The sequence below is a fragment of the Pseudomonas sp. Ps21-P2 genome (genome assembly GCF_039672565.1).
GTDB lineage: Bacteria > Pseudomonadota > Gammaproteobacteria > Pseudomonadales > Pseudomonadaceae > Aquipseudomonas.
Genome location: NZ_JBDFPL010000004.1, coordinates 512,599 through 568,821, shown reverse-complemented (window position 1 = coordinate 568,821; position 56,223 = coordinate 512,599). Strand labels below are relative to the sequence as shown.

Sequence of the window (56,223 nt, the reverse complement as noted above, 5' to 3'; positions counted from 1 at the left end):
CGGGTCATGCCACTCTTAAAGGTGTCGATCTCGCCGTCCGTGGTCAGCTTACCTTCCGGAAAGATGCACACCAGCTCGCCCTCCTTAAGGTAATGGGCGATGCGTTCGAACGCGCTGTCGAACACTCCCTTGTCCTCTTTGATACCGGCAATCGGGATGGCGCCCGCCGTGCGGAACACGAAATTCAGCACCGGCAGATTGAAGATTTTGTAGTACATGACGAAGCGGATAGGCCGGCGCACAGACCCGGCAATCAACAGCGCATCGACGAACGAGACATGGTTGCAGACCAGCAACGCCGCGCCCTCATCAGGGATCAGGTCGAGGTCGCGATGCTCCACCCGGTACATGGAATGGCTGAGCAGCCAGATCATGAAGCGCATGGTGAACTCGGGCACGATTTTGAAGATGTAAGTGTTAACCGCGATGTTCATCAGCGACACGACGAGGAACAGCTGCGGGATCGACAGCTTCGCCACGCTCAACAGGACGATCGAGACAATCGCCGAGACCACCATGAACAGCGCATTGAGGATGTTGTTGGACGCGATGACCCGCGAGCGCTCTTTCTCCGGCGTCCGCGACTGGATCAGCGCGTACAGCGGCACGATGTAAAACCCGCCGAAGACGCCGATGCCGAGGATGTCCAGCAACACCCACCACGCCTGCCCGTACCCCAGAATCGCCAGCCAGTTATTGGCCTGCACGTTCTGCGGGAAATCACCGGAATGCCACCACAGCAACAAGCCGAACACGGTCAGGCCCATGGAGCCGAACGGCACCAGGCCAATCTCCACTTTGCGGCCTGACAGTCGCTCGCAGAGCATGGAGCCGGCGGCGATGCCGATGGAGAACACCGTCAAAATCAGGGTGACGACGGTTTCATCGCCATACAGAAAGTCCTTCGCGTAGGCCGGGATCTGCGTCAGATAAATCGCGCCGACGAACCAGAACCACGAATTGCCGACGATGGAACGCGACACCGCTTTGGTCTGCCCCAGGCCGAGTTTCAGGGTGGCCCAGGATTCGCTGAAGATGTTCCAGTTCAGGCGCATGTCCGGCGACGCGGCCGCTGCTGGCGGAATGCCTCGGCTGGCGAGATAACCCAGGCACGCCACCGAGACCATGGCTGCCGCCACGATGGGGGCGTAATGGGTCGCCGACATCATCACCCCGGCGCCGATGGTGCCGGCCAGGATCGCCATAAACGTGCCCATTTCCACCAGGCCGTTGCCGCCCACCAGTTCGTTCTCATGCAGGTGCTGGGGCAGGATCGAGTACTTCACCGGCCCGAACAGCGCCGAGTGGGTGCCCATGGCGAACAGCGCCGCCAGCATCAGTGACAGGTGATTAAAGAGAAAACCCGTGGCCCCCACGACCATGATCACGATCTCCAGGACCTTGATCATGCGGATCAGCTTGTCCTTGGGGTATTTCTCGCCGAACTGCCCGGCCAGCGCCGAGAATAGAAAGAACGGCAGGATGAACAGCAAGGCGCAGAGGTTGACGTAGATGGAGCGGTCGCCGTCGATGCTCAGCTTGTAGAGGATGGCGAGGATCAGCGACTGCTTGAAGATGTTGTCGTTGAACGCCCCGAGGGACTGGGTCACGAAAAACGGCAGAAAGCGCCGCTTACCCAACAAACTGAACTGCGACTGACTCATCTTCCCTGGTCCTGAGTGGCGCCGGTATCGGCTTTCGGATGGGAACGCCGAACGGCGGTTCCGGGCCACATTGAAGACGACACCGGCGGCAAAGTCGAGCACGCGCTCCAACGCATAACCCGTTAGAGCGTACGTAAACCGGCGATGCAGGGCGAAACGAACAGCTCGCCTTTGTAGGCGCCGGTCACGGTGCGCTTCATGATCAACAGCCACAGGACACTCAGCGCGGCGACCAGCACGCTGCCGAGAACCGCAAAGAACATAAGATGAAGCACCGCGCCCAGCTTCAGGGTGGTCAGCGCGAACACGCCCAGCGGAAAGGTAAAACCCCACCAGCCCAGGTTGAACGGGATGCCATTGCGCAGGTAACGTGCGGTGATCAGCAGCGCCATCAGGCACCACCACACGCCGACACCCCACAAGATCACGCCGCCGATCAGGCCAAGACCCGAGGCGATTTCGCCGACGCCGGGCAAGCCGTTGGCGTTGAAGATCGGCGGCGAATCGGCGCCCAGCACAATTAAACCGAACGCGCCGGTGCTAATCGGCCCGAGGGCCAGCCAGCTCGACGCAGCCATGTTTTCGTGTGGCAATTTGTGCAGGGCCATGCGCAGCAACAGGATGGTCAGGATGCTGAACGCCACCGGCACCGACATCGCCCACAGCACGTAGCTGGTGATGAGCACGCTGAACTGGCTGTGGCTGTCGGCCAGATGCGGCGCCAGCAGCCCGCCGCTCACCGCCGCCACTTCGCAGGCCACCAGCGGCAGAAGCCAGACGGCGGTCATCTGATCGATACGGTGTTCCTGGCGGGTGAACATCAAAAACGGGATGACCACGCCGCAGGCCAGGGACATCGCCACGTCCAGCCACCACAACATCTCGGCCATCGGCAGCACGGCGTCGCCCCATCGCGGCAGGCCGAAAGTCAGCAGCCCGTTGATGAGCGTCGCCAGGCCCATGGGAATCGTGCCGAAAAACATCGACACCGTGGAATGCCCGAACACCCGCCGCGCCTCGTCGAAAAACATCACCCAGCGGGCGATATAGAGGGTGCTGAAGGTAAGGAACAGCACGATGTTGAGCATCCACAAGGCTTCGGCCAGCTTGAACAAGCCGGGGATGGCCAGCGGAAGCTGTGTCAGCACGGCCGACAGAATCCCGGTGCCCATGGTCGCGGCGAACCAGTTGGGGGTGAATTGGCGGATGACTTCCCGAGGGTGACTCAATTGGCTTAAGGGTCTTTGCGGGATGAACATGGCGTGGGTCATGGCGAGCTCCTGTCCTCGTGTGAGGTGGTCCCCATAGTAGGACGGCAGCTGATATCGACTAAGCGGGTAATTTCGCTATGCATCATAGATTTCCCCGATATGGACCGGGCATGGGATTCATCGCACTCCTGCGACACCGCGCCGCTCAGACCTTGGTCGTAACAGACGAACCCTACGCGGCGTGCGAGACTGTCCGGCCGGCGAGGGATCGCCACCGAAACCGCTAGCCGCTTGCCTCCGGAGTTCCCATGTCGCTGTCCAGCGGGCTGATCGCTGCCGTCGCCCTGGCCTATATGGCCATCATGTTCGCCATCGCCTTCTACGGTGACCGTCGCAGCACCCCACTGCCGCCGCGCCTGCGCGCTTGGGTGTACAGCCTGTCGCTGGCGGTTTACTGCACCAGCTGGACGTTTTTCGGCTCGGTCGGCCAGGCCGCCGAGCAATTGTGGTCGTTTTTGCCGATCTACCTCGGGCCGATTCTGCTGATGCTGCTGGCGCCTTGGGTGCTCCAGAAAATGGTGCTGATCAGCAAACAGGAAAACATCACTTCCATTGCCGACTTCATCGCCGCCCGCTACGGCAAGTCGCAGACCCTCGCCGTCGTGGTCGCGCTGATCTGCCTGATCGGCGTGCTGCCCTACATCGCGCTGCAACTCAAAGGCATCGTGCTGGGGGTGAACATTCTGATCGGTGCCGGCGCCGACGCCACGGGGACTCGCGCCCAGGACACTGCGCTGATCGTGTCGCTGGTGCTGGCGCTGTTCACCATCGTCTTCGGCACCCGCAACCTCGACGCCACCGAGCACCACCGCGGCATGGTCCTGGCGATTGCCTTCGAGTCGCTGGTGAAGCTGTTCGCCTTCATGGCCGTCGGCGCGTTCGTGACCTTCGGCCTGTACGACGGCGTGGACGACCTGTTCAACCAGGCCATGCTCGCACCGCGTCTGGAGGAGTACTGGAAAGAAACGGTCAACTGGCCATCGATGGTAGTGCAGACCGGCGTCGCCATGATGGCGATCATCTGCCTGCCCCGGCAGTTTCACGTCACCGTTGTGGAGAACATCGAGCCACAGGATTTGCGCCTGGCGAAATGGGTGTTCCCGGCGTACCTGTTGCTAGCAGCCGTGTTCGTGGTGCCGATTGCCCTGGCCGGGCAGATGCTGCTGCCCGCCTCGGTTCTGCCTGACTCGTTCGTGATCAGCGTGCCATTGGCCCACGCGCACCCGGCGCTGGCCATGCTGGCGTTCATCGGCGGGGCTTCGGCGGCCACCGGGATGGTCATCGTCGCCAGCGTTGCACTGTCGACCATGGTTTCCAACGACATGCTGCTGCCGTGGCTGCTGCGGCGCAAAACCGCCGAGCGCCCGTTCGAGGTGTTCCGCCACTGGATGCTCTCGGTGCGCCGGGTCAGCATCGTGGTCATTCTGTTGCTCGCCTACGTCAGCTACCGGCTGCTGGGCTCGACTGCCAGTCTGGCGACCATCGGCCAGATCGCCTTCGCCGCCATCACGCAGTTGATGCCGGCGATGATCGGCGCGCTGTACTGGAAGCCGGCCAATCGTCGCGGGGTGTTCGCCGGGCTTGCCGCCGGGGTGTTCATCTGGTTTTACACCCTGGTGCTGCCGATCATTGCCCACAGCATGGGCTGGTCGCTGAGCAGTTTTCCGCTGCTGGCGTGGCTGCACAGCAACCCGTTCAATCTGCCGATCAGCCCGCTGACCCAGGGCGTGGTGCTGTCGATGCTGGGCAACCTGGCGTTGTTTGTGTGGGTCTCGCTGCTGTCGCGAACGCGGGTGTCCGAACACTGGCAGGCGGGCCGTTTCATCGGCCAGGAATTGCAGGCTCGGCCCAACAATCGCTCGCTGCTGGCGGTGCAGATCGAAGACCTGCTCAAGCTCTCGGCGCGTTTCGTCGGCGAAGAGCGGGCGCAACAGAGCTTCATCCGCTTCGCCTACCGGCAGGGTAAAGGTTTCAACCCCAACCAGAACGCCAACGGCGAATGGATCGCCCACACCGAACGCTTGCTGGCAGGGGTGCTGGGCACGTCGTCGACGCGGGCGGTGGTCAAGGCGGCGATTGAAGGCCGCGACATGCAGCTCGAAGACGTGGTGCGCATCGCCGACGAAGCCTCCGAGGTGCTTCAGTTCAATCGCGCGCTGCTGCAAGGCGCCATCGAGAACATCACTCAGGGCATCAGCGTGGTGGATCAATCCCTGCGCCTGGTGGCCTGGAACGCACGCTATCTGGAGCTGTTCAATTACCCGGAAGGCCTGATTAGCGTGGGGCGGCCCATCGCCGACATCATCCGTTACAACGCCGAGCGCGGTTTGCTCGGCCCCGGCGAGGCCGAAGTGCATGTCGCCCGGCGCCTGCACTGGATGCGTCAGGGCCGCGCGCATACGTCCGAGCGGTTGTTTCCCAATGGGCAGGTGATCGAGCTGATCGGCAACCCGATGCCCGGCGGCGGCTTCGTCATGAGCTTCACTGACATCACCGCGTTCCGCGAGGCCGAGCATGCGCTCAAGGGCGCCAACGAAAGCCTCGAACAACGCGTGGCTGAACGGACGCGGGAGCTGTCGCAGCTGAACACGGCGCTGAGCGAAGCCAAGGCCCATGCGGAAGCCGCCAATCAGTCGAAAACGCGCTTTCTCGCCGCCGTCAGCCATGACCTGATGCAGCCCATGAACGCGGCGCGTTTGTTCTCCGCCGCCCTGCTGCACAACGACGACAACGTGCCCGCGGAGGCGAAACAGCTGATCCAGCATCTGGACAGCTCGCTGCGTTCGGCCGAAGACTTGATCAGCGACCTGCTGGATATTTCGCGGCTGGAGAACGGCAAGTTCACGCCGACCATCACGCCGTTCGCACTGAACAATCTGTTTGAAACCCTCGGCGCTGAATTCAAGGCCCTCGCTCAGGAGCAGGGTCTGGACTTCCGCGTGCGCGGCAGCACGTTGCGCGTGGCCAGCGATGCCAAGCTGCTGCGGCGGGTGCTGCAGAACTTCCTGACCAATGCGTTTCGTTACGCCAAGGGGCCTATTTTGCTGGGGGTGCGGCGCAGAAGCGGGCAGCTGAGCCTGGAAGTCTGGGACCGTGGGCCGGGTATTCCCGAGGACAAGCGGCAGGTGATTTTCGAGGAGTTCAAGCGGCTGGACAGCCATCAGACCCGCGCCGAAAAGGGCTTGGGTTTGGGGCTGGCGATTGCCGACGGTCTGTGTCGCGTGCTCGGTCATTCGTTGGAAGTGCGTTCATGGCCGGGCCAGGGCAGCGTGTTCAGCGTCACGGTGCCGCTGGCGCCTGCATCGCCGATACCGGCCGTTGCGCCGAGCGAACCTTCGCGTGCTGCGCTCAACGGTACGCAAATCCTCTGCGTCGACAACGAAGACAGCATCCTGATTGGCATGAACAGCCTGCTCAGCCGCTGGGGGTGTCAGGTCTGGACGGCGCGCAATCGCGAGGAATGCCAGGCCCTGCTCAACGACGGCATTCGCCCGCACCTGGCGTTGGTGGATTACCACCTGGACCACGGTGAGATCGGCACCGAACTGATGGCCTGGCTGCGCACGCAACTGGGTGAGCCTGTCCCCGGTGTGGTCATCAGCGCCGACGGCCGCCCGGAGCTGATCGCCCAGGTACACGCCGCCGGCCTTGAGTATCTGGCCAAACCGGTGAAGCCCGCAGCGCTGCGGGCGTTGTTGAGCCGGCATGTGCGGTTGGGTTGAGGCTGGCCGGTATCGTCACGATGGGAACGATGATCCACTGTAGGAGTGAGCTTGCTCGCGATCGGCTGCGAAGCAGTCGTGAAACCCGACACCCCGATAATGCCTGACACACGGCACGCACCGGTTTGCTGCCGCTGCGCGCCAGATCGCGAGCAAGCTCACTCCTACAGTTTTCTTCCGCAGTGCTCGACGAATTCGCGGCGGGGGTGGACGGTTCTATTCAACCTTCCTGAACACAAACACCAACCCCACCACAATCAGCACCATCCCCAGCATGCTCATCAGCGCGAGGCGGTTGCCGTAGATCAGGTAGTCCATGATCGCGGTGACGCCGGGCACCAGGTAAAACAGGCTGGTAACGTTGACCAGATTGCCTTGGGCGATAAGCCGATAAAGCAGAAACGTCGCCAGCACCGACACCACCAGCCCCATGTACAGCACCGGCACGAAGAAGCCGATGCTGTGTTCGAAATGAAAGGGCTGAAATGGCACGAACACGGCACACACCAATGTCCCCGCGAGGTATTGCACCGGCAACGTGCCGAGGGGGTTGTCGGTGATGCGTTTCTGCATGATCGAGCCGCCGGTCATGCTCAACATGCCCAGTACGCCGAACGCCATGCCGGCCAGTGATCCGCCGTCGCCGATGCCTTGCCAGACCACCAGCACCAGGCCGGCCAGCCCCAGACTCAGGCCGGACATGCGTGACGCCGAGCGGCTGCGTTCAACCAGCACGGCCGTGAGTATCGGTTGCACGCCCATGATCGTGGCCATGACGCCGGGCGCGACTTTCATGTCCAGCGCCAGCAGGTAGCAGATCTGATAAGCCCCCAGCAGCACCGCCCCTGTCATCAACGCAAAGCCCATCGACGCGCGGGTGGCGGGAAGCTTGTAACCCAAGGCCGGGATCAGGATCGCCAGCGCCACAAGCGCCAGCAGAAAACGGAACAGTAGAAATGCAAACGGTGAAGCGTGGGTCAGGCCCCACTTGGAAACGATCGCGCCGCTGCTCCAGAGCAGGACGAAAAGCGTCGTCGTGGCCATCGAGGCCAAGGCTTTATTAGCGAACATGAGTCACCTGTGATTCAGACAAAATCGGACCCGGCACGAACCGGATTCACGGATGTTTTGCGGGCGTTTGCAGGCCTTGATCGACAGCGTTGACGCAGTCGGTCAGCCGAGCACAACGACGCCTGGCGGTGCGACGGCGCACACGACAGGGCTGTTCACAGATGGGGGTGGCGGGTAGCGCGTGATGAAGGCGATTTGCATGCAGCTGCACGGTTCCGCAACAGCGCGAGCCGTGGCGGATAAAGCGAACCGGGTGCGGGATGCAGGCATCGTACTCATCTTCTGAAAGGAGTGACTCGGTGTTGCCAAGTGTTACAACAACGAGGCCGACTATAACCAGCCAGCGGTGCCTCGTGCAATGCCATAACGCGACGTGGTGAATTGCCCTGATGCAGCGCTACCAGGACAGTTTCAGCTCGACGCCGAGGTAATTGCTGTCGTGCCCGCCGGCATCGCGCACTGACTGGCCGACGTCGTAGTGCACCGCCTCGACCGCGCCGCTCAGATTAGGGGTGAACGCATAGTCCGTGCGCACCTGCCCGTAAGCGCCGGTCCAGCGACTGCCCTGCCCCGCGGTTCCGGCCACCGCGATGTTGGGCTGCACGTAAACGGCGTCTTCGGTGGTCTCCCGCCATTGCAGGCCGAGGGCCGTCTGAATGCTCAGCTTGGCGATCGGCTTGATGGTAATCGACGGTTTGACGTGCAGGATGTTGGCATAGCCGGTGTAGCCCCCCAGCGAAAAATAGTAGCCATTGGGGAACAGCGGATTGAACGTGCCCAGCGTGCCGTCGCCGTTGTTTCGGTCGCCCGACGCGGCGTCCAGTTGCAGACCCAAACGCGGCGTCCAGCTGACGTCGGTAAACGTGTAGCCCACGCGACTGCCCGCCGCCCAGGCGCGAATGCTCTTGGCGCCGACCGAACCGGCCTGCCCCATCGCCTCCAGGTCCCAGTCGTAGCCATCGGCCGCGCCGCCCAGTCGAGCGTCAAAGATATTCCGGTGCTCAGCGCCGTTGGCATCGAGGTAACTGGCGTCGTCGCGTTCATACAGCCCGACGTAGGCCGACAGCTCGTTACTGCCGCCCACCAGCCGCTCGGCGCGCAGCATGTGAAAGCGAAATTCGTGGTTGGAGCGATCGTCGAAGTGGCGCTCGTCCTGGTATTGCACCGGTCGGCTGGCGATCGCGATGAAGCGCCACAATCCTGTTTCCCAGTCCGCCCAAAACGCATCGAACGACTGGCGCACGTTCGGCCCGTCGCGGGAAGAGATAAAGCGCTGCAAGTCGAAGGCGAAATCCTGGCGTCCCACCCGCGCCTTGAAGGTATTGTCTCCCAGCTTTTTGGTGTACTCCAGAAACGCCAGGCGCAGGTCGGTGCGATTCTGGTCAGCGCCGCCAAGGGTGGTTTTGTCGTAGGCGCGCACGTCTTCCAGCTGGGTAAACACGCGCCAGTTCTCGTTGAAGTGCAGATCGACGTGCACCTGAAAGCGCTGCAGCAGATACCGGTCCCGGGCGACATTTCGCGTGCCGAACGCGCTGGCGTCGTTCATCTCGAAACGCTCACGCAGGGTGCTGCCCAACGACAGGTATGTCTGGGGGTTGTCCGAAGACAGCGAGATGTACTTCAGGCTGTCCAGCGGCGCTGTCCTGAGGGTTGGATTGGCCAGCACCGACCAATCCTCCTGCCAGCGATTGGTCTTGATCGCTGGCCTGGTTTCAGCGTCGTCAGCACGGGCCGGGCTGCTGGCCATGGGCAGCGCGATTGCCAGGCACAGACCACTCAAACCTGAAGTGAATCGAGCACTCGCCATCGGTCAACCGGCCGCAGCGGTCTGATGAATTTCAGCGACGTAGCCACCCGGAAACTCAACGACTGCCGCCGTACGTCCTGCGCTGGTAAAGGGCTCGACGATCACGTTCACCCCCGCCGCCTTCGCTTTGCTCAATGTGTCCTGCAGGTTGGCGACTTCATAGCCGGTGTTGTCGTGGCCGAACGGATACGGCAGATGGCCGTCGGTGGCCAGCACGACCATTTTGCCGAACGGCGACTCGATGCGAATGCGGTGGAAAGTGGCATCGGCGCGACCGATCTCGATGCCCGGCGCTTTCTTCTCGTCGCTGACGACTTTGCCGTGGGAGAACGCGATAAACGCTTTCACAAACGCAGCAGCCCGGTCGTTGGACACGTAGACGCGGTTCTCGGGAATGGTCTGGAACGGTGCGTAACTCGGCACTTTGGTGTGCCAGTAAAGCTGCATGTTCACGCCACCCGGCCACTGCACGACGGCGTCGCGACCGATGGGGTCCGGGAAGTCCGAAACGATGACGTCGGCGCCGGCCTGACGCGCTTCTTTGATCGCCAGGTCCATGTCCTTGACCAGATAGCCGTTGCGCTCATCGCCAAATGGACGCGGGATCGGGGTCTTGAATCCGAACAGCGACACCGTGCCGACCGGCGTTTGAATCAACTGGGACGTCGTGCTGCTCGGCACCGGCAAGACATTGACCACCACCTGTGGCGTGCTCTGCCCGCCGAACGTCGAGGTGAAGCTCTGCACAAAGCGATCTACATCCGCAGGCGCGACGTACACATGGGTGGTGTCGTATTGAGGCGCAACGGCCACGGCGGCGGACTGGGCAAGGGCAACGGTCGGTGCAACCACGGCCGCCATCGGACCGGCCAGGCCGAACAGCGTGGCGGAAAGCATCAGGAATCTGGCGCGCATGAACATCGTCTCCGGGCAAAAAGGGCTGAACGCAGGGTCCGCCGACTGGCCCGGAGAGGATTGAATAGACGTGCTATTTGCCGGTTATGCCCTCGCGCCAGGCATAAAAAAAGCGCCGCTGCACAGGGTGCAGCGGCGCTCGATAAAACCGAGTGTTAGCCGAACAGCCAGTAGCCCAGCAGCGTCAGCACGATCACTGCCAGCACCGGACGCAGGATGCGATAGGCCTTGGGGTTGGCGCGCTTGAACTGCTTGACCTTGCCGCTGAAGCTGTTGCTGAAGCGCTTGCTGAACGCATAGGCCTGATTGATCCCGCCAACGCGCTCATCATCGGTGTTCTGCGGCGCTGTGGCACGACCCAGAAACGCGCTGACGCGGCGGTTGACCGCGGTCATGAAACGATTGCTCAGCGGCCGCTCGATGTCGCAGAACAGAATCACGCGGGTGACGTCGGTTTCGTTCTTGACCCAGTGCACGTAGGTTTCATCGAACATCACGTCGTCACCGTCGCGCCAGGCGTAGACCTGACCGTCGACAAAGATGCGGCAATCGTCGGAGTTCGGCGTCGACAGGCCCAAGTGATAACGCAAGGAGCCGGCAAACGGATCGCGGTGCGGGTTCAAGTGACTGCCACCGGGCAACAGGGCGAACATCGCGCCTTTGACGTTGGGAATGCGGCTGACCAGTTCGACCGTCTTGGGGCACAGCGCCTCGGCGGACGGCAGCGGTTTGTCGTACCACTTCAGGTAAAAACGCTTCCAGCCTTTCTTGAAGAACGACCCGAAACCCGCGTCGTTGTCCTTGGCGGCGGCACGTATATAGCCTTCGTCGAACAGGTGCATGGCTTCATCGCGGATGGTTTCCCAGTTGTCGCGCAGCACATCGAGCTCGGGAAACTTGCTGCGGTCCAGATAAGGCTTGGACGGCACGCTGGAGAAGAGGTACATCAAGGCGTTATACGGGGCGAACAGTGCGGAGTGATTCACGAACTGGCGCAATACCGGCAAACGCGCCTTGCCGCGCAGATGCACGTATAGCGTGCTGCCGACAAACAGCAGCAGAATCGCCGCTTTGACAGCAAAAGAAAGGGTCATGAAACTCTCCTTGGAACAGGGCCGAACCGCGCGGCCCGAAGCTTACGCTGCTGAAACCGCCGCCGGATGACCTGGGACAATCTTCCGGCGGGTTTCGAATGGCGGCCATCATAAGCCTTAGTCCGCCGGGTAAAAAGGCCGAAGCAGCCGCCAACACGACTATTGGGTCAGCTCACGTTCAGTAAACAGGTCGCTGAAGAGCATGCTCGACAGGTAGCGCTCGCCCGAATCCGGCAGCACCACCACGATCGTCTTGCCCTGCATTTCCGGCTTCTCGGCCATCCGCACCGCTGCGTGCATGGCGGCGCCACAGGAAATACCGCAGAGAATCCCCTCCTCCTGCATCAGGCGCAGGGCCATGGCCTTGGCTTCTTCGTCACTCACCAGTTCGACGCGGTCGACAATCGAGAGGTCGAGGTTTTTCGGGATGAAACCCGCGCCAATGCCCTGAATCTTGTGGGGGCTGGGTTTGATCTCTTCACCGGCCATCGCCTGGGTGATGATCGGCGAGCCCATGGGTTCGACAGCCACCGAGATAATCGGCTTGCCCATGGCGTGCTTGATGTAGCGCGAGACCCCGGTGATCGTGCCGCCGGTGCCGACGCCCGCAACCAGCACGTCGATGGCGCCGTCGGTGTCGTTCCAGATTTCCGGGCCGGTGGTTTTCTCGTGAATGGCCGGGTTGGCCGGGTTCTCGAACTGCGCCGGCATGAAGTACGTGGCGGGGTCACTGGCAAGCAACTCCTCGGCCTTGGCGATGGAGCCTTTCATGCCCAGCGCCGGCTCGGTCAGCACCAGTTCGGCGCCCAGGGCCTTGAGCACTTTGCGCCGCTCTATACTCATGGAGGCCGGCATGGTCAGGGTCAGCTTGTAGCCACGGGCTGCGGCAACAAAGGCCAGGCCGATGCCGGTGTTGCCAGAAGTGGGTTCGACGATGGTCATGCCAGGCTTGAGTTTGCCGCTGCTTTCGGCGTCCCAGATCATGTTCGCGCCGATCCGGCACTTGACGGAGTACCCCGGATTACGCCCCTCGATCTTGGCCAGGATAGTGACCCCGCGCGGCGCGATTCGGTTGATCTGCACCAGTGGCGTGTTGCCGATGGAATGGGCGTTATCTGCGTAAATACGGCTCATGACCGGGTCCTTGTGCAGGTTTGGAAAAGCTCAAAGCCTATGCCTTGAGCCGGTGCAACGTCCAGTCGAAGCGAACCGATCACATCGCCAGCAGTCAACAAAACTACGTCACTGGAGGGTGGAGACATGAAACGTCGTTACAGCTGGCCGTTATGGACAATTGTTGGCTTGGTGGTGTTGCTGATCGCAGTCCACATCGCGCTGCCCTACGTGGTGCGCAATTACCTCAATGAAAAACTCGCCGACATGGGCGACTACCGCGGTCAGGTCACCGATGTGGACCTGGCCCTGTGGCGCGGGGCGTACCGCATCAATGGCCTGAAAATCGTCAAGGTCGACGGCAAGGTGCCCGTCCCGCTGCTGAATGCGCCGGTCATCGACCTCGCTGTCAGCTGGCACTCGCTGTGGTACGACCATGCCGTGGTCGCCGAGGTCGCATTTGTCAGTCCTGAACTCAACTTCGTCGACGGTGGCCCGGACAAGCGCCAGTCCCAGACCGGTGCGGGCACTGACTGGCGCGCTCAGCTGGACAAGCTGCTGCCGATCACCCTCAACGAGATGCGCATTCAGGACGGCAAGATCACGTTCAGCAATTTCAACTCGACGCCGAAGGTAAAAATCGATGCCGACAACATCAACGCCAGCATCTATAACCTGACCAACGTCGAAGACAAGGCCGGCAAGCGCGATGCCCGTTTCGAGGGCAAGGCCATGCTGCTGGGCCACGCGCCACTGGAAAGCACCGCGACGTTCGACCCGTTCAGCCTGGAGGACTTTGACTTCAAGCTGCGCGCGACCGGCATTCAGCTCAAGCGCCTGAACGACTTCGCCTCTGCGTACGGCAAATTCGACTTCAACGCAGGCGACGGCGATGTGGTCATCGAAGCCCAGGCCACCAATGGCCAACTCAGTGGCTACATCAAACCGCTGCTGCGCAATGTGGATGTATTTGATTGGCAGCAGGACGTCGAGAACCAGAACAAAGGCTTCTTCCGATCGATCTGGGAAGCCGTGGTCGGCGGCAGCGAAACAGTGCTCAAGAACCAAGGGAAAAACCAGTTTGCCACCCGCGTCGAACTCAGCGGCAGTGTTCACAAACAGGACATCAATGCGTTCGAGGCGTTTTTGCAGATCCTGCGCAATGCGTTCATAAAGGCGTTCAACACGCGCTACGACAGCGGCAAAAGTGAGGCGAAGTAAGCCGGCCATTTCCTACGTAAATGGAGCCAGATCGCGAGCGTTGTGTCGGATGGATCATCGTTGACACTACGCCGTCCTGGCTCACTGGTCATCTTCACCGGTGCCTTTGTTGGCGCCGCTCGCCTCGTCTACACCGCTTCCTGTGCCAACACCATAGGCCGCACGCTTCTCGGCCAGCAACACGCCGTTCTCTGGCTGACTCTGCAACGCATCCCATCCCAGACACGCCAGCGCCAGGGTGCGCGGTGCCGCCTCGCTGCCGTTGGTGTAGCGGGTGATGCTGCGCGTGCTGACGCCCAGCGCTTCAGCCGCCATGGCCAGCGGCAAGCCGGTGCGCGCACGCCAGCCGATGAATATCCGCGTGTTCTCGTCGGTAGCGGCCTGGGCCTTGGCATCCAGGTAAAGGGTGTCGGCGCCGATCTGGATGTCGGGCTCGGACCACTCGACGGTCCAGCCGTCGTCGCCGATCTGCGCCTGCTTGAACACGTTCGGATCCTTGAGCGGTTGCAGCCCCGGAAATGCAGCGATGTCGCTGCTCAGGTCGAGAACGTATTTCACGTCGTTGATAAATGTCAGCGCCAATTTTTGGTGAGCCAGCGCCTCTACGGTCTTGAGGCGTGGACGTTTCATGGATGCCATCGTTTCCATTCCTCCAGCAGTTCTGTTTGGTGGGCCCTTACCCATTCGAGCGCCTCCCTGAGTACGGCGGCCGGGGCGTGGCCGAGCATGGGTTCAACCAACTGCAGACAGATCAACACATCCAGCCCGCCACCGGTGAGGTGCACGTGAGGCGGCAGGTGATCCTTTTCCCGCAGTTGAATCCAGTATTTGTCCCTGAATCTGTATTTAGTAGACATGCGCTGCAAGGTATCGCTATTTTGGCGATACCTCAACGGTCGTTACAATTTTTAGCCGGTCAGGTCGTGACGCCCCATTCAGATACTGAATAAAGCGTCTGCGTTCACAGTGGCGCGGGGTGCGCGGTATAGTCGCTGCACTCTTTGCGCCCTATCTTGCGCGGTTAAGGCCTACGGCCTGTTCGCGCTGTTCGAGGATTTACCCGATGAAATTCGAAGGCACCCACGCCTACGTCGCCACCGACGATCTGAAGCTTGCGGTCAATGCCGCCATCACCCTGGAGCGCCCGCTGCTGGTCAAGGGCGAGCCCGGCACCGGCAAGACCATGCTCGCCGAGCAACTTGCCGAATCCTTCGGCGCCCGGCTGATCACCTGGCACATCAAATCGACCACCAAGGCGCACCAAGGCCTCTACGAGTACGACGCGGTCAGCCGCCTGCGCGACTCGCAACTGGGCGTCGACAAAGTCCACGACGTTCGTAATTACCTGAAGAAGGGCAAGCTCTGGGAAGCCTTTGAATCCGAAGAGCGGGTGATTCTGTTGATCGACGAGATCGACAAGGCGGACATCGAATTCCCCAACGACCTGCTGCAAGAACTCGACAAAATGGAGTTCTACGTTTACGAGATCGACGAGACGATCAAAGCCAAAAAGCGCCCGATCATCATCATTACGTCCAACAACGAAAAAGAGCTGCCGGACGCGTTTCTGCGCCGCTGCTTCTTTCACTACATCGCGTTTCCCGATCGCGCCACGCTGCAGAAGATCGTCGACGTGCATTACCCGAACATCAAGAAGGACCTGGTCAGCGAAGCACTGGACGTGTTCTTCGATGTGCGCAAAGTCCCGGGCCTGAAGAAAAAACCCTCGACCTCCGAACTGGTGGACTGGCTCAAATTACTGATGGCCGACAACATCGGCGAAGCGGTACTGCGCGAGCGCGACCCCACCAAAGCCATCCCGCCGCTGGCCGGCGCGCTGGTCAAGAACGAGCAGGACGTGCAGCTGTTAGAGCGTCTGGCGTTCATGAGCCGTCGCGGCAATCGCTGAGCCTTTTTGGTCAAGCTTATTTAGATCAAGCGCGGGACGCCGACTATGTTGCTCAACCTGTTCAACGAAATGCGCGCTGCCAAAGTGCCGGTTTCGTTGCGTGAACTGCTCGACCTCATCAACGCGCTGAAGCAGCGTGTGACGTTCGCTGACATGGACGAGTTCTATTACCTGTCGCGCACGATTCTGGTGAAGGACGAGCGCCATTTCGACAAGTTCGACCGGGCGTTCGGCGCGTACTTCAATGGCCTGGAAAAGCTCGACGATCACCTGCAGGCGTTGATCCCCGAAGACTGGCTGCGCAAGGAATTCGAGCGCTCGCTGACCGCTGAAGAGCGCGCGCAGATCCAGTCCCTGGGCGGCCTGGACAAGCTGATTGAAGAATTCAAGAAGCGTCTGGAAGAGCAAAAGGAGCGCCACGCCGGCGGCAATAAATGGATCGGCACCGGCGGCACCAGCCCGTTCGGCTCGGGCGGTTACAACCCCGAGGGAATTCGGGTGGGCGACGCCGGCCAGCGTCAGGGCAAGGCCGCGAAGGTCTGGGATCAGCGCGAGTACAAGAACCTTGATGATGGGGTTGAGTTGGGCACGCGCAATATTAAAGTGGCCCTGCGGCGCCTGCGCAAATTCGCACGCCAGGGTGCGGCAGACGAACTGGACATCGATGGCACGATCGACCACACCGCCCGCGACGCCGGCCTGCTGAACATCCAGATGCGCCCGGAACGCCGCAACACCATCAAGCTGTTGCTGCTGTTCGACATCGGCGGCTCGATGGACGCCCATGTGAAGATCTGCGAAGAACTGTTCTCGGCCTGCAAGACCGAGTTCAAGCACATGGAGTATTTCTACTTCCACAACTTCGTTTACGAATCGGTGTGGAAGAACAACCAGCGCCGCACCTCCGAGCGCACCGCCACTCAGGACCTGCTGCATAAATACGGCGCGGATTACAAAGTGATCTTCATCGGAGACGCCGCCATGGCGCCCTACGAAATCACCCAACCGGGCGGCAGCGTCGAGCACTGGAACGAAGAAGCAGGCTATGTCTGGATGCAGCGCTTCATGGCCAAATTCAAGAAGATCATCTGGATCAATCCGTACCCCAAAGACGCCTGGGCCTACACCACCTCCACCAACATCGTGCGGGACTTGATCGAAGACCAGATGTACCCGCTGACCCTGCGGGGGCTGGAGGAAGGGATGCGGTATCTGGCGAAGTGATGCTGAGACCGTAAGAGCGTGGCTCGTCCCGCGATCGGCGGCGCAGTCGTCGTGAAACCGGATTGTGCGGTACATCAGGCTGAAGGCCTTCATCGAGTCATAGGCCGCATCGCGCACATATACGCTCTCACCGAATGAGAACGTATATGTTTTTACATCCTCGGCATTGACATGGACTGCAGGTAGCTGATTACGTCATTTCATCAGTTAAGAATTAACTGATCATCGCAGCCTAACAAAGCGAGTTAGCCACTGTACTAAACGGAAAACATTCCGGCGATTACGGCTGTTTGATATTTAGAAAACAATAAATGGAATTGACAATGAAGAACAATACATCCAAAACAACTGCCCTGCACATGGCAATGATGTTGACATTCATCGGCTTCAGCAGCGGACCAGCAGGTGCAATGGGATTTTTTGGTGCGGAACAAAATAAGCCGCTCAACCTTGAGATGAGCGATCTCATTACAGCAATGAGTGGCGAACCACCTGTAGAAATTTTAAAAGCCGCCGAACCTAAAATCATGGAGCTACCCGACAAACTAACGCGCGTGTTTGGCAGAACCAATAACGAGAATGAAAAAGTGCACTATAGCTTCACAGCTGCTCGCGGGCAGAGGGTTATGATTTACAACTTACCCACTAGAGCCGAGGGACCGGATTGGAACGTCGAGTACAAAATTGATAAAGATTGGATTCAGGTACCGGCCAAGCACAGCTTCATATCCTCGGAGCTGCCACCCAACCAGAAAGTTCTAATGAGAATTTCCAGATCTCTTGGCATGACTATGGAGACTGGCGACAGTTATGTGGTGGAGTTCGGCTCAGCGCCTTATATCGACAGGAAAAGAACTGTACTCTCTGGAGATTACCAATGGTTTCTACCCTATTTTCACGACCATTTCTTTAGACACTCGTTGAGCTGGAGAACTTTGGTAACGGACTCAAAAGGACACCCAGTGGAGGGCGCAATGGTCCACCTCGTCCTGAACCCCGATGAGCACCAACCCCACAAATTAACGATCAAAGAATACATCACCGATCCCTCAGGTTATATCTCTGGCAATATGAGATTCGACGATTGCATCGGTAGAAACACAACCCCTCCCTTCACCGAAGCCCTCAACAGCGGACTAAAATGGAAGGCCACCTATAACACTGGATACTGGAGTTTCTCTGTCAGAGGGAATGATATCGGCGGTCTTGAAACATCGCCCTTAACGCAAATGTGCTCAGCCACCACCGTTCGATAACTTCCGCCGAACCCAGTAGGATCAAGCTGTGCTACTGGGTTTTCCGCCTGCTGGCGAAAAAAACCTCGCATACTTTGCGTCCAACCCTTCCAACGTTCGATGAACGATTCCTGCCAAAATGAATATGTATTCCCGTGCCGCTCCACTGAGTGCTTTATCCTCATTCATCAAGCTGTACAGAACGCTCTCTTCCTGCTGCGCCAGCTCAAAACCTAACCCAACCGGTTTAATTAAACCTGCCTCATCAATGGAAAAGGTGAAGGCCTTTCTTGCCAACTCTGAGTTGTTATGCTCAAGCTTTGCTTTTAAAGCGTCTCGCATGCCTTCCATGTCCGTCGCCAGCAATTCAGCTGCCCGGCTGCGAGCATCCAGCTTTACCTGTTCGCGAAACTCCCAAGGACTCAGGGACCTAAAGAAAACACCGCCATCACCAGACGGTCTCAGCGCTCCATCAAGCTTGACTTCATGATATTCAACGTCCGGTGCAGGGGCCTTGAGCACTGCAGCCTGCGTCTGCTCTGTTCCGGAATCGAGTAGCACCTCCCGTTTTATCGTGTCGTTAGTAGTCTCAACACCCCGCGGGGAAGAGTGATTTTGATTGACGACCAATGTCAGGTCCATATCTGCACCTCATATCAAGAACACATGAAGTGCTTAACGACCCTCGCTCGAAAATAGTGACCTCTTAATCCTGACCAGAATTTCTGATAACTACGTAGGACATAAGCTACAGCGCCAAACAACCCGCGAGCGATTGCAAAATCCCCACCTGCTCCCGATGCGCTACCTCCTGCACCACCGCTTTCATCCGCACCACACTCCCCGGCAGTTGCTGCGCCAGCCGGGCCAGTGACAGCGGCGTCAGCGCGCCGAGCCTCGGATAACCACCGATGGTCTGGCGGTCGTTGAGCAGGACGATCGGCTGACCATCCGGCGGGACCTGAATCGCGCCCAGCGGAATGCCTTCGGAGATCATCGGTTTGCCCTGGTAAACCAGTTCCGGCCCGAGCAAGCGCATGCCCATGCGATCGGCACGGCTGTCGAGGGTCCAGTCGCTGTTGAACGCATCGAATAGACTCAGGCCGCTGAACTGGCCGATCTGCGCGCCCAGCACCACGTCCAGCGGACGCTGATCGGAAAAGTCGGGGATGAGGTGATCGGGAAGCGCGTGCAGCTCAAACGACGCCCCTGAATAAGTCAGTTGATCGCCTTCAGCCAGCGCTTTACCGCTTCCTTCGAGCCCGCCCAGCCCTTCGCGCGTGACGGTGGCGCAGCTGCCGAGCACATCGACTGCCGCAAATCCGCCGGGCGCGGCGAGATACGCGCGAGCACCCGTGATAGGCCGGGTAAAACGTAGTTGCTGACCTTTGCGAACGAAGAAGCTGCGCCACGGCGCAATCGGTCGTTCGTCGAGCACGGCGTTCAGATCCGCACCGGCCAGCGCCAGGCAGCAGTCGGATTCGGCCAGCAGCGTCAGACCGCCCAGGGTCACTTCGACAACGGCAGCGTCCAGCGGGTTATTCAACAGTGTGTTGGCCCACGACATCGACACCCAATCCAGCGCCCCGCCTTGGGTAACGCCGAGGTGTCTTACGCCAAAACGTCCCGTGTCCTGCAACAGGCACAGCGGCGTGCTGCTTTTTACCGTGAGCGCGCTCATGCCAGGCCCTCCAGCGGCGTGTCGTCGCCGCCCAGACGCATGAACTCGGCGTGATCAACAGCGGCAAACCGCACGGTATCGCCGGGCTGCATCAGGCTGTAACCGTCGATTTCGCGATCAAAGAGTTTGGCTGGGGTGCGCCCGAGGATGTTCCAGCCGCCGGGCGACTCCAGCGGATAGGCCGCAGTTTGCCGCTCGGCGATGCCGACGCTTCCCGCCGCCACGCGCTTGCGAGGTGTCTTGATGCGCGGCGCGGCGAGGACTTCTTCCACCAGCCCCATGAACGCGAACCCCGGTGCGAAGCCCAGCGCGAAGACTTGATACTCGCGCTGGCTGTGGCGGCGAATCACCTCGTCCACCGACAAACCGCTGCGCCCGGACAACAGGCTTAACTCGGGCCCGACGCTTAAGTCGTACCAGACCGGCAACACATGCTGCCGACCGCTTTGGGTGGAGTCGGGTGCAAGGTCGGTCAGCGCCTCGGTAATGATTGCCCGAGCCTGTGTCGGACTCAGCGCCAACAGATCGTAATGCACCATCAGCGTGGTGTAGGACGGCACCAGATCAATTAAATGCGCAGCGAAACCCTCACGCAGACGCAACGTCGCAGCGAGCATCCACGGCATGTTGGCCTCGTCGATGGCGTCGAACAGGCGGACCATCAGGCAATCGATGGCGACGACTTCGATGCGCAGCTTCACAGGGCAGACGGTCCGGCATCAGCGCTGTTCAACGCCTGACGAATGCGCTGGACCGCGTCGATGGAGCTGGCGTTGTCACCGTGCACGCACAGGGTGTGGGGCGTGAGTCGCAGCTCGCTGCCATCGCTGGCAATCAACGCTTCGCCTCGGGACAAGGTCATGGCCTGGGCGATGATGACCTCTGCATCGTGATGCACAGCTCCCGGCAGATTGCGGGAGACCAGACGCCCGACGCTGTCGTAGGCGCGATCGGCGAAGGCCTCGAACCAGAGCGTGACGCCGAATTCATCGGCAATGACCTGCGCTGACGAGTTGTCGCGCATGGCCAGCAGCATCAGCGGCAGTTCCGGGTTGTAACGGGCGATGGCTTCGATGACCGCGCGCAACTGCGTCGGGTTGGCCATCATGTCGTTGTACATCGCGCCGTGGGGTTTGACGTAGCTGACGTGACCGCCCTGGGCTCGGCAAACGCCGTCGAGTGCGCCGATCTGGTAATGCAGCAGGTCTTGAATCTCTTGCGCAGAACAGGCCATCGAGCGACGGCCGAAACCCACCAGATCCTGATAAGCCGGGTGCGCGCCAATGGTGACATTGTTGGCCAGGGCCAGCGCGACGGTTTTGCGCATGACGCTCGGATCACCGGCATGAAAGCCGCAGGCGATGTTGGCGCAATCGATGTAGGGCATGACCTCGGCGTCCAGACCCATGGTCCAGGCGCCGTAGCTTTCGCCGATATCACAATTCAATAACAGGCGGCTCAATGGCGTGACTCCTGTGCGAACGAAACGGGGAGAAGCTCGAGTGTACGCGCGGGGTTGTCAGGTTGGCAGCGCGGGAACACAGGGCTGTGCGTTGGGAGCATTCTTCGGCGCGGATGGCTCGAGCGTCCAACTAATTAAAGCGCGGGGGAAGGATAAGAAAAAGTGAACGGTGCGGGGGATCTTTGCTGACCGGGACGGCCCCTTCCTGGCTGAAGCCGGTCCCACTGGGTGCGCGGCGTGTCAGGAAGCCCCAATGGGCACGCGCGGTCTTTAGCGGGACCGGCTTTAGCCGGGAAGGCGTCAGCGAGACCACTGCCCAATCAAGCAAATGCCGGCAATGGGCCTCAGCGCCAGTCGCGACCCACCGGTCGCACGTGATGCCGACCCACAAACACCCAATCAATGAACACCACAATACTTTCAATGACCAGCGAGAACAGCAGCGCGCACATCAGGCCCCAGCCGATGACTTCCGGCGACAGCAGCACCTGCCAGGTGTAGCCATTCCAGGTCTCAGTGCGGATATTGGTATCGGCAGCGGTCAGCACATGCCAGGCGCGGGCATACCACGGGCCTTGCAGGGCCAGCCATTCGCGGTCGAGTGTCTGATTGCGGGTGAGCAGGTTGCTGATGTTGTCGGCGTCGGTGCGGAACACCGGGTCGTCGCTGCTGCGGTAATGCTGGATCAGCGCCTGGACGTCGCCATTGAAGAACCGCAGGGCGGTCTCGTTATAGCCGCGCAGGCTTTGCTGCGCTTCCAGCATGTGCGCTTCGACGCGCTTGCTGTAATCGCTGATGAAGCCTGGAATCTGCACGCCTATCAACAGGCCTGCCGTGAACAACACCAGTCGTATATAGCTGCGCAGCATAGATCCCTCTCTTTCAGGCCGAGCCTTCGGCAACGCATTCGCCGCGGCGCCAAAGACTCCAGTGACCCGGCTCGTAACGGTTCCAGGTCTCGTTTTCGGTGAGCGGCTCGGTGGCAATCACCGTCACCACATCGTTGGGCGTGGTTTCCGCCTGGAAATCGACGATGACGTCGACGTCTTTCAGACGCGCCGGCCCGAACGGGGCGCGGCGGGTGATGTGCACCAGCTTGGTCGAACAGTAGCAAAACAGCCAGTCGCCATCACTGAGCAGCGCATTGAACACGCCTTTGCTGCGGTATTCGTTGCAGGCTTCGACCAGGGTCGGCAGCAGTTGCTCGATCTCGACCGGCTCGGGGAACGCTTCGCGCACCCGGTTGAGCAGATCGCAGAACGCCGCTTCGCTGTCGGTATCGCCCACCGGCCGATAGAACGTAGCGCCGGGATTGAAATCCGCGAGCTGGCCGTTGTGGGCGAAACACCAGTTGCGCCCCCACAGTTCACGCACGAAAGGGTGGGTGTTGGACAGGCAGACCTTGCCGACGTTGGCCTGACGAATGTGGCCGATGACCACTTCGCTCTTGATCGGGTAACGCTGGACCAGCTGCGCGACTTCCGACTCGCTGCTCGCAGCAGGGTCCTGAAACAGGCGCAGGCCGCGGCCTTCGTAGAAACCGATGCCCCAACCGTCGCGGTGCGGACCGGTGCGACCACCGCGCTGCATCAGCCCGGTGAAGCTGAACACGATGTCCGTCGGTACGTTGGCACTCATGCCCAGAAGTTCACACATGCTCAGGCCTCGGTGCGTTGACGCACGCGTCCGGGAAGACGCCGGTCACGATCACAGCTTGGGTTCGACGCGATAACGGCCGCTCGGTGCAGGTGCTGGCGTTGAAGCGGGCGACTGGCTGGCGAAGCGCCCTGCCCCTTGATCGGCATAAGGCTCGTCGTGTTCCTTTTGCTCGGCGGCGGCCTGTGCAGCGGCGGCTTCGGCGTGGGCCAGACGGGCTTTTTTCTTGCGCAGGAACGGCAAGCGGATCAAGGCGAAGATGAGGTAGAGCCCCAGGGCGATGGCGCCGTAGGTGGAGAGGTCGAGCACGGCGCGCCAGACGTTGTTGCCGACCTTCAGTGCCAGATCCAGCACGCTGATCGCCAGCGCGGGGGCGTATTGGTCCTTGGCCGGATCGACGATGGTCGGGCAGAACAACAGCACGGCGCCGATCACGCGCAAGGGTTCGCGCAGGTAGCGCCACATCCAGCCGGTCAGCTTGAACCACACCAACAGACAGCCCAACGCGGCGAACGCGTAAAGGCCCCAGGCAATCAGATAGTCGTTGTCGGTCATGACGTCCGTGGTAAGGCAGGTAAAGAGGCGCTTATGATAACGACTTTTCACCAGCCCGGCTTCCCCGGCTTCAGTTATCGGTCTGCCGCGTGTCCAGCACCGGGCAGCGCGACCGATCCCGTTCAGATGAGCCCACGTGAGAGAGCCCAGCATGCCTTCCGCCCCACACGCTTCCAACGCCCCCGTCGCCCGCAAGGCTGACGGCGCCGACCCGTACGCCTGGCTGCAAAACCGCGACACCGATGAAGTGCTCGATTACCTCAAGGCCGAGAACGCCTGGCAGGAAAAGCAGCTCGCCGACCTGCAGCCGTTGCGCGAAACCCTGTTTCAGGAGATCAAGGGCCGCATCCTGGAAACCGACCTGTCACTGCCCTCCCCCTGGGGCCCGTATCTTTACTACACCCGCACCACCGAGGGCGACGAATACGCCCGTCACTACCGCTGCCCGCGTCCGGCCGATGACTCCCAGACCCTCGACGAAAGCGCTGAAGAGTTGCTGCTCGACCCCAACGAACTGGCCGGCGGTGGCTTCTTCTCCCTCGGCGCGTTCAGCATCAGCCCCGACCATCAACGCTTGGCCTACAGCCTCGACACCAGCGGCGAAGAGGTTTATAAGCTGTACGTCAAAGAGCTGAGCAGCGGCGTGGTCAGCAGTCTGCCGTTCGAAGACTCTGACGGCAGCATGACGTGGGCGAACGACAGCCAGACGCTGTTCTTCGGCGAGCTGGACGATACCCATCGTCCGCACAAGCTGTACCGCCATAAACTGGGCGAAGCATCCGCCGAGCTGGTGTTCACCGAGCCCGACGGGCGCTTCTTCCTGCATTGCTACCGCAGCAGCTCGGAGCGGCAGTTAATTGTGGGGCTGGACAGCAAAACCACCAGCGAGGCCTGGGTGCTGGACGCCGACACACCCCAGCAGAAGTTCGTGTGCATGGCGCCGCGCAGCGAGGGGCACGAATACTCAGTGGATCACGGCCTGATTGAGGGCAAGTGGAGCTGGGTCATCCGCAGCAATCAGGACGGCATCAACTTTGCGCTGTACCACGCACCCGAAAAACCCGACGGCGCACCTGAGCGGAGCGACTGGCAGAACCTGATTGCCCACAGCGAGAGGGTCATGCTCGACGGCTTCAGCCTCAACGCCAAAGGCCTGACCTTGAGCCTGCGCGAAGGCGGCTTGCCAATCGTCGAAGTGCACCCGCAAGGCCTGCCGGCGTATCGCGTGCAACTGCCGGATGCGGCGTACAACCTGTATGTGCAGGACACCCTTGAGTTCGAGAGCGACAAAATTCGCCTGCGCTATCAATCGCTGAACCGTCCGCCGCAGGTCTGGCAATTGTCGCTGGCCACCGGGGAACAAATCGTACTCAAGGAAACGCCCGTACTGGGTGTGTTCGACGCCGATGCCTACGTCAGCCAGCGGTTGTGGGCGACAGCCGCCGACGGTACGCAAGTGCCGATCAGCCTGGTGGTCAAACGCGAGCTGGCCGGTCAGACCGTTCCGCTGTATCTGTACGGCTATGGCGCGTACGGCGAAAGCCTGGACCCGTGGTTTTCCCATGCCCGGCTGAGTCTACTCGACCGCGGCATCGCTTTCGCCATCGCCCATGTGCGCGGCGGCGGTGAGCTGGGCGAGGCCTGGTACCGCAACGGCAAGCAGGAACACAAGCAGAACACCTTCAGCGACTTCATCGCCTGTGCCGAACATTTGATCGCGGAGAACATCACCACTGCCGAACAACTGGTGATCAGCGGTGGCAGTGCTGGCGGCCTGTTGATTGGCGCGGTGGTCAATCAGCGTCCGGAGCTGTTCAAGGCGGCCATTGCTGAAGTGCCGTTCGTCGATGTGCTCAACACCATGCTCGATCCCGATCTGCCGCTGACCGTCACCGAGTACGACGAATGGGGCAACCCGCAAGAGCCCGATGTTCACGCGCGGATCAAGGCCTACGCGCCTTATGAAAACGTCACGGCGCAGCAGTATCCGGCCATGCTGGTGATCGCGGGTTACAACGACAGCCGCGTGCAATATTGGGAAGCGGCCAAGTGGGTGGCGAAACTGCGTGATCTGAAAACCGACGACAACCTGCTGTTGCTCAAGACCGAACTGGGCGCGGGCCACGGCGGCATGAGCGGGCGTTATCAGGGATTGCGTGACGTAGCACTCGAATACGGCTTTATTCTGAAAGTGCTGAACCTGGCCTGACGAAATCTGCGCAGGCGGTGTGTCACATGGGAAGCCCCGGACGCTGTAAAGTCCGGGGCTCTTCGAAGGCGGTCCAGCGTTTCAAGCACTCTTTCAAACCACTTAACTAGAACTCGCCATGTCTACATTGCTCAACTCTTCGTCACTGAATAAGGAAATTCGCGACATGCTGATGGACTGCGGTCTGTTCATCGCCCTGACGCCCGCGGAATTTGCCGCGGCTGCGGGATACTTCAGCATCAGCAACATTGAAAAAGGTGAAGCGATCTTCTACGAAGGCGACGCGGGCACGTTCATGTGCATCATTCATTCGGGCACGGTGTCGGTGCAGAAGCTCAACAGCGACGGTCATCCGGTGGAGACCGCCATTCTGCGCAGTGGCAGGGCGTTTGGCGAAATGGCGGTGCTGGACGGCGAACGCCGCTCTGCTACCTGCGTTGCCGCGTCTTCGTGCGATCTGTTGAACCTGGGCAAGGACTCGCTGGACAAGATGCTCAACGAAGCGCCGAAAGTGGCGGCGAAGATCATCCGCGCGATTGCGGTGGCGATGTCGAAGCGGCTGCGCATGATGGATGGGCAGGTGGTGGCGCAGCAGGATTAAGCAGAACGGCCTTCAGGGATTCGGCTTGTCGGACGGCTGCAAGCCCGGCAATGGCTCATCGTCCTTTGGCGGACCTGGTTGGGGAATCTTCGGCAGCAGTGGCGGGTTGCCCTGTCCACCTGCGTGGGGAATGCCCGGCGGCGCCACTTGTGGGTACGGCGTTGGCGTTGCGGTACCGGGCGAACCGGCGGACGCCGCAATGGGCTCGGGCGTATTCAGAACAGGTTGCAGGCTCTCGGCAGACGCTTGCGACACGCCGAGCACAGTGATGACAATCGTCAGTAGAATGGAGCACTTCATCGTTGGCCTCCCCTGCCAATCTTTCGCTTATCGCTCAGGCTACTCCTGCGCAACCCATCGCGCTCTGACAAATTGCGCTGTATGCGGCCCGACCCTTTTGACGAGTTATCCATGAAACGTTTTGTTCTGCTCGACACCACTCCGATCCCCGATAACGGCGGCGCCTTGTGCCTGTTCGAGTACGGCGAGGATTTTGTCATCAAGATCCAAGGTGGCGACGGCGGTCAGTTGATGAACACGCGCATGCACGGTTCCGAAGACGCTCTGGCCGAAATCCCCTGCAAGAAGGTCGCGTCCCGCCCCAACCCGCGGGTGCTCATCGGCGGACTGGGCATGGGCTTTACCCTGGCGTCGGCACTCAAGCACTTGGGCAAGAATGGCGAAGTCGTCGTCGCGGAGCTGGTGCCCGGCGTCGTCGACTGGAACCGTGGTGCGCTGGGTGAGAAGTCGGGCAATCCGTTGCAGGACCCACGCGCCAAGGTGGTGGTGCAGGACGTCGCCCAAGTGCTGAAAGCCGAACCCCAGGGCTTTGACGCGATCATGCTCGATGTCGACAACGGCCCTGAAGGCCTGACGCAAAAATCCAACAGCTGGCTGTATTCGGCCGGTGGTCTTGCGGCATGTGCCAGCGCGCTGCGGCCCAAAGGCGTATTGGCCGTATGGTCCGCCAGCGCAGATGCGGCCTTCAGCGACAAACTGCGCAAGGCCGGTTTCAAGGCCGAAGAGGTCAAGGTCTACGCCCACGGCAACAAGGGCACACGGCATACCATCTGGATCGCTGAAAAACTCAAGGGCTGATCGACGGGTAAAGCGCTAGACTTGCCTGCATTGCTCTCCATCGCCAACAGAACACGAAACAGGTGACGCCATGAGTTCGGCCAATACGCCAACCAATACTTCCAAACTGGACCGCATCCTCGCCGACAACCAGCGTGACCGCGAAATGGGTTACCGCGACAAAGCCCTGCGCATGTACCCGCACGTCTGCGGCCGCTGCGCCCGGGAATTTGCCGGTAAACGCCTCAGCGAGTTGACCGTTCACCACCGCGACCACAACCACGACAACAACCCCCAGGACGGCTCCAACTGGGAACTGCTGTGCCTGTACTGCCACGACAACGAACACTCGCGTTACACCGACCAGCAATACTTCTCGGAAAGCTCGACCAGCAGCCCGAAAACCGCCAAGGCGACCCACAACCCGTTCGCCGCGCTGGCCGGATTGATGAAGAAGGATTGAGGCGTTGAGCTGCAAGTTTTAAGCGGCAAGCGGCAAGTAAAAGCACAGCGGCGTTTGTCGGGCCACCGTTCACCGCCTCTTGCAGCTTAAAGCTTGAGGCTTGCAGCTTCCTGCTGCCTCTTTCCCCTATAATCCCGCGCTTTCTCTGATGAGCACCCTCCCCCGTGGCCAACAAACGCTATGCCTGCATCGGCTTGTTCAATCCCAAATCCCCGGAAAACGTCGGTTCGGTGATGCGCGCAGCAGGCTGCTATGGCGTGGCGTCGGTGTTCTACACCGGCAAGCGCTACGAGCGTGCCCGTGATTTCGTTACCGACACCAAGAAGATCCACCAGGACATCCCGCTGATCGGTATTGATGATCTGCGAAAGATCATCCCGCTGGGCTGCGTGCCGGTGGCCGTGGAATTGGTCGAGGGCGCACGTGCGTTGCCGGAGTACACCCACCCTGATCGGGCGATCTATATCTTCGGGCCGGAAGACGGTTCGCTGGATAAAGAGATCCGCGATTGGTGCGAAGACGTGGTGTACATCCCCACGACGGGCTGCATGAACCTCGCCGCGACCGTCAACGTCGTGCTTTACGACCGCATGGCCAAAGGCATCAACACCCGCTCTGGCCCGCAGTTCGGACGGGAAACCGATCGCACCTGACGTTCGAGCGCTGATAAAACGCATTGAACAGTTTGCGCTGGTGACAGTCAGCTTTAAGGACCCTACCCTTCACGGAGAACGCATCATGAGCGACACCCCGATCATTGAACGCATCGAACGACCTTTGCACGATTACCCGGAGCAGAACGTACAAGGCTGGGAGCGCATCGGCTCGCTGGCAGGTGGTGTCCTGATGATGGGCAAAGGCCTGCGCCGCGGCGGGATCTTTGGTCTGGTGCAACTGGCAATCGGCGGCGCCGTTCTGGCCCGTGGCATCACCGGCCACTGCTCGGCCAAAGCGCTGATCGACAAAAGCCGCAGCGAGATGGACGTGGCCCGTTCGCGCATCGAAGAAGCCGGCGCAGAACTGAGCAAGCTGAAAACCAAGGCTGAAGTGGCTGTAGAAGATGCTGTCGACACCGGCGTCGACGCGTTGAAAGGTCCGAAAGGCGTCTGATCGACGCTGCATCGCAAGCAAGCTCGTGACGGCTGAACCGACAGCCTCACGAGCTTTTTGAGTTAGCCCGCACGAAAAATCAGGTAATCCTCCCAGTCGTCCTCAGGCACGCTGCCTTCGCTGAGCATGCGCCCGGACTGAGAAATACGCTGTTTGTGCACCTGTTCCCGGTCCCCGCACACCAGATGGTGCCAGAGCGGCAGGTCCTTGCCCTCGCTGACCAGCCGATAGCCGCAGGTGGGCGGCAGCCATTTGAATTCGTCGGCTTTTCCGGGCGTCAGCTGAATGCAGTCCGGGACCTGGGCCCGGCGATTCGGGTAGTCAGTACAGGCGCAGGTCTTCAGGTCCAGCAGCTTGCAGGCGATGCGCGTGTAATAAACGCTACCGTAGTCCTCGTCCTCGAGCTTTTGCAGGCAGCACAAACCGCAGCCGTCACACAGCGACTCCCACTCGACGGCATCGAGTTGATCGAGGGTTTTGCGTATCCAGAAGGGTTCAACGATGGCGGCCATGGTTCTCGCGCAAACAGCTGTGGGGCAATGAAAGGCCGCCAGTCTAGAGGTACACGGCAGTTGGGCCAAGCATTGGCGACTGTCGGTAAGACGCGCGCGCCTGATAGATCGGGTTTGAGCGGGAAATACGGCAGGCTTGTCAGCAGCGAGGCGGCGCAGTAGCGTTAGGCCCTCGCGGGCAGCACCACCAATGCCCGCGCCTTACCCTAGTCTTTTTCGACGATGCCTGCCGTCCACGGCCCATCTGAATGATCACGTCGCCTGGCCCCAGGCGGATGGTTTTATCTCTCTTTCAGGATCGCATCCATGAGCGCCAATCCCCGTGTTGCCGAGTACGCCATCGACCCTCAATTCATCGAGCGCTGGTCGCCGCGCGCGTTCAGCGGCGAGAGCATTCCCGAGGAAACCCTGCTGAGTTTTTTTGAAGCCGCGCGCTGGGCGCCCTCTGCGTACAACTCACAGCCATGGCGTTTTCTCTACGCCCGCCGAGACACGCCGAACTGGGAGCGTTTCCTCGGCCTGCTGAATGAATTCAATCGCGGCTGGGCACAGCATGCCTCGGCGCTGGTGATCATTATTTCCAAAACCACCTTCACCGCTCCCGGCGCGACTGAAGAAACACCGGCGCTGTGGCACACCTTCGACACGGGTTCGGCGTGGGGATACCTGGCGCTGCAAGCAAGCCTCAGCGGTTGGCACACCCACGGCATGGCGGGGTTCGATCAGGAACTGACTCGCCAGGCGCTGAAGATTCCGGAGGAATACGCAGTGCATGCGGCGGTGGCGATCGGCAAGCTGGGGGATAAATCGACGCTGGCTGAATACCTTCAGGCCCGCGAGACGCCGAGCCCGCGTCGGCCGCTGGCTGAGCTGGCGGCTGAGGGGGATTTCAGTTTGTAAGGGCTGGACGCTGGGTTTTAGTGGGACCGGCTTTAGCCGGGAAGGCGTCGGGGCCACTCCACAAAATGGATGGCGTACACACTGGGCTCTTCCCGGCTGAAGCCGGTCCCACAAGGACAGGCTTCAATACCCCTTCGCGAAATCCACTTCTCCGCGCAACGCCTCGCCGGCCGCATAGGCCTTGAGGTTGTCCACGAACAGCTGGGTCATCGCCGGCGGCGACGTCGGTGCCGAGCTGTGACCGGTGAGCAACAGGCCCCACGCCGTCCAGAACGGGTGACGCTGGGGCAGCGGCTCCTGCCGGCAGACATCAATGACCGACCCCGCCAGATGTCCTTCCTTCAGCGCTTCGACCAGATCCGCATCCACCACCGCCGTGCCCCGACCGACGTTGATGAACAACGCCGAAGGCTTGAAGCGGGCAAACAGTTTGGCGTTGTAGAGATCCTGGGTCTGCGGCGTGTTGGGCAGCAGATTGATGACGAAATCAACCTCGGCCACCAGACGCGGCAGGTCCTCCAGCGCAGCCACCTCAACAAACGGCGCTTCGGTCCGCGCACTCGACGCAATGCCATACAGCTCGACGCCGAACGGCACGAGGAACTGCGCCACGCACCGGCCAATGTCGCCCGTCCCGACGATCAACGCCTTGCGCCCGGACAGGCTGCGGCCCATTCGGTTGTCCCACTTGCGCTCGACCTGACTGACCAACCGCGCCAGCACTTCACGTTCGTGGACCAGCATGTAGGTCAGCACGAACTCGGCCATCACCTGACCGAAGATGCCAACCGCGCGGGTGAGTTGATAGTCGCGGTACAGGCCGTCAGCCAGCAGCGGCGTGATGCCGGCCCAGGTCGATTGCAGCCATTTCGGTTTGTGGCCCTGGCGCAGCAGATTCGCCAGCAGGTCAGGCTGGCCAAGCCAGATCGGCGCCTCGGCGGCCATTTTCGACAGTTCGGCGGAGTTACCGCTGCTCAGCACTTCGATCTCGGGGGCTGTCTGGCGGAGCAGTTCGGTGTAAATGGGGTAATCGTGTTCGGCGATCAGAACGCGCATGGCTTCAAAACTCGAATAAACGGGGCATGCGACCGCGCAGCGTTCCGGACCGCGCTCGGTTGAGCCGGTCAGGTCTGACGCATGCGACGGTCCGGTGTACCCCTGCGGTGGATTGCAGGGTCAGAAATCGATCACATCGGATCGTTGCGGCGCAGCAGCTCTTCGGGCAGGTGCTCGATGTAATCGTCTTCGGCCGGTGGCATCTGCAGGTGGTAACCCTGCTTGTCCAGATTGGCGAGCACCGCGTGAATGTCTTCGCGGGCCAGGGCGCGCTCCGGCGACAGGACCAGATTGAAGGCGTGCTGCGGCTTGCCGAACGCGGTCAGCAATTCCTCGGGCACACGCTCCAGGGCGTCGCTCTTGAGGACATACAGGTACATTTCGTTCCTGCGCGGGCTACGGTAGATGGAGCAAATACGTTTCAAGGCTGTTCTCCGACGTTGGCCAGGCTGTCGAGCAGCATCTGGCCCATCAATTCGCGGCGCCAGCCACGCAGCGAATCGGGCAGTTTATAGGGACCGTCTGGGTAACCGGTCTTGAGCAGGGCTTCGAGGGTCTTTTTGCGCAGCATCAATTCCGGCGCCATGTCGAGACGCTCGGCTTGCTGTTGGCCAATGACGCGCAGGCTCTTGAGCACATTGGAGGCCTCGATCGGCAGCGGCTCCGGTAACGCGGGCGGCCAAAGATCCGGCGACACGCTGCCGGCTTTCTTGATCAGGTCGAGCAGAAACTCGCCGTCCTGACGCACGGTCTTGGGGTGCATGTCGTCGATCTTCGCCAGCGCGGCGAGGTTGTCGGGCTGGGATTTGGCCAGCGGCCAGAGCGAATGTTCGCGCAGGATGCGATTGCGTGGCTGATTACGCAGGCGCGCCTGTTGCTCGCGCCAGGCGCAGAGCTCACGCAGCACGGCGAGCTGCGCACGGGACAGCTTCCACGCCAGCTTGGCGTCGCGGTAAGCGTCATAAGGATCGGTTTCGCGGCGCAGATTGGCGACCAGTTCAGCACCGTCCTCCAGCACCCACGCGTACTTTTCATCGGAAAGACGCGGACGCAGCAGGTTGTATACCTCGGCCAGGTGAACGGCGTCTTCGGCGGCGTAGCTGATCTGGGTTTCCGAGAGGGGGCGTTGCAGCCAGTCCGAGCGGGTTTCGCCTTTCGGCAGGTCGATGTTCAGCACTTCCTGGACCAGACGCGAATAACCCATCGAGAACCCGAGGTTCAGGTAGGCCGCGGCCAGTTGCGTATCGAACAGCGGCGCCGGGAGGCTGCCGGTCAGGCGCAACAGCACCTCGAGGTCCTCGCTGCAGGCGTGAACGACTTTGATGACGTCAAGGTTTTCCAGCAGCGCGGCCAGAGGCTTCCAGTCGCTGATCAGCAACGGGTCGATCAGATAGGCGCTTGAACCATCGCCGATCTGCAACAGCGCGGCGATAGGATAGAAGGTGTCGACCCGCATGAATTCGGTGTCGAGTGCGACGTAGGGCAGGGTCTGCCACTGTGCGCAATGTTCGGCGAGGCTATGGTCGTCGCGAATCCAGTGAATATCGATGGCCACACGGCTCTCCCTCGAAGAATGGCGCGCAGTATATATCGCTACAAGCAGTTACCGGGCATCCGTCCTGCAAGTCTCGAACAACTTCATCTTTGAAGCGCGCAAATAGCCGCCGTGGCGACGACCGTCCATCCGATCACTGATCACTGGCCGGCCTTACGCAGCACATACACGCGCCACATGGCGTAGCCGGGGAGAAAGTCGTGGTGATCGACGATCTTGAAACCCGCCCGTGCGAACTCGGATTCGATGTCGCTGCGGCACACCACGAATCGATTACGGGGGGCGGACATACCAACCTCCAGTCGGCCCTGCTGACGTTTGCGACGCCACGATTTCACATTGCCGTCGACCCACAGCGCGACGATGGCCGTGTCGCGGGTCACCCGGTGAAACTCGTCGAGAATCGCACCGCGTTTTTCGCTGTCGCCCAGGTGATGGAACAACCGCATGCAGAAGATGCAGTCCACCGCGTTGGCGGACAGGCCGATGGAAAACGCCGAGCTCTGGAACGTGCGGATGCGCTTGCGCACCTCGCTGGATGACTGTGCCTCGGCGAACGCCAGCCTGTCGGTCGAAGGATCGGCCGCGAGGATCACCCGATTGGCGTGTTCGGCCAGCACCGGCCAGAAACGCCCGGAGCCCGACGGCAAGTCCAGCACCAGCCCGGGCTCGCCCGCATCCCGCAACGCTTTGCGCGCCAGCTGCGCATCGCGCCACAGACTCAGGCGTCGGCTGAGAGTGTGCTCATGCTGGCGCACGTCTTCGACGTGAACCTGCTTGCTGAGGGGCTCACTCATTGGCCAGTACCCCGTCCGTATAAATCCCCCGACAGCCCGCGAACATGTCCAGCGCCGGGTTATAAACGCTTGTGCGCACTTGCAACAGGCCCAGCATGGAATGAAACAAGTTGTCCTGACTGAGCGGCGCGTTTCGCTCTTTTTGCAGGCAGTGGGTATCCACAGCGAACGACTGCTGATAGCTCTCGGAAAACCAGGCAATCATCGGGACATGTTTCTGTTGATCGGGCGCCAGCATATAAGGCGTGCCGTGCAGGAACAGGTTGTATTCACCCAACGACTCGCCGTGGTCGGAAAGATAAACCATGGCCGTGTCTACTTTGCCCTGATTGTTGCGCAGGATGTCGATCAACATCGCGAGTACATGGTCGGTGTACAGCAATGTGTTGTCGTAACCGTTAACGATACTTTCCCGCGAGCAATTATTCAGCGCATTGCTTTCACACACCGGGGTGAACTTCTCGAACTCTTTCGGATAACGCTTGAAGTACTCAGGACCATGACTGCCCATCTGGTGCAGTACCAGCACGGTGTCTTTGTCCAGTGTGTCGATGAAGTGTTGCAGCCCCTGTAGCAGGATTTCATCGCGGCACTCGTTGTTGGCACACAACGCCGGATCCTTGAAGTTGCTGACATCCTGCATCGTCACCCGGTCGCAGGTGCCCTTGCAGCCCGATTGGTTGTCGCGCCAGATGACATCGAGCCCGGCGCGCTTCAGCACATCGAGCACGCCTTCTTCATTGCGTGCGGTCGTGGCGTTGTAATCCTTGCGGCCCATGTTGGAAAACATGCACGGCACCGACACCGCCGTCTCCGTGCCGCAGGAATGCACGTCAGTAAACGTGAGCAGGCCACGCTCCTTGCTCAGCTGTGGCGTGGTGTCGCGGTTGTAGCCCAGGATGCCGAAGTTCTCGGCCCGCGCACTTTCGCCAACGACCAGCACGGTCAGTGACTTGCGCTTGTGCTGCTGCCAATCGCTGGCAAGTTTGGCGTCTTGACCAATACTCACGAACGGCCGCTGCGCAGACTTGGCCTGCTCGCTCAAGTAACCCACGGACGCCGCCAGGTAATTGCTCGGCACGACCATCAGGCGCAACTCGTGATGATTGCGAAACAGCGAGGACAGCCCCTGGTAATTCAACAGCGCCACACCGCCAATGGCGACCGCGCAGACGACAGACACCAGCGCTTTGCTCAGCAACTCGCGAGGCCAGCGCCGATAGGCAATGGGTGTTTTGAAAAGAATCACCGAAGGCACGACACCCAGAAAGAACAAGTAGCCGAGTAACTTCAAAGAAAGCAGATCGCGCACTTCGGTGACATTGGTTTCAGCGAAGTTTCGGAACATGCCCGAATCAATCATCACGCCATACTGGCTCATGAAATAAGCCACACCGGCGCTGATAAAAAAGAGACAGATCAGTACGGGTTTCAATACACGCTTGAACGCTAACAGCGTGAAGAAAATATTAAACGCGCAGAACACCATCAGCGCAAAAGCACAACGCAACAACAGGCCCTTACCGTCCGAGTCGGTAATCGCAAATAGATGCTGCCAGAGGGTCAGGTTAAACCCGATCAACAAAAAGGCACTGGCAAGCACTGTCACAAGCTCGGGACGAACTGCTTTGACGTTGAGCATAAAAGTCTGCTTGGCTGGAAATGAGAATATAAACGCGGGAGGAACCCCGCCGATGCTGCGAACTTTAGGCATCGGGCCATCAATTTTTTGTGAAAAGGATGAGAACGATTGGTGGGGGTGGGATTGTTGTGTTGCCGCGGCATTTCGCTGGACGCAATGAAGCGATGCAACAGCTGGTGGCAGAAAACGAGGTGAAGCATTTCACTGCGACCGCTAGCTTACAGCTACGACCAAACATAATCAGGTTGCCTACCCTTTTATGGATGCTGTATTTTTTGAAACCACAATTTTCAGCCGGCTGAGGCCAGGTTATCTCGACGATGATGGCTATCGCTCGCTTCAGATCTACATTTTGGCGAGTCCCGAGTCAGGGGACCTCATGCCAGGAACGGGTGGATTCAGGAAGCTACGCTGGCACGATGAACGTCGAGGCAAAGGCAAGCGTGGCGGCCTGCGGGTTATCTATTATTAGCTGATCAATGACGGTCAGATCTGGATGTTTTCGATCTATGACAAGGATGAGGCCTCGAATTTGACCGCTGACCAGCAGCGTCAATTGAAGGCCGCTATCGACGCAGAGCTGCGCAAGAGAGGCAAACGATGAGCAAGAAGCGCGACCTGTTCGCAGAAATGATGGAGGGCGTTGAGGAAATGTCTGCACACCGAGAAGGGAAGCTCACCCTTCGCGGCGATACCTTTGAAGACAGGCCTGCGCCTGAGATTTCTGCTCAGGAAATAGTGGCCTTGAGGCAAAGGCTGCACATGTCTCAGAACGTTTTTGCGCGGCGGATCCGGACCAGCACGAGCACCCTGCGCAACTGGGAGCAGGAGAAGTCCAAACCCAATGCACAGGCTGCTTTGCTGATCAAACTGGTCGAAAAATTCCCTGACATGGTTGACCGCCTGAGCGCGGTTTAGGCGTTTGCTTGTAGAGCAATAGAGTTCAGCGCTCGCCCAAATCAACCACGGTTTCAAGAGAGGTGGTCAGGCTCGTTATTTCTGGCATTCCGTTCCTCAATTCATCCTCAACAATCATCTGCGCCGCCTTCTCGGCGATCATTACGGTCGGCGAGCAGGTGTTGCCGGAGGTGATGTTCGGCATGATCGACGCATCCACTACGCGCAGGCCGGTGATGCCGTGCACGCGCAGGCGTTCGTCGACTACGGCATCACGGCCCTGCCCCATCCTGCAGGTGCCTACCGGGTGAAAGATCGTCGTGCCAACAACGCTGGCCGCCTCGCGCAGTTCTTCCTCGGTTTGCAGGCTCGCGCCGGGCAGGTACTCGACCGGCTCGAAGCGAGCGAGCGCAGGCGCGGCGGCGATGCGACGGGTCAGGCGAATCGCGTCCGCAGCCACTTTGAGGTCTGTTTCGTGACTCAGGTAGTTCGGGCGAATGATCGGCGCGGCATCGGCCAGCGCCGAACGGATCTCCACCGTGCCACGGCTCTGCGGGCGCAAATCACACACGGACGCAGTGAATGCAGGAAATCCGTGCAGCGGCTCGCCGAAGCGCTCAAGGGACAAGGGCTGCACGTGGTATTCGAGATTGGCGCTTGTCTGCTCCGGCCCCGAGCGTGCAAAAGCACCCAACTGACTCGGCGCCATCGCCAACGGCCCGCTGCGATTGAGGGCGTAGCGCAGGCCCATGTTCATCTTGCCCCACACACTGCCCGCCATCTGATTCAGCGTCTGCCCGTTACTGACCTTGTAGATCAGGCGCAACTGCAGGTGATCTTGCAAATTCGCGCCGACGCCGGGCAGCTCATGCCGTACGCCAATGCCGAGCTTTTCCAGCAGCGGACGCGGCCCGACGCCTGAGCGTTGCAGGACCATGGGCGATCCGATGGCGCCGCAGCAGAGGATGATTTCCCGCCGGGCGCGAAGCGTCTGTTCCTGTCCGTTGACGCGTGCAATCACCCCGCTGGCGCGACTGTTTTCAAACACCACGCGCGACACTTCCGCGCCTGTGGTTACCGTCAGGTTCGGGCGCTTTAACGCCGGTCGCAGGAATGCCTTGGACGCATTCCAGCGCACACCGCGCCGCTGATTGACTTGAAAATAGCTGCACCCTTCGTTGTCGCCGCCATTGAAGTCGGGGATCGACGGGATGCCGGTTTGCGCCGCCGCCTCACGGAACGCGTCCAGCAACGTCCATGAAAGACGCTGCTGCTCGACGCGCCATTCACCTTTCGCGCTGTGAAGTTCCGAGTCGCCGGCGTAGTGGTTTTCCGAGCGCTTGAAGATCGGCAAGACGTCTTCCCAGCCCCAGCCCGAGTTGCCCTGCTCCGCCCAGCCGTCGTAGTCCCGGGCCTGGCCGCGCATGTAGATCATGCCGTTGATGGAGGAGCATCCGCCCAGTACTTTGCCGCGAGGATAGTTGAGCGCACGTCCGCCGAGGCCGGGCTCCGCTTCGGTTTTGAAGCACCAATCGGTGCGCGGATTGCCGATGCAGTAGAGGTAGCCCACCGGCACATGAATCCAGGCGTAGTTGTCCTGACCGCCGGCTTCGAGCAGCAGAACCCGGTGAGCAGGATTCTGCGACAGCCGATTGGCCAACAGGCAGCCCGCCGGGCCTGCGCCGACGATGATGTAGTCATGGAGACCGACGTCCGTTTGCATGCGTCCCTCGCTGATATTTTTTGTTTTTATGCAGGGCCCATCCTGAAGTTTTTCGCCACAAAACAAAAGACCGCCGCATGTTTCCATCGGGCGGTCCGGGTTGAAGCGTTTGCTGTCAGTAACGGATGCGATTACACCGCGCTGCGACGGTAGCTGCGGTAGTTCGGCATCCAGAAGTTACGCTCAATGGCTTCGACGAGCATCTCTTCGGTGGTCTCCAGCGCCATGCCTTCAGCCTGAGCCTGCTTGGCCACGGCCAGGGCAATCTTCTTGCTCACCTGTTGGATCTCTTTCAGCGGCGGCAGGACAGCGTCACCTTTGCCCGTCACCATCGGCGAGCATTCCGCCAGCGCGTTGGAAGCGGCCATCAGCATTTTGTCGGTGATGCGCGTGGCTTTCGACGCCACAACACCCAGACCGATGCCCGGGAAGATGTAGGAGTTGTTGCACTGTGCGATGTGGAAGGTGCGGTCGCCTACGGTGACGGGGGCAAACGGGCTGCCGGTCGCGACCAGCGCATCGCCGTTGGTCCAGGTCAGGACTTCCTGCGGCGTGACTTCGACCTTAGAGGTCGGATTCGACAGCGGCATGACCAGCGGCTTGGCGCAGTGCTTGTGCATCTCGCGGATGACTTGCTCGGTGAACAGGCCGCGCTGGCCGGACACGCCGATCAGCACAGTCGGCTTGCCGTTGGCGACCACGTCCAGCAACTCGGGCGAACCCTCGCCGCTCGACCAGCCCGCCACATCGGCAGACTTCTGCGCGAGGTTCTTCTGGAAGTCCAGCAGGTTGTCCATGCTGTCAGTCAGCAGCCCGAAGCGGTCGACCATCATCACGCGCTTGCGCGCTTCGGCTTCGCTCAGGCCTTCGATGACCATGGCCGCAATGATGTGCTCGGCGATCCCGCAACCGGCCGAACCCGCGCCCAGGAACACAACCCGCTGCTGGCCCAGGGTTTCGTGCTTGGCTTTGCACGCCGCCAGCAGGGTGCCCACGGCAACCGACGCGGTGCCCTGAATGTCATCGTTGAAGCAGCACAACTCATCGCGGTACTTCTCCAGCAACGGCATGGCGTTGGTCTGGGCGAAGTCTTCGAACTGCAACAGCACGTCCGGCCAGCGGCTCTGCACCGCCTCGATGAACAGAGCAATGAAGTCGTCGTACTCCTTGCCGGTGACGCGCTCATGGCGCCAGCCCATGTACATCGGGTCGTCCAGCAGCTCTTTGTTGTTGGTGCCCACGTCGAGCACGATCGGCAAGGTGTACGCCGGGCTGATGCCGCCACATGCGGTGTAGAGCGACAGCTTGCCGATCGGAATGCCCATGCCGCCAATGCCTTGGTCGCCCAGGCCAAGGATGCGCTCGCTGTCCGTCACCACGATGATTTTGATGCGATCTTTCGTTGCGCTGCGCAGGATATCGTCGATGCGGTCGCGCTCCGGGTAGGAGATGAACAGCCCGCGGTGGGTGCGGTAGATTTTCGAGAATTCCTGACACGCCTGACCCACGGTCGGGGTGTAGATGATCGGCAGCATCTCGTCGAGGTGCGAATCCAGCAGGCGGAAGAACAGGGTTTCGTTGTTGTCCTGAATCGAGCGCAGATAAATGTGTTTATCCAGGTCGCTCGCGCATTGCCGGTACTGGTTGTAAACGCGGGTGACCTGCTCTTCGATGGTTTCGACGTTCTGGGGCAGCAGGCCGACCAGGTTGAAATCGATGCGCTCTTGCGGCGTAAAGGCACTGCCCTTGTTGAGCAGCGGCATCTCCAGCAACGAAGGGCCAGCATAGGAAATATATAAAGGTCGCGAGGTCTTGGTCATTTGCAGTGATCGCCTTTTCTCTGTTTGCTCTATCAATACGACGTCGAAACGATGCCCCGGAGGTCGATGTAAACGACGCTCAACGCAGGATCCGTCCGAAAAAATAGGGGGGTAAAAACAGGGTGCCTATCTTACTCGCCTGAAAACGATTGCGACATTTTGTCGCTCACCGATTGCGAAATGATGGCCGGAAGTCGTCGGAGCGGTCAGGAAATAGCCCCGTATCAGGAACAAAAAGGGCGCGGCGGGTCACAGAGGAAACGACATGCTGGCGGACTGGACGTTTTGAGAAATGGAGTTTTGGCCGTAGTCACCTGAGGGCTTGGTACTAAACGCCTGACATATTGAACTGGCGATGAGCCACTGCAGTCACATTGATATCAAATCGGAGATATTAATGTCAGGCCAGCGCATCTTTCGTATCCACTACCGCTTTCTGGACGAGCAGCGAGTATTCCTCCAACCCGATTCAGCGCTGAACGAAGCCGATGCCTGGTACTACGCCTGCCTGCATGCGGGCATCGGCGTACTGCACAATTTGTCCAAGACCCGGGAAGAGCTAACGGCGCTGATCGCCCATGCCCGGCGGTATGGATTGACGGCGGTGCGTTGGGCGGAATGGGTCTGATTGTGTGCCCTCTCAACCGCTGCACCGACCTTTGGTGCTGGGGGAGCCCTATCCAGCGCGCTGGATCACATAGCTCGCCTCAAAGCCATGCACACACCCAATCACATTGAATCCTTTGAAATAGCCCGTGGCGCGAAGCAAATCGACCGCCGGGCCTACCTCCGGTGAGTGTTGAAAGTCCCCGTAGTCGTCGAAGACGATAAACCCGCCTGGTACGACGCTTGGCGAATACAGCAGGAAATCCAGCAGCACATTGCGCCCGGCGTGACCGCCATCAATGTGCAACAGCGCCACCTTCGGTGACAGGTTATAGAAACGCTCGGCGCACAACTCCGAATAGCCCCTCAGCACCAGGGCGTTGGAGAACAGGTTCTCCTGGTAATAGCTGAACTCTTCAAACTGATTGGGCAGCTCAAACGGATCAATCCCGATGATGCGGCGCTCGCGGTTGCAGACTTCATTCATCAGCACCAGCGACTTGCCCTTCCAGACACCAATCTCGACCACATCCCCGGGGATGCCTTCGACCAGAAGCGCCAGATATCCCAACAACCGAACGTGATCGTGAAACGATAATTCCTTGCGCGGCATCGCCCGCTCGGCCGGTAACGTGCCCTGCGCCTGCTCGAAATGCTTGCCGATCAACGCCCAGATCTGCGCGATCGAGTCATTGAGTTCCGGGTTGCTGATGAAGTCGTTGAGCTCTCGGATGGTGATCATGGCTTCTCTGACTGGCTGGAAGGATTGGGGTGGGGCGTGGAGCGATCTTGTACCGCTAGTGGGCGTGAGATCGATAGTAGGCGGGGGTTTGGAAAAGTAAAGTTCCGGGCAAGGTGACGAAGCATTTCCCCAGCCCGGCACTGACTTGATCTAGCGAAAACCTAGCCAGCCAAATCCCTTGATCAACAGATCCTTTCGTTTTCTCTCAACATGGGCGTCGATTGAACACAATATGCTCGCGAACAATTCCCACTCTTCACAGCCAAACCTTTCTGGAATGAAGGAAAGGTCGTACCACGACAATATTTCATCTACGGAATAGTCTCCGGACTTATAAAGCCTTATATAGCTTTTGAGATCATGCCTGAGGGAACGTGCTGCAAAATACGACTTCCCTTTCATCCATTTCTCTATTACCTGATCCGCTGGGAGCTGTCCTACCCTCTGATCCTCAGGCAGATAATCCAGTGTCCCTTCAGCCAGATGTTTCATGAAGTCGATGAGTTCCATAAATCCGCGCATGGATACCTCTTGAGGTTGCTAAGAAGTGACACTGTATTCAGGGGCCTGAGCCTTCGACTGAGGTTCTCAGATTTCAAGCTACCTGAAAATGACCCATCGTCCGACATAGCGCGCTCCTTACGCAAATGGCTTGTTAGCGGTCCTGTCCCAACCATCAGAAACGATATCCGCACTGCCACCGTATGCACGCCGCTGTTGTGAGTACTCGAACTTGACACGACAGTAATTCGGGGTGACCACTTCAACTGGGAAGCCAGACTGTTCCGCCCCCTGCCCACTCACCAAGACAATCAGCGGGGCAATGGGCACTGAAGATGGTCAGAGCGCATAATTCAGAGAGGTTTTCTCGCGTCATCTTAAGGACTTGCCAGACGAAGAAAAATTTTAGCCGACCGTCCTCAAGAGTGCCATTACCGTCAGAACCTTTCGCAGACGCCCAAATCTTCATGCCCCTTCTTATTTAAAACCAAACCAACCGAAATATTTTTTTAAAGCTTTTTTTCTTCTCAATTCAATATGCACGTCGAGCATACCCAGAATTTGAGCCAACAATTCTGGATCCTCACAACCGAATCGCTCTTCTACGAAACCGATATCGTAGTAAAAGAACAACTCATCAACCGAGTAATCCCCCTGAGCATGCTTACGAAGATATGATTTAATATCACTTCGTAATACACCGACTTCGTAGCAAGACTTCTTGTCCGTCCAACATTCAAGAAACTCCGTCAGCGACATAGGGCTGGTACGCTGATCTTCAGGAAGGTAATCTTGAATAGCTGTACCAAGCTCAAGCAGAAATTTGATAAGACTGTTATATTGTCTCATTTACCCTCACGGAATGGGAAAAGCAGTGACAATATAAGCAGGCATAAAGTTATATTCTTCGTATTGAATAACAATCCTCACTTTGCTCATGCTAACTAATTTTTCTGGAGCTGAACGCAGGACACCGCTGCCAATTATTTCGTTTAGATCCATTACCAAAACAAGGCGCTGCTCTTTAAGTAAAAATCCAACTTTGGACAACATTTGGATTTTTAGTCTATTAGCCTTTAAGACCTGACTAACCGCCTATTCACCCCACTAGCCACCGGTAGTCCTTAATAATCTATTACGCAGGCGACTTCTGAATTCTTTATCAAGCAAGCTCAAAACATTTTTCAGAAAAAAATATAAATCACCTTCGAAATAATCTTCAACGAAAGAAGTTTCCTGTCCAAACGGAGGATCTACATATTCTAGACCCTCTGGGGTCATATGGTTTTTAATGTAGCTTTTTATCTGTCTTTTTAAAAAAAATACGTTCAACAAATTTCGATCATCTATGTATCGCCTAACTATCTCATCTAGTTCTATTCGTTTGAACTGTACCTTCTCATCATCAGTAAGAAATTCGCCTACACCTTCTCCCACGTCGTAAATGAACTCAGTTATTAATCTGTATGCCACAATTAACACCTCATAACGTTGGGAAAGCAGTTATTATGAAATAAGGCATATGGTTATATTCAACAAATTTAATTCTCACTGTGACTTTAGACATCTCAATCGCAACATTAGGCGCTTCTCTTCTCACCCCCCAACCAATAGGCTTTTCTATAGTGGTAAAAATATCATATGTTTTTCTTTAAGAACAAGCCTAGCCTTGGATTGCATTAAAACCCTAAGCCTATTTCTTTTAATCGTTTGACTGACTGCCCATTCTGCTGTTTCAAGATCATAAAACGTAGATGAAACTACAACTCTCTTAGAAGCAAACCGTGCTTTTAAATACTCTATATCTTTTCCAACGTGTTTAAATATTGTATGTCCACCGCCAAGTTTTTTTGCGGCTTGCAGTGGCTTTTCGCTTGTCGTGACAGATATCCGACCCGCACGGACAGACGAAACCCTGAAAGCGTTATAAAGCGAAGCAGTAGTAAGTGGAACTGCGAACTCTGCAGCTAAACCTATGACCTGCCCAGTGCTGCGAGACGCGCCCAAAGCCTCAGCAGCATTGGCTCCTGCTTTGAAGGCGTAAGAGTTAGTTTCTTGCCCCGTCACAATTTGGTTTGACGCAGCTGCCAACTGATCGGAAGCGTGGATGCCCATTGCAACGCAACCTACTTTTGAAATCATCGATGGTTCTGGTAACGCACACAAAACACCAGAACCAGCAAGTTCTATAATTCCGCCTACCAATCGAAGACTTCCGAAGATGCGATTTGACATGATTTAAGCGGGCGAAAGCGACTCTTGCGTTAAGATGGCAGACATCTGTGCGAAGCTAAGGGCTACTCGAAAATCTCCATCATCAAAGTCAAACATAAAGCACTTCCTTCACGCAAAGGGCTTATTAGCAGTCCTGTCCCAACCTCCAGACACAATACCGGCACTGCCCCCATCTGCGCGTCTTTGCTGCGTATATTCAAATTTGATACGTCCGTAATTGAGCGTAACTATTTCTATAGGAAATCCTGATTCTCCTGCACCTTGGCCGCTTACAGTCGAAATAAGAACCTCTTCAAGCACGATGTCTAGATACTTGAATTTCTCAGTCCCTGCACGGTGAATTCGAACAGTGACTGCCGGGATGTGTGAGCCTCGGCAGCAAAGCTCAAACAGCTTTGGGGTCGCTCGATCAATGTATTTGCTGATTTGAAAATCACCAAGCGATACGCCTCCAGCAGATGCACCACCGTTGGAACTGGCGGACTGACTGATGGACTGACTGATGGACTGACTGATGGACTGCATGGCATCGTAGTGATAGGAAAGCAATTCGATCCAGCCTTTGTGTCCGTCGTCCAGCGACTCACCCTCGACACCATCAACCTTCATAAACGCATCAAATGACATAAAAGGTCCCTGCTTTTCAAAACGTCAGAAATGAAACCTTACCTTCGTTATTACTCGTATGCCAGCCTTCGAACTGCATCCAGCGTACGAATCAGAAGGTGCCCACAGATTGGCCTCAAGCATAAACATCTCTAAACGCCGGCGCCGGCGTGCAAAATCATTCGCTACCAAGCAATGGCTGAGGTTTTATCGAGGGCGAGAGCAATGCAAACCGCTTACATATCAGCAGTGACGCAAAGCCCGAGGCGGTATGAGCGTCACCATCCGTATCTCTTTCCAAACGCCAGAAACGAAAAAGCCCCAGAAGCATAACTTCTGGGGCTTTTCAAATAATGGCGGAGAGATAGGGAAAATCTGCCATCACCTCTCCAGCCCTTTAAACCCAAGCCCCACGCGGGTTTCGCTTCAGTTTGGTACAAAATACTGGTACAAAACAGTATCTCTACCGCACAACAGGCGTGCCCCATCATGGCAGCAGACAATCTTATCCTCAAAGCAGGCACTTGGCACGCTAGATACGTCATTCCAGAAGACCTGCGCGAGTATTTTGGCAAGAGTCAGTTTTCCCAGTCCCTGAAGACTGGTGCCAAGGCAGAGGCTCAGAACCTAAAAATCCCTCTCATCAAGCGATGGAAAGCAGAGATTGAGGTGAAGCGAAAAATCCAACGTGCGGAGAACGGAGACTTTCGCCTGAACATGGATTTTGAAGAGGTGAAGGAGGCTGCTGTGACATACATGGCTTCTAAGGCTGAACGTGAAGCAGAACACATCAAATCGCTCATTAACGACCTCATAGGTAAGGGTTCGACCTTTGGCGAACCTGAGCTTGACCGACTCAAAGCTGAACAGATAGAACGCATCATGCACCTGCACATGCAGGGATACATTTCTGATGCTGAATATGACCATTTTGACGATGAAATTGACGTATGGAATGTTCGGTACAGCATGAAGCTGAACGAGAAAGGTCAGCTCGGATTTGAGACGATTGTTGAGGCAGTTAAAAAACTAAACCGAATTACCAATCAAATTGAATTGAAAATGCTGATGGGAGAATTGTCAAAAAGTGATGAATTCACCATCACAGAAAAAAAAGAGGTAGCGGAATCCGCCAAAAATTTCGAATCTCACGCACCTGATACCCCTTTCACCAAAAAGAACCTTGAAACCTTTGCAACCTATCAAAAAGGCATTCGCAAGGTCATTGATAAGACCGTCGATATGCAAGTGAGTCGTTTGGAGAAACTGAGTGATTGGTTTAAACAAGAAAAAATGTCGTTGGATCACAAAAGCGTTCGACTCTATCTTGAATCTCAAACTACGCTTTCACCAAAGACGAAAAAGCAATACGTGCTTGCAGGGAATACGTTCTACAAATGGGGAATGAACAACCTCCCCCGCTTTGAATCTAAATTCCAGAATATGAAACCGCCGTTTCAAAATCACGAATTCCCGTCATCACGCAAAGGTAAAGCACAAGCAGAAGCCGAGCGTAAGAATTATACCGTAAAGCAAGCCGAAGAAATTTTTGCCAAGGCAAAAGAAATTAAAGGGAAAAATCGTCAACACCTCATGGATGCCATTCGCATTGGTGCATTTACCGGCATGAGGATTGAGGAAATTTGTCAACTCGAAATTAATCGTGATTTGGTTGATGACGAAGGGGTTTACTGCATTTCTCTTGACGATGGCAAAACTCGTTCATCTGTGAGAAAAGTGCCCGTTCACCCTGATCTTCTTCCAATCATAGAGCGCATGAAGAAGAATTCAAAAGACGGATTCCTTGTGCCCTCCCCCGCAGGCAATAAATACGGTATACGGTCAGACTTTCTGAGCAAGGCTTTCGGTCGCTTGAAGACCTCGATGGGCTTCAATGAACAGTACGTATTTCACAGCTTGCGCGGCACGGTGATTACGCAGCTTCAACGTGCGAGTGTCCCTGATCTGACTATCAAATGCATTGTTGGGCATGAAACGGGGGAAGTGACGTGGGATATCTACAGTGATGGCGCATCACCAAAACAAAAATATGAAGGAATTACAAAGCTTAAATATAGCTTTGAAGAATGATTCATGTGAATTAACAGCCAAGGCGGTTTAAACTAATAACGTGAAATTTTCCTGTACATGTCAATTTCACTTATGATTGATAGCTTGTCAGATCGGTTTAGAAAAGCTTTGAAGGACTTTTGCCCTCCCTCAGATAATCTATAGGCTTCAAACCAAAATCTGTATGCTGAAAAAAGGTTAAAGCTAAATCCTCTATGCGTTACAAAATATTCGTCGGTTTCTTCTAAAGGCTCATAACTCAAGCTGTATAACTTAGGCTCACCTCGGGAATTTACAATCACATTCGCTCCGTCTAGCGATCCCGAACTCAAATTCAAGTAAAAGTCTTCCTTAAAACTCGACTTAATAAATGACACACCGAAAATAAGTTTTATCTCAGAAGCTTTTGTGTTTTTAATATCCAATTTATCATAGCAATTGGCATTATCAAACAACCTCCAATTTCTTTTATTTTTTAACTTCTTATTGAATTTAGTTTTTGGACGAAAGGAATCGAAATTTAATTCATCCAAATACTTACCTGCAAATTCTATTTTCACTTTTTTTATTAATTTGTTTTATAAATAATACCACACTACTTTACAAAAAAATAAATTTAGCAATAAATATAATTTAACCACTTAGAATAATACCCAAATAAGTCCAAACAATTTTAGCTTTATCCGCTTTTTTACCATCCGTAAATTTCGCACGATGAAGGTATAAATTACCGCGAAGCGGAGTGGCTTCTATTCATGGCAATGCACCAGACAGAAGCCCACCACCCGCCTTAATCAAAATTTCATTTTATACGGCTTGGATTTCGCCAAGATCTGGAATTGCCTCGACTTCTCATCGAACACAACCACCCCATCACTCTGAACCATGTCAGTCCCGGCATAGCCAAGGCTTGACATGAAAATCAGGTTGCTCGAAACCTGATACGCTTTCCCACCTGCTACCTTCGGCAAATCAGTTCCTTCGCTTGGGAACTGCATAGGCGACTTGTAGATCTTTCCGTCATTCACGTCCACGAACACGGTGCTTTGGCATCCAGTACCGCAGGAAAAGGAATTAACGACGAAGTGACCGGCAAAGTCAGCCTTTTTCCCTACCGTCCAATTCACAGCATCCTTCGATTTCAAATCCTTTGCATATGCAGGGTTCGATTTCCAGTCGATCTTGCTCACTGCCTTTTGGCTCACAGCAGACGTTGGATAAGCCTCAAATTTGTATCGCTCATCACCATTCGCAACAACTGCCCCAGCGAGGCACGAAACCATCAGCAAACCGCTCAGAATCCCTTTCATTTGCTTTTACTCAGAAAATAGGTTGAGCGTGGAAAATAGCTCCAGTCTCAAAATGAAGCAAGATCGAAATGCTAAAATGTTTGAAACAACCATGAAAACCAATGAAGAAAGAAATAGAACCCATCAAAGCCGCTTTGAAGAAGCTAATTGACAAGAAGAACGATGATTCCCTTTATTACCCTGCCGCTTTCATTTCAGCCATGAAAATCGTTGCTGGCAAAGCCACAGCAAAAAATCTACAGGAACCCCCAATTCGCCAAGAATATTACATAGCAAAAAAGGAAGGCGACACACCAGCCCGCCAGAACGTGTATTTCACTGCAAATTCGGGTTTAGACGTGTTTGCACAGGCTCAGCTTAACCTAAAGGTTTTAGCCGTCGAAATTAGAGATTCTGCACCAGATTTCTACTATGCCTTAGAGAAATTCAACCTTAAGGCGCATCAAGCCAACCAAAATTCCAAGGTCCGTGGCGGGTACGATGATTTGACCCTTGCCACTGCTGAAAACGATTTATACAAAGCCATACGTCATCAGTACCCAGCTTTACGCATAGAAAGTCCTGATGTGAAAGATTCCTCAGCAAAACCCAAGCTGTAATCCCTCACACCATGATAAAGGCACCGAAAGGTGCTTTTTTATTGACTTCAGGATAATTACGCTTTTGATATCCAATTATTCCTAATTTCTCATTTCTGATATCGCTTCAGTCTAAAAACCGTCGATCTTTGAATTTACTGAAGCTTCGCAATCATTCATGATCCGTTTCGTTCTGAAACACTTCATAAACAATTCATAACCGTTTCAGAAGTGGTTATGAAGTAATTCAGAAAGGGTTATGAACCATTTCATAAGTGAATATGAATAAATTCATAAATTATTATGAATTATTTCAGATTAAGCCCTTGTTTTAATTTTCAAAATGATATTATTAGTAAATAACCATCTATCAAGGATTTTTACAATGAATCAAGACATTATTCACCCAATCTCAAAAATGACCGAACAGCTTCAACAAGCCAGGATTTTGATTTGGGTCAGTCACAAAAGCATTACCAAAACCACAACCATTGTGAACATGGCTTACTGCTTAGTGATGCAAGGTTACAAGGTGTTGGCAATCGACACAGACGGTTCACCAGCATTGCAAATGTTCTTCGAAGCGCATGTTGAAGAAATCGAAAAACGCATCAACAAGAACAAAAATAAGGTTCGCTTCCTTGAAGTAAAAGGTCGTGTTGTTAGCAGCGCTTTGATTAATCAAATCGAGCACGATGAGTTCGCGTTGGAAAATCGCCCTGTAGTAATCGCCAAAAGCTTGCACGAATTGGCTGCACAGATTGATGTGGTTAAGCGTGATTATGCTCATTACGATTATATCCTAATCGACGTTCCTGCAAAAATGTTGGACGCTAAAAACCAGCCAATCAAAGAGTTGAAGAGGCTGATGAGCTTCAGTGACCTCATCATCACGCCGTACAAGTGCGACACACAGAACACAATCACAGCCGTTACCGTGTCTGACATTGTAGAGAATTTGAAGTACGACGCAGCCAACAATGGCGGCAAATTCAACGCTAAAGTGCGCTCCCTTCTTGCCTTTGAGCCTTCTCGCATCAAAGCCAATACCAAGGCAGTGAACGCGAAAATCACCCTCACTGACACCTCAACGGCTACCGCCAGATTGGCGCGCAATGAGCAACGCAAGAGCTTGAAGGAACAAGATCGTATTGAGCAGATGCACAGGCAGATTGCCGAATTCAGTGAGAGCTTTGGCGAACACCAAAAGCCTCTAAACGTACCTTTGATATTCCGTTCGATCTACCCGAACCAGTTTAACAAAGGCGAAACCATTTTCACCTCTTCGACTGAATCCGCAAAGGTTGCTCAAGCAGAATTCACGCTCGTTGTGAATGCCATTATTGAAGCCTTGTACGAACCAGACTCAGTAGAAGCCACACAAACTGAAACCACATTAACCATCTAATTAGGAGAAATTATCATGACATTTGACATTAAAGCAGCAAAAGCCCGCGCAGAAGCAAAACGTGCAGAAGCGCCTTTCATCGAAGCTGAACCACAATTGTTGGTTCCAGCCGTTGAAAAATCCGCTGAAGAAATTCAGGCGGAGATCGAACAAGCGGCAATTGAAAAGGAAATCCATGACCAAAATGTTTTAGCTTTCAAAATCGACAAAGGCTTGAAGGAACACAAAGCTTTGCAAGAAGGCAACACCTTGACCATCAAGAGCTTTGCTTTCACAAGCAAGACTGAGAACGCCATGAACCTCTTTGGCGCTATCACTGGTAGCACCCGCTACAAGAAAGGAACACTCAGTAGCTCAGTGAGCAATGACGTTGAACGTATGTGTATCCTTCGAATAGAAGCTCTCAAAGACCCAGTGCTTCAAGCCTACCTTGATGGCGTTGACGCAAAATACAGACGCTCCATCGACTGATTCAGATTCACCAACCCAGCCCCTTAACCGGGGCTTTTTTGTACCTTCTGAAAAACTTCAGATTTACTCATTAACGATTTCATACGTCATTCATAACAGTTTCAGAAGCACTTATGAAATACTTATGAACCACTTCATAAACAATTATGAATATATTCAGAAATAATTATGAATTAAACCCACTGATGGTAAATTTGGAATATTGATTATGCTACAATGATAGTATAAAAAGGAAAAACCTTTTTAAATAACTATCTAATTGGAGCAAACACTATGACAAACACAAACAGAATTTCAGCCGCAGATTTTTTCTTAAACGACTTAGGCAATTTCGCTGATGATATTAATTTCAATGGTGAAACTATTTACGCATTGAATGAAAAAGCAGTGATATTAAAAAACAGCAACACAGGTAAAATACATAACTACAACAGAAGCGATTTAGTGAACGATATGAATTTTCAAATCGATTTAGGAATTTTGGATAATAGTGAAGTGACATTAGAAAACGCTCAACGTAAATTTGTGCAAATACGTTCTCTCTTACCAGCATAACTAACGCAGCAAACGATAGCCCGAAAGGGCTTTTTTTGTGTCCGCAGTTTCGTAACCACTTATGAATATATTCATAATGATTTTTGAAACGACTCATAAACCTTTCAGAAGCTCACGCCATCCAAACGGCAACCTCGACACACTCTGGACCAGAAATCGCAACCACAGCCCTCTCAGGCATCCGAATGAAAGTTCAAGACAGAAGCCCTGTGTTGAATTTCAGATCAACAGCAAGGGCTGAACTCAAAACTTTTTAACACAGCGAGCCTATGCGTAGGGTTCTTCTGAAAGGTTTCAGAAGTGTTTAAGAACAAATTCATAACAGGTTCTGAATCAGTTCATAAGTGCTTATGAACCAAATCAGAGCCACCTAGGAACTAAATCATATAGACTTATGAAATCACTATAATAAAACAAAACCCTTAATTAATATTATAAAGACTTGTTTTAATTTAAAATCTGTTATAATGAGGAATATAATAATATTATTTATCATGAACATCGAACAAAAGGATTACCCTCTTAAGAAAAGCGAAACCACAGGAAAGATAATTATCAGCGACCCATACGAGTCAATTGATGAATTCATTGACCGAATTGAAATTGGAGATATTGTGTCAGGTAAAGTCAGGATGATACAACCATACGGTATCTTCATTGATTTAGGTCCAATGGATGGTTTGCTTCATAAATCAAAACTGCTGAACGGCGATGAAGATATTTTCCAAGAGCTTCACGAAGGCAGAGAAATAGAACTGTACATCTTCAACATTGATAGAGAAAAACGCACGATAGCATTGTCACAGTACCCTAGAAAGCAATCTAAGATTGAGATTCCCAAATCAATACTGGTGCCGGGTTCTGATAAAGCGTATTTCGTGGGCTGTCAGTTAAAAGGCTACTCTAAGTCAATCTCTGATTCAGGCATTCACTTTATCAACGCAGATGGTTTCACCGGCTTCATTCCTAACCGCTCTATTTCATCAGACCCAACAAAGATAGACGCTTTTAAAGAAGCCGCCTCAAATGGTGCGGAATTATTAGTAAAGATCAGCAACATCAATGGCAAGAATTTAGCGTTTCTGGAAATCACAGAATACATCAGACCGAACCTAGAAGCTTATTTCCATTTCAAGCTTAACAAGGATACTCCGTTTGATGCCAAAATAATCCGTATCGATAAGGACGAAATATTCTTGAACGTGGACAAAGATATAAATGCATTCATGATGAGAAGAAACCTACCTGAGCATTTCACCACTCTGAACCTCGACCTGCACAAAGTATTCAAAGTGGGCGATGTGTTGAAAGTGAAATCCAAAGGCTACAGCGAAAAGCTTCTGAATGTTTGCATGGAATGATTCCGAAAAGGTTCATATCCAATTCATAAATGACTATTAATCTATTCATAGGTAGTTCTGAACTGTTTATGATGTGATTCATAAATGTTTTGGTTATGGTTAAATTGAGGCAAATGATTTTTATATAATTAGGAGTATAACCACTCTTTCTATCATGAACAAAATATCTCAACCCGAAGCACAATCATCACAATCGAATAAACCCGTTAAACCAATTGATCTTTTAGCAGATTTTTACTGTAGTACCATCAACCTAGAAGCTATCAAGCGAGTCACAAACCCAAAACCACACTGAGTAACAATTCCCCGCGCAAGCGGGATTGGTTTCTCTCAAACATAAAAAAAGCCACTGCATGAGTGGCTTCATTCAACATCAACATAATTTACAACCCGCGCAATGACATGTAATAAGCGTTTCTACGACCGACCAGCACTGAGCGCATCATCAGTGAGTACGCCGAAGCCACAATAACCAAAAACCCAGTCATTGAAGCGTAGATGGTGATGAACATCGCTTTATGGTCTGTGAAGTAGAAGGCACGTTTAGCCTCATCCATTGCTCCATGATAGTATCTGCTTTCAAAGAACCAGTGATATTCAGGCGCAAAGCTCCAAAAATTAATACCGAAGAACATCATCGTTGCTGCCTTCCAACCTACCAACAGAGCAAAGCATGCAGCAGCGAACTTCAAAAGATTCATCATTGCAAATACGCCAGTTTCGCTAGACGTTGGATTTTTTGGAGCTTGTCTATCCACTTTAAGAAAATGCTTGATGAGCTTAATGTTGATGCAACCCAAAAACACAGGAAGAAACATCGTGGCTAATTGGTATTTCGCCATGAATCCGGGTAATTCATAAAAACCATGGAAAACGTAGATACCACCGATAATGATGATATTGGAAAGCACAGCGTAGTGAGACACAATTTGTGTCAACCAACTGAAAAAATTAGTAAATCTATAAAGCTGATGATTATGGTGTTTCATTAAGAATTCCTCGGGTTCGTATTCCCTTTACTGCAATTATATCATTTGATATACTCTTTATAACTCCAGTAAAAAGAAAACACAAGATCCTTTCGTCCTTTAATTAAGACCCCATCAATTTATTGGTTAATGAATTAAATTTATCAGCCGCTTCTTGATAAGTATTCATTGCATTTTGAGTATGCTTCACAATGGTTTCGACTTTAAAATCTTTTTCAAATGCGTCCAAACCATTTAGCAATGACTTAGCAATTTCCCACTGAATTTTTACGCTTACGAATTGGAAGATAATGGCTGTGAAGACTACTCCACAAAGCGTGGCTATAGGACTTGTATGCATCATCAACGGCGTGCAAATTGCCCAAACCACTAACCCTACGGTTGTGGAAATCAAAGCGTGAATAGCTACGGCGAACATCCCGACGATGAAAATCAGGGACGGCTCAAGTAATTTCCACACCAAAGACAAGCCTGTATCCATCAGTGTTTCATTAGATCTTTGATGATCCAAATTTGAGTTATTCGGCATTATCAACAGCAATATCTTGTAGACGATGATTATCAGGAATGAAGCCAATCCGGGCACAATCGATCCCAAACGACAGATAAAAAGCATCGGGAATAGCACACCACCGATGAGCAATAGCGTTCCGCATGCCGCCATGGCTAGTCCAGTGACGAAATTTGCAGATCCCGCATTACGGGCAATCATTTGGCTTCTCTGTGTTTCACCGTCTTTATAGAAATTCTTAACGACTTGACCAACCGCATAAATCGCCCAGTATGCTTGCAGCATTTTTAAACCACTTTGAAACAAAGCGGCGCTCTGATTAAGCATTGGCGCAGTACAGGTATTAATAGCTTTTGTACAATCCTCGAACGTAAATCCTGAAATCTTGTAGTAATCACCTAGCAACGCATTTGAAATGCTTTCAACAGTATTTTTAATTCTTCTATCTGCCACCTCTTTTTGAGATCCGTTAATCAAGGCTTCAATTGTTCTGTTTACGTCGAATACTTTTTGAGTATTCATTGCCGCAAGGCTTGCGCCCATCTTCGTGACGTCATTCACCCCATCCAAACCGGCTTTTTCATCGTTCCGTCCGCTTAACTGATTGCTTTGCTTTACCGAAACATTGACGTTGAATTCATCGTATATCGCTTTATCCAGACTATTAGATACATCGCGAATCATATTCATGCCAATTATGAAACTTCCCACATTTGAGTCAATCGCATTCGTTTTTGCAATCTGTGTTGCTGCTTTCGTTTTGTTTTCTACGAATGCAGTTGCAGCGGAAATATAGACTTGTCTAGCCTGAGCAATCGTTGCATTTATTGATTCTTGGGTAACACCATCATTCTTGTCAAAGAATTGGATTTCACCATTTTCACCTGTAATGACTTTGCCATTTAGATCCCTGTTAATGCATTGTTCATAAGCGACAGGATTACTATTCGATTGACTCGACCAATTTTCTCTTCTGTTATCAACATTCAACGCCTTATTACACATCAATCTTATAGTATCGAAAGCTACCGTGTGAGCGTAATCAACTATCTCTAGCAGCTTGGCTTTAACAGTCTCATCATTACCGTAGTAATTAAACGATCCGAAATCCAATAGCTTGTAATCTCCTACCTCATCAAAACAATCTTTTGATTTCTGCACGTAGCCATTCAGAACCGTAGTCGCCACGAACCTGCTGGCTGGCGCTGGCTGCTTCATACACTCAGTAAATTTTGACGGCACTAGAAAACGTTTAAATCCTTCTGTTTTGCCAAATTCATGGGTGGCGAAGCTTTTACTTTCAAGCAACCACAGCGCCGCACTGTTCTCAACCTCACTTTGAAACATAGATGAGAATTGTGAACTCGCCATTGCTTCTGCTTGTGTCGTTTCAAATCCTGTATCAATCTCAGTCGCTGCCAAAAAGGTGTTACTGAACCAGACTGCGAGTGAAATTAGGAGCAACCAGCTTGAAATAAAAACGCCAAAAACTAATGGGAAAATCTTGCCAAGACCTAGCAGATAAAAAACGATCAGAAACTTAATGGCTAAATAAACGAAGTCGTGCTTTGTCTTGCCTAAGAATTCGCCCGTGAATTGCGTGCAATAAATCATATACAGACCGTAAATCGTTCCTAAAATTAAGAAAGCCGATTTCACGTACTCAAAAAATCTATCCTTGTATTTTGTGATGAGAGTTTCTGTTTTATCCCTTACTGTCAAATGAATTTGATTGTCATCATCATTCCACAAACCTTTGTTTGTTAAATATTCAGCAACTGGGGCAGATTCATCAGTAAGCATAACATCGAGCGCAGGCGAAATAAATGGCGTGTTTTCCAATATTTCGTTGGCGCACTGATTTACTTTGGTCTGTGATTCTAATTTCAAGCAATCCACATTGCTCAATGCAAATGCAGAATTCGTAAACACAAGAAGAAAAAGAGAGAAGACAAAGGTGTGTATATTTTTCATTATTAATAATTTTATCTATCATCATTATAGCATTCCAAACACCTCTATTAATCACGTTAAGATATGAATTGCACAATCCAAAGCCATTCACCAAAACCCCCGCAGGGGCTTTCGCTTATTCAGAATTTATCGTCATCTCTTTTTTCAGCAGCGTTACTTATTGCCTCGAACACCTCGGCTGAATAAAGCATAATCTTACCGATAGTTGTTTCGACCGTTTTACCGTTTATCTTGTGAACCTCGCCATCTTTTTTTGCGCCATTCCTATGAACTAGATCATGCCGAATATTCGCGATCTTGAACATATCCTGTTTGTGCTGGCTGTTTAATTTGCCTTCGCTAAG

At 55.3% G+C, this 56,223-nt stretch carries 57 protein-coding genes and 3 pseudogenes (2 of these 60 cut by a window edge); 21 read left to right on the top strand and 39 right to left on the bottom strand.

Going from position 1 to position 56,223, the window contains the following annotated elements:
• Both ABEH28_RS13795 and ABEH28_RS13790 read right to left on the bottom strand, forming a co-directional pair.
• Positions 1-1,664, bottom strand: the 5' portion of a protein-coding gene (locus ABEH28_RS13795) for an MFS transporter (protein ID WP_346630223.1). 208 nt of this gene lie to the left of the window's left edge; 1,664 of the gene's 1,872 nt are visible here — the first part of the coding sequence; it begins with the start codon at positions 1,662-1,664; its stop codon lies beyond the left edge, outside the window.
• 122 nt (positions 1,665-1,786) lie between these two features.
• Complete coding sequence (locus tag ABEH28_RS13790) at positions 1,787-2,935, bottom strand: TDT family transporter (protein WP_346630222.1); 1,149 nt, start codon at positions 2,933-2,935, stop codon at positions 1,787-1,789.
• Between the two features lie 248 nt (positions 2,936-3,183).
• Here ABEH28_RS13790 and ABEH28_RS13785 point away from each other — a divergent pair, with 248 nt between their 5' ends.
• Entirely contained in the window at positions 3,184-6,657 is a 3,474-nt protein-coding gene (locus tag ABEH28_RS13785; protein WP_346630221.1) for a NahK/ErcS family hybrid sensor histidine kinase/response regulator, read from the top strand.
• Positions 6,658-6,873: 216 nt separating this feature from the next.
• Here the strand turns inward: ABEH28_RS13785 and ABEH28_RS13780 are convergent, their stop codons facing one another.
• The 5 genes from ABEH28_RS13780 to cysK form a co-directional block, all read right to left on the bottom strand.
• Positions 6,874-7,728, bottom strand: a complete 855-nt coding sequence (locus ABEH28_RS13780) for a DMT family transporter (protein WP_346630220.1) — start codon at positions 7,726-7,728, stop codon at positions 6,874-6,876.
• Positions 7,729-8,125: 397 nt separating this feature from the next.
• Positions 8,126-9,475 (bottom strand): alginate export family protein, encoded by a 1,350-nt coding sequence (locus ABEH28_RS13775; RefSeq protein ID WP_346630237.1) that lies wholly within the window; start codon positions 9,473-9,475, stop codon positions 8,126-8,128.
• Between the two features lie 63 nt (positions 9,476-9,538).
• Positions 9,539-10,396 carry a glyoxalase gene (locus tag ABEH28_RS13770; protein WP_346630236.1) on the bottom strand — a complete coding sequence of 286 codons (858 nt, stop codon included), beginning with the start codon at positions 10,394-10,396 and terminating at the stop codon, positions 9,539-9,541.
• A gap of 209 nt (positions 10,397-10,605) precedes the next feature.
• Positions 10,606-11,544, bottom strand: a complete 939-nt coding sequence (locus tag ABEH28_RS13765; RefSeq protein ID WP_133773082.1) for an aspartyl/asparaginyl beta-hydroxylase domain-containing protein — start codon at positions 11,542-11,544, stop codon at positions 10,606-10,608.
• 159 nt (positions 11,545-11,703) lie between these two features.
• Entirely contained in the window at positions 11,704-12,678 is a 975-nt protein-coding gene (cysK, locus tag ABEH28_RS13760; RefSeq protein WP_346625481.1) for a cysteine synthase A, read from the bottom strand.
• Positions 12,679-12,804: 126 nt separating this feature from the next.
• Here cysK and ABEH28_RS13755 point away from each other — a divergent pair, with 126 nt between their 5' ends.
• Positions 12,805-13,878 carry a DUF748 domain-containing protein gene (locus ABEH28_RS13755; RefSeq protein ID WP_192170922.1) on the top strand — a complete coding sequence of 358 codons (1,074 nt, stop codon included), beginning with the start codon at positions 12,805-12,807 and terminating at the stop codon, positions 13,876-13,878.
• Positions 13,879-13,959: 81 nt separating this feature from the next.
• Here the strand turns inward: ABEH28_RS13755 and ABEH28_RS13750 are convergent, their stop codons facing one another.
• Both ABEH28_RS13750 and ABEH28_RS13745 read right to left on the bottom strand, forming a co-directional pair.
• Positions 13,960-14,508 carry a DUF2442 domain-containing protein gene (locus tag ABEH28_RS13750; protein WP_192170921.1) on the bottom strand — a complete coding sequence of 183 codons (549 nt, stop codon included), beginning with the start codon at positions 14,506-14,508 and terminating at the stop codon, positions 13,960-13,962.
• Complete coding sequence (locus ABEH28_RS13745) at positions 14,505-14,735, bottom strand: DUF4160 domain-containing protein (RefSeq protein ID WP_192170920.1); 231 nt, start codon at positions 14,733-14,735, stop codon at positions 14,505-14,507. Before ABEH28_RS13745 ends, ABEH28_RS13750 begins: the two co-directional genes overlap by 4 nt.
• Positions 14,736-14,941: 206 nt before the next feature.
• Here ABEH28_RS13745 and ABEH28_RS13740 point away from each other — a divergent pair, with 206 nt between their 5' ends.
• The 3 genes from ABEH28_RS13740 (at position 14,942) to ABEH28_RS13730 (ending at position 18,267) form a co-directional block, all read left to right on the top strand.
• Entirely contained in the window at positions 14,942-15,787 is an 846-nt protein-coding gene (locus ABEH28_RS13740) for a MoxR family ATPase (RefSeq protein WP_192170919.1), read from the top strand.
• A 45-nt stretch (positions 15,788-15,832) separates the two neighbouring features.
• Positions 15,833-17,011, top strand: a complete 1,179-nt coding sequence (locus ABEH28_RS13735) for a VWA domain-containing protein (RefSeq protein WP_122537461.1) — start codon at positions 15,833-15,835, stop codon at positions 17,009-17,011.
• A 323-nt stretch (positions 17,012-17,334) separates the two neighbouring features.
• A complete protein-coding gene (locus tag ABEH28_RS13730; protein ID WP_346630219.1) occupies positions 17,335-18,267 on the top strand; it encodes a hypothetical protein in 933 nt (310 codons plus the stop codon).
• 21 nt (positions 18,268-18,288) lie between these two features.
• On the opposite strand, the gene ABEH28_RS13725 is transcribed toward ABEH28_RS13730, so the two are convergent.
• The 7 genes from ABEH28_RS13725 to ABEH28_RS13695 form a co-directional block, all read right to left on the bottom strand.
• Positions 18,289-18,888 carry a hypothetical protein gene (locus ABEH28_RS13725; RefSeq protein ID WP_192170916.1) on the bottom strand — a complete coding sequence of 200 codons (600 nt, stop codon included), beginning with the start codon at positions 18,886-18,888 and terminating at the stop codon, positions 18,289-18,291.
• Positions 18,889-18,994: 106 nt separating this feature from the next.
• Complete coding sequence (locus ABEH28_RS13720; RefSeq protein WP_192170915.1) at positions 18,995-19,927, bottom strand: biotin-dependent carboxyltransferase family protein; 933 nt, start codon at positions 19,925-19,927, stop codon at positions 18,995-18,997.
• Positions 19,924-20,628 carry an allophanate hydrolase subunit 1 gene (locus tag ABEH28_RS13715; protein ID WP_346630218.1) on the bottom strand — a complete coding sequence of 235 codons (705 nt, stop codon included), beginning with the start codon at positions 20,626-20,628 and terminating at the stop codon, positions 19,924-19,926. The genes ABEH28_RS13720 and ABEH28_RS13715 overlap by 4 nt, the downstream gene beginning before the upstream one ends.
• Entirely contained in the window at positions 20,625-21,389 is a 765-nt protein-coding gene (locus ABEH28_RS13710) for a 5-oxoprolinase subunit PxpA (RefSeq protein ID WP_192170913.1), read from the bottom strand. Before ABEH28_RS13710 ends, ABEH28_RS13715 begins: the two co-directional genes overlap by 4 nt.
• A gap of 344 nt (positions 21,390-21,733) precedes the next feature.
• The gene (locus tag ABEH28_RS13705; RefSeq protein WP_192170912.1) at positions 21,734-22,258 is read right to left on the bottom strand and encodes a DUF2937 family protein; all 525 of its coding nucleotides are present in this window, start codon (positions 22,256-22,258) and stop codon (positions 21,734-21,736) included.
• A gap of 13 nt (positions 22,259-22,271) precedes the next feature.
• On the bottom strand, positions 22,272-23,045 hold the full coding sequence (locus ABEH28_RS13700; protein ID WP_192170911.1) for a class II glutamine amidotransferase: 774 nt from the start codon (positions 23,043-23,045) through the stop codon (positions 22,272-22,274).
• A 51-nt stretch (positions 23,046-23,096) separates the two neighbouring features.
• Positions 23,097-23,600, bottom strand: coding sequence for an MFS transporter (locus ABEH28_RS13695; protein WP_244655828.1), 504 nt, complete (start codon positions 23,598-23,600; stop codon positions 23,097-23,099).
• A gap of 151 nt (positions 23,601-23,751) precedes the next feature.
• On the opposite strand from ABEH28_RS13695, the gene ABEH28_RS13690 reads away from it, so the two are divergent.
• Both ABEH28_RS13690 and ABEH28_RS13685 read left to right on the top strand, forming a co-directional pair.
• Positions 23,752-25,809: a S9 family peptidase gene (locus ABEH28_RS13690; protein WP_192170910.1), complete on the top strand. Its 2,058-nt coding sequence runs from the start codon at positions 23,752-23,754 to the stop codon at positions 25,807-25,809.
• 127 nt (positions 25,810-25,936) lie between these two features.
• On the top strand, positions 25,937-26,410 hold the full coding sequence (locus ABEH28_RS13685) for a cyclic nucleotide-binding domain-containing protein (protein ID WP_346630235.1): 474 nt from the start codon (positions 25,937-25,939) through the stop codon (positions 26,408-26,410).
• Between the two features lie 12 nt (positions 26,411-26,422).
• On the opposite strand, the gene ABEH28_RS13680 is transcribed toward ABEH28_RS13685, so the two are convergent.
• The gene (locus ABEH28_RS13680) at positions 26,423-26,710 is read right to left on the bottom strand and encodes a hypothetical protein (protein WP_346630217.1); all 288 of its coding nucleotides are present in this window, start codon (positions 26,708-26,710) and stop codon (positions 26,423-26,425) included.
• A 111-nt stretch (positions 26,711-26,821) separates the two neighbouring features.
• On the opposite strand from ABEH28_RS13680, the gene ABEH28_RS13675 reads away from it, so the two are divergent.
• From ABEH28_RS13675 to ABEH28_RS13660, 4 genes are all read left to right on the top strand, one after another.
• Positions 26,822-27,508, top strand: coding sequence for an MnmC family methyltransferase (locus tag ABEH28_RS13675; protein WP_346630216.1), 687 nt, complete (start codon positions 26,822-26,824; stop codon positions 27,506-27,508).
• 70 nt (positions 27,509-27,578) lie between these two features.
• Complete coding sequence (locus tag ABEH28_RS13670; protein ID WP_074890657.1) at positions 27,579-27,950, top strand: YajD family HNH nuclease; 372 nt, start codon at positions 27,579-27,581, stop codon at positions 27,948-27,950.
• A 164-nt stretch (positions 27,951-28,114) separates the two neighbouring features.
• Positions 28,115-28,603 carry an RNA methyltransferase gene (locus tag ABEH28_RS13665; protein WP_065986778.1) on the top strand — a complete coding sequence of 163 codons (489 nt, stop codon included), beginning with the start codon at positions 28,115-28,117 and terminating at the stop codon, positions 28,601-28,603.
• 85 nt (positions 28,604-28,688) lie between these two features.
• Positions 28,689-29,060: a DUF2892 domain-containing protein gene (locus ABEH28_RS13660; RefSeq protein ID WP_108122086.1), complete on the top strand. Its 372-nt coding sequence runs from the start codon at positions 28,689-28,691 to the stop codon at positions 29,058-29,060.
• Positions 29,061-29,122: 62 nt separating this feature from the next.
• On the opposite strand, the gene ABEH28_RS13655 is transcribed toward ABEH28_RS13660, so the two are convergent.
• Positions 29,123-29,572: a YcgN family cysteine cluster protein gene (locus ABEH28_RS13655; protein WP_346630215.1), complete on the bottom strand. Its 450-nt coding sequence runs from the start codon at positions 29,570-29,572 to the stop codon at positions 29,123-29,125.
• A 306-nt stretch (positions 29,573-29,878) separates the two neighbouring features.
• Here ABEH28_RS13655 and ABEH28_RS13650 point away from each other — a divergent pair, with 306 nt between their 5' ends.
• Positions 29,879-30,472 carry a nitroreductase family protein gene (locus ABEH28_RS13650; RefSeq protein WP_192170906.1) on the top strand — a complete coding sequence of 198 codons (594 nt, stop codon included), beginning with the start codon at positions 29,879-29,881 and terminating at the stop codon, positions 30,470-30,472.
• 123 nt (positions 30,473-30,595) lie between these two features.
• Here the strand turns inward: ABEH28_RS13650 and ABEH28_RS13645 are convergent, their stop codons facing one another.
• The 5 genes from ABEH28_RS13645 to ABEH28_RS13625 form a co-directional block, all read right to left on the bottom strand.
• On the bottom strand, positions 30,596-31,528 hold the full coding sequence (locus tag ABEH28_RS13645; protein ID WP_346630214.1) for a D-2-hydroxyacid dehydrogenase: 933 nt from the start codon (positions 31,526-31,528) through the stop codon (positions 30,596-30,598).
• 131 nt (positions 31,529-31,659) lie between these two features.
• Positions 31,660-31,953 (bottom strand): YcgL domain-containing protein, encoded by a 294-nt coding sequence (locus ABEH28_RS13640; RefSeq protein WP_122537448.1) that lies wholly within the window; start codon positions 31,951-31,953, stop codon positions 31,660-31,662.
• Positions 31,950-33,083 carry a ribonuclease D gene (gene rnd, locus ABEH28_RS13635; RefSeq protein ID WP_346630213.1) on the bottom strand — a complete coding sequence of 378 codons (1,134 nt, stop codon included), beginning with the start codon at positions 33,081-33,083 and terminating at the stop codon, positions 31,950-31,952. Before rnd ends, ABEH28_RS13640 begins: the two co-directional genes overlap by 4 nt.
• A 140-nt stretch (positions 33,084-33,223) precedes the next feature.
• Positions 33,224-33,880: a class I SAM-dependent methyltransferase gene (locus tag ABEH28_RS13630; RefSeq protein ID WP_346630212.1), complete on the bottom strand. Its 657-nt coding sequence runs from the start codon at positions 33,878-33,880 to the stop codon at positions 33,224-33,226.
• Positions 33,873-35,522 (bottom strand): phosphoethanolamine--lipid A transferase, encoded by a 1,650-nt coding sequence (locus tag ABEH28_RS13625; RefSeq protein WP_192170902.1) that lies wholly within the window; start codon positions 35,520-35,522, stop codon positions 33,873-33,875. Before ABEH28_RS13625 ends, ABEH28_RS13630 begins: the two co-directional genes overlap by 8 nt.
• A 259-nt stretch (positions 35,523-35,781) precedes the next feature.
• Between ABEH28_RS13625 and ABEH28_RS13620 the strand changes: the two are divergent.
• Positions 35,782-36,126 (top strand): annotated as a pseudogene (locus tag ABEH28_RS13620) (toxin).
• On the top strand, positions 36,123-36,440 hold the full coding sequence (locus ABEH28_RS13615; RefSeq protein ID WP_122623063.1) for a helix-turn-helix domain-containing protein: 318 nt from the start codon (positions 36,123-36,125) through the stop codon (positions 36,438-36,440). The pseudogene ABEH28_RS13620 and the gene ABEH28_RS13615 overlap by 4 nt, the downstream one beginning before the upstream one ends.
• 25 nt (positions 36,441-36,465) lie before the next feature.
• Here ABEH28_RS13615 and ABEH28_RS13610 read toward each other — a convergent pair whose 3' ends face one another.
• Both ABEH28_RS13610 and ABEH28_RS13605 read right to left on the bottom strand, forming a co-directional pair.
• Positions 36,466-38,142 carry a GMC family oxidoreductase N-terminal domain-containing protein gene (locus tag ABEH28_RS13610; protein WP_346630211.1) on the bottom strand — a complete coding sequence of 559 codons (1,677 nt, stop codon included), beginning with the start codon at positions 38,140-38,142 and terminating at the stop codon, positions 36,466-36,468.
• 131 nt (positions 38,143-38,273) lie between these two features.
• Positions 38,274-39,962 (bottom strand): NAD-dependent malic enzyme, encoded by a 1,689-nt coding sequence (locus tag ABEH28_RS13605; protein WP_282370543.1) that lies wholly within the window; start codon positions 39,960-39,962, stop codon positions 38,274-38,276.
• Between the two features lie 397 nt (positions 39,963-40,359).
• Here ABEH28_RS13605 and ABEH28_RS13600 point away from each other — a divergent pair, with 397 nt between their 5' ends.
• Complete coding sequence (locus tag ABEH28_RS13600) at positions 40,360-40,590, top strand: DUF6555 family protein (protein WP_192170897.1); 231 nt, start codon at positions 40,360-40,362, stop codon at positions 40,588-40,590.
• A 48-nt stretch (positions 40,591-40,638) separates the two neighbouring features.
• Here ABEH28_RS13600 and ABEH28_RS13595 read toward each other — a convergent pair whose 3' ends face one another.
• The 9 genes and pseudogenes from ABEH28_RS13595 to ABEH28_RS13555 form a co-directional block, all read right to left on the bottom strand.
• Positions 40,639-41,310, bottom strand: coding sequence for a class I SAM-dependent methyltransferase (locus ABEH28_RS13595; protein ID WP_346625498.1), 672 nt, complete (start codon positions 41,308-41,310; stop codon positions 40,639-40,641).
• Positions 41,311-41,460: 150 nt separating this feature from the next.
• Positions 41,461-41,832, bottom strand: coding sequence for a hypothetical protein (locus ABEH28_RS13590; protein ID WP_346630210.1), 372 nt, complete (start codon positions 41,830-41,832; stop codon positions 41,461-41,463).
• 117 nt (positions 41,833-41,949) lie between these two features.
• Positions 41,950-42,126 (bottom strand): annotated as a pseudogene (locus ABEH28_RS13585) (Hcp1 family type VI secretion system effector); the annotation flags it as partial.
• Between the two features lie 162 nt (positions 42,127-42,288).
• A complete protein-coding gene (locus tag ABEH28_RS13580; protein ID WP_346630209.1) occupies positions 42,289-42,660 on the bottom strand; it encodes a hypothetical protein in 372 nt (123 codons plus the stop codon).
• A 6-nt stretch (positions 42,661-42,666) separates the two neighbouring features.
• Positions 42,667-42,894: pseudogene (locus ABEH28_RS13575) on the bottom strand (RNase A-like domain-containing protein); the annotation flags it as partial.
• A gap of 24 nt (positions 42,895-42,918) precedes the next feature.
• Positions 42,919-43,284: a hypothetical protein gene (locus ABEH28_RS13570; RefSeq protein WP_346630208.1), complete on the bottom strand. Its 366-nt coding sequence runs from the start codon at positions 43,282-43,284 to the stop codon at positions 42,919-42,921.
• 10 nt (positions 43,285-43,294) lie between these two features.
• Positions 43,295-43,411: a hypothetical protein gene (locus ABEH28_RS13565; protein WP_346630207.1), complete on the bottom strand. Its 117-nt coding sequence runs from the start codon at positions 43,409-43,411 to the stop codon at positions 43,295-43,297.
• Between the two features lie 20 nt (positions 43,412-43,431).
• Positions 43,432-44,046 carry an RNase A-like domain-containing protein gene (locus ABEH28_RS13560; protein ID WP_346630206.1) on the bottom strand — a complete coding sequence of 205 codons (615 nt, stop codon included), beginning with the start codon at positions 44,044-44,046 and terminating at the stop codon, positions 43,432-43,434.
• Positions 44,047-44,154: 108 nt separating this feature from the next.
• Entirely contained in the window at positions 44,155-44,673 is a 519-nt protein-coding gene (locus ABEH28_RS13555; protein ID WP_346630205.1) for a type VI secretion system tube protein Hcp, read from the bottom strand.
• Between the two features lie 468 nt (positions 44,674-45,141).
• Here ABEH28_RS13555 and ABEH28_RS13550 point away from each other — a divergent pair, with 468 nt between their 5' ends.
• Positions 45,142-46,743, top strand: coding sequence for a site-specific integrase (locus ABEH28_RS13550; RefSeq protein ID WP_346630204.1), 1,602 nt, complete (start codon positions 45,142-45,144; stop codon positions 46,741-46,743).
• Positions 46,744-46,775: 32 nt separating this feature from the next.
• On the opposite strand, the gene ABEH28_RS13545 is transcribed toward ABEH28_RS13550, so the two are convergent.
• Together ABEH28_RS13545 and ABEH28_RS13540 are read right to left on the bottom strand one after the other, a co-directional pair.
• Positions 46,776-47,282: a hypothetical protein gene (locus ABEH28_RS13545; protein ID WP_346630203.1), complete on the bottom strand. Its 507-nt coding sequence runs from the start codon at positions 47,280-47,282 to the stop codon at positions 46,776-46,778.
• A gap of 234 nt (positions 47,283-47,516) precedes the next feature.
• Complete coding sequence (locus ABEH28_RS13540; protein ID WP_346630202.1) at positions 47,517-48,032, bottom strand: hypothetical protein; 516 nt, start codon at positions 48,030-48,032, stop codon at positions 47,517-47,519.
• A gap of 101 nt (positions 48,033-48,133) precedes the next feature.
• Between ABEH28_RS13540 and ABEH28_RS13535 the strand changes: the two genes are divergently transcribed.
• The 5 genes from ABEH28_RS13535 (at position 48,134) to ABEH28_RS13515 (ending at position 52,405) form a co-directional block, all read left to right on the top strand.
• Positions 48,134-48,631: a hypothetical protein gene (locus ABEH28_RS13535; protein ID WP_346630201.1), complete on the top strand. Its 498-nt coding sequence runs from the start codon at positions 48,134-48,136 to the stop codon at positions 48,629-48,631.
• Between the two features lie 364 nt (positions 48,632-48,995).
• A complete protein-coding gene (locus ABEH28_RS13530) occupies positions 48,996-50,018 on the top strand; it encodes an AAA family ATPase (protein WP_346630200.1) in 1,023 nt (340 codons plus the stop codon).
• A gap of 15 nt (positions 50,019-50,033) precedes the next feature.
• Entirely contained in the window at positions 50,034-50,489 is a 456-nt protein-coding gene (locus tag ABEH28_RS13525) for a hypothetical protein (RefSeq protein ID WP_346630199.1), read from the top strand.
• Between the two features lie 273 nt (positions 50,490-50,762).
• A complete protein-coding gene (locus ABEH28_RS13520) occupies positions 50,763-51,044 on the top strand; it encodes a hypothetical protein (protein WP_346630198.1) in 282 nt (93 codons plus the stop codon).
• 494 nt (positions 51,045-51,538) lie between these two features.
• On the top strand, positions 51,539-52,405 hold the full coding sequence (locus tag ABEH28_RS13515; protein ID WP_346630197.1) for a S1 RNA-binding domain-containing protein: 867 nt from the start codon (positions 51,539-51,541) through the stop codon (positions 52,403-52,405).
• A gap of 383 nt (positions 52,406-52,788) precedes the next feature.
• On the opposite strand, the gene ABEH28_RS13510 is transcribed toward ABEH28_RS13515, so the two are convergent.
• The 3 genes from ABEH28_RS13510 to ABEH28_RS13500 form a co-directional block, all read right to left on the bottom strand.
• Positions 52,789-53,394, bottom strand: a complete 606-nt coding sequence (locus ABEH28_RS13510) for a hypothetical protein (RefSeq protein ID WP_346630196.1) — start codon at positions 53,392-53,394, stop codon at positions 52,789-52,791.
• 103 nt (positions 53,395-53,497) lie between these two features.
• Complete coding sequence (locus ABEH28_RS13505) at positions 53,498-55,795, bottom strand: hypothetical protein (RefSeq protein WP_346630195.1); 2,298 nt, start codon at positions 55,793-55,795, stop codon at positions 53,498-53,500.
• Between the two features lie 203 nt (positions 55,796-55,998).
• A protein-coding gene (locus ABEH28_RS13500; RefSeq protein ID WP_346630194.1) for a hypothetical protein crosses the window boundary here: on the bottom strand, positions 55,999-56,223 show its 3' portion. The gene runs 531 nt beyond the window's last position; only the last 225 of its 756 coding nucleotides appear in the window; its start codon lies off the right edge, out of view — the gene reads right to left on this strand; the stop codon is at positions 55,999-56,001.

Coding starts and splice junctions, on each gene's coding strand:
- ABEH28_RS13790 (WP_346630222.1), bottom strand. CDS start 2,935: ATGACCCACGCCATGTTCATCCCGCAAAGACCCTTAAGCCAATTGAGT.
- ABEH28_RS13785 (WP_346630221.1), top strand. CDS start 3,184: ATGTCGCTGTCCAGCGGGCTGATCGCTGCCGTCGCCCTGGCCTATATG.
- ABEH28_RS13780 (WP_346630220.1), bottom strand. CDS start 7,728: ATGTTCGCTAATAAAGCCTTGGCCTCGATGGCCACGACGACGCTTTTC.
- ABEH28_RS13775 (WP_346630237.1), bottom strand. CDS start 9,475: ATGGCCAGCAGCCCGGCCCGTGCTGACGACGCTGAAACCAGGCCAGCG.
- ABEH28_RS13770 (WP_346630236.1), bottom strand. CDS start 10,396: ATGGCGGCCGTGGTTGCACCGACCGTTGCCCTTGCCCAGTCCGCCGCC.
- ABEH28_RS13765 (WP_133773082.1), bottom strand. CDS start 11,544: ATGACCCTTTCTTTTGCTGTCAAAGCGGCGATTCTGCTGCTGTTTGTC.
- cysK (WP_346625481.1), bottom strand. CDS start 12,678: ATGAGCCGTATTTACGCAGATAACGCCCATTCCATCGGCAACACGCCA.
- ABEH28_RS13755 (WP_192170922.1), top strand. CDS start 12,805: ATGAAACGTCGTTACAGCTGGCCGTTATGGACAATTGTTGGCTTGGTG.
- ABEH28_RS13750 (WP_192170921.1), bottom strand. CDS start 14,508: ATGAAACGTCCACGCCTCAAGACCGTAGAGGCGCTGGCTCACCAAAAA.
- ABEH28_RS13745 (WP_192170920.1), bottom strand. CDS start 14,735: ATGTCTACTAAATACAGATTCAGGGACAAATACTGGATTCAACTGCGG.
- ABEH28_RS13740 (WP_192170919.1), top strand. CDS start 14,942: ATGAAATTCGAAGGCACCCACGCCTACGTCGCCACCGACGATCTGAAG.
- ABEH28_RS13735 (WP_122537461.1), top strand. CDS start 15,833: ATGTTGCTCAACCTGTTCAACGAAATGCGCGCTGCCAAAGTGCCGGTT.
- ABEH28_RS13730 (WP_346630219.1), top strand. CDS start 17,335: ATGAAGAACAATACATCCAAAACAACTGCCCTGCACATGGCAATGATG.
- ABEH28_RS13725 (WP_192170916.1), bottom strand. CDS start 18,888: ATGGACCTGACATTGGTCGTCAATCAAAATCACTCTTCCCCGCGGGGT.
- ABEH28_RS13720 (WP_192170915.1), bottom strand. CDS start 19,927: ATGAGCGCGCTCACGGTAAAAAGCAGCACGCCGCTGTGCCTGTTGCAG.
- ABEH28_RS13705 (WP_192170912.1), bottom strand. CDS start 22,258: ATGCTGCGCAGCTATATACGACTGGTGTTGTTCACGGCAGGCCTGTTG.
- ABEH28_RS13700 (WP_192170911.1), bottom strand. CDS start 23,045: ATGTGTGAACTTCTGGGCATGAGTGCCAACGTACCGACGGACATCGTG.
- ABEH28_RS13695 (WP_244655828.1), bottom strand. CDS start 23,600: ATGACCGACAACGACTATCTGATTGCCTGGGGCCTTTACGCGTTCGCC.
- ABEH28_RS13690 (WP_192170910.1), top strand. CDS start 23,752: ATGCCTTCCGCCCCACACGCTTCCAACGCCCCCGTCGCCCGCAAGGCT.
- ABEH28_RS13680 (WP_346630217.1), bottom strand. CDS start 26,710: ATGAAGTGCTCCATTCTACTGACGATTGTCATCACTGTGCTCGGCGTG.
- ABEH28_RS13675 (WP_346630216.1), top strand. CDS start 26,822: ATGAAACGTTTTGTTCTGCTCGACACCACTCCGATCCCCGATAACGGC.
- ABEH28_RS13670 (WP_074890657.1), top strand. CDS start 27,579: ATGAGTTCGGCCAATACGCCAACCAATACTTCCAAACTGGACCGCATC.
- ABEH28_RS13660 (WP_108122086.1), top strand. CDS start 28,689: ATGAGCGACACCCCGATCATTGAACGCATCGAACGACCTTTGCACGAT.
- ABEH28_RS13655 (WP_346630215.1), bottom strand. CDS start 29,572: ATGGCCGCCATCGTTGAACCCTTCTGGATACGCAAAACCCTCGATCAA.
- ABEH28_RS13650 (WP_192170906.1), top strand. CDS start 29,879: ATGAGCGCCAATCCCCGTGTTGCCGAGTACGCCATCGACCCTCAATTC.
- ABEH28_RS13645 (WP_346630214.1), bottom strand. CDS start 31,528: ATGCGCGTTCTGATCGCCGAACACGATTACCCCATTTACACCGAACTG.
- ABEH28_RS13630 (WP_346630212.1), bottom strand. CDS start 33,880: ATGAGTGAGCCCCTCAGCAAGCAGGTTCACGTCGAAGACGTGCGCCAG.
- ABEH28_RS13625 (WP_192170902.1), bottom strand. CDS start 35,522: ATGCTCAACGTCAAAGCAGTTCGTCCCGAGCTTGTGACAGTGCTTGCC.
- ABEH28_RS13615 (WP_122623063.1), top strand. CDS start 36,123: ATGAGCAAGAAGCGCGACCTGTTCGCAGAAATGATGGAGGGCGTTGAG.
- ABEH28_RS13610 (WP_346630211.1), bottom strand. CDS start 38,142: ATGCAAACGGACGTCGGTCTCCATGACTACATCATCGTCGGCGCAGGC.
- ABEH28_RS13605 (WP_282370543.1), bottom strand. CDS start 39,962: ATGACCAAGACCTCGCGACCTTTATATATTTCCTATGCTGGCCCTTCG.
- ABEH28_RS13600 (WP_192170897.1), top strand. CDS start 40,360: ATGTCAGGCCAGCGCATCTTTCGTATCCACTACCGCTTTCTGGACGAG.
- ABEH28_RS13595 (WP_346625498.1), bottom strand. CDS start 41,310: ATGATCACCATCCGAGAGCTCAACGACTTCATCAGCAACCCGGAACTC.
- ABEH28_RS13590 (WP_346630210.1), bottom strand. CDS start 41,832: ATGCGCGGATTTATGGAACTCATCGACTTCATGAAACATCTGGCTGAA.
- ABEH28_RS13580 (WP_346630209.1), bottom strand. CDS start 42,660: ATGAGACAATATAACAGTCTTATCAAATTTCTGCTTGAGCTTGGTACA.
- ABEH28_RS13560 (WP_346630206.1), bottom strand. CDS start 44,046: ATGTCAAATCGCATCTTCGGAAGTCTTCGATTGGTAGGCGGAATTATA.
- ABEH28_RS13555 (WP_346630205.1), bottom strand. CDS start 44,673: ATGTCATTTGATGCGTTTATGAAGGTTGATGGTGTCGAGGGTGAGTCG.
- ABEH28_RS13550 (WP_346630204.1), top strand. CDS start 45,142: ATGGCAGCAGACAATCTTATCCTCAAAGCAGGCACTTGGCACGCTAGA.
- ABEH28_RS13540 (WP_346630202.1), bottom strand. CDS start 48,032: ATGAAAGGGATTCTGAGCGGTTTGCTGATGGTTTCGTGCCTCGCTGGG.
- ABEH28_RS13535 (WP_346630201.1), top strand. CDS start 48,134: ATGAAGAAAGAAATAGAACCCATCAAAGCCGCTTTGAAGAAGCTAATT.
- ABEH28_RS13530 (WP_346630200.1), top strand. CDS start 48,996: ATGAATCAAGACATTATTCACCCAATCTCAAAAATGACCGAACAGCTT.
- ABEH28_RS13525 (WP_346630199.1), top strand. CDS start 50,034: ATGACATTTGACATTAAAGCAGCAAAAGCCCGCGCAGAAGCAAAACGT.
- ABEH28_RS13520 (WP_346630198.1), top strand. CDS start 50,763: ATGACAAACACAAACAGAATTTCAGCCGCAGATTTTTTCTTAAACGAC.
- ABEH28_RS13515 (WP_346630197.1), top strand. CDS start 51,539: ATGAACATCGAACAAAAGGATTACCCTCTTAAGAAAAGCGAAACCACA.
- ABEH28_RS13510 (WP_346630196.1), bottom strand. CDS start 53,394: ATGAAACACCATAATCATCAGCTTTATAGATTTACTAATTTTTTCAGT.